Below are 53,321 nucleotides of genomic sequence, written 5' to 3' on the forward strand. Positions count from 1 at the left end.
GACCTCAGCTCTGCTCCACTCCTAGAAACGGGCCTATATGGCCCGTTTTGTTATATCTGCCACCACCTATCACCCATCAAACTTCGATGATAACAAGCTTAGACGCGGTAATGCGCTAAAATTAAACGAGTCACTTCAGCAGCGGATAACTCGGTTGTATCCACCGTATAATGTGCGAACCGATATGCGTCTTTCCGTTCTTCCATAATTGCCTGAATGCGTTCCTCTGCATTGCCTGCGAGGAGTGGGCGATTGTCACAGCCACTAACACGCTCTACAATCACTGCCGGATCAGCAGTCAAGGCAACAACCCAACCATTCTTCAACATCACGTCACAATTATCCGAACGCAGCACCACGCCACCTCCGGTCGCTATGACCTGTGACTTCTTCTCCAGCACCGAGCATAACATGCGGCTCTCGGCATCACGGAAATACGTCTCTCCCTTGCCAGTGAACAATTCCGGAATCGTACAGCCTTCCTCTTTTTCCACCGCGGCGTCTACATCAATCAATCGATAACCAAGCTCGCGTGCAAGCATGTCAGCGACGGTTGATTTGCCGGTTCCCATCATACCAATGAGAATAATATTGTTAGACTTGCTCAAGGTGTACACTCCTTTAATTCAAGCAATTCGTGAGCACTTTTGTCCTATCATAACACAGCCCTGCGGACTGGGAAAGACCATCTCCTTACCGACTTCCTTTCGACCATCCGCAAGTACTTCCAAGACAGATTAAGTAACTCCCGGCGTCTGAGCCTACGTCAGATCACCCTCAAGCAGTTTTGAGCACCCAAACGTCTAAAATAGTAACCATCCAGCAACCTAACGAACTCCTATGAGCTTTTTTACCTAAAATAGGAGCAGTTAAACTTCTAACGAATCTCAGTAAACTTATTTCAAAAAATCACCGTCAAAACCTCGACATCTCGCTACGAATTATCTGAATAGGCCTTCTGAGTTCGTTAAAAAATAGAACCGGCTCATTTTGCCAAAATAGAGTGTCTCCTGTTCATTAGGTCTAGAACCAGCTACATATCTTCTCCATAAACACTATTACTGTATAACACAGTAAAAAAGAGGCCTAGCGTTAACCGGCAATCACCGGAACGCCAAACCTCTTTTGAGCCCCTTAGCAGGCCAAACCTGCCACTTAAAGGGGCACTAGCCAAATCATAATAGAATTGTATATGTGGTACTACTCCATCCAATTGTGGTGGAAGCTGCCTTCTTTGTCCACACGTTTGAACGTGTGAGCACCGAAGTAGTCACGTTGAGCTTGCAGCAAGTTTGCTGGCAAACGCTCTGTACGGTAGCTGTCGTAGTAAGAAAGAGCGCTGGAGAAGCCAGGTACCGGAACACCTTGTTTTACAGCAGCCGCTACAACTTCACGCCATGCGCCTTGATAAGACTCAACGATGTTTTGGAAGTAAGGATCCAAGAGCAGGTTTTTCAGAGCTGCATCTTTATCATAAGCTTCTTTAATGTTTTGCAGGAACTGCGAACGGATGATGCAGCCACCGCGGAAGATCATGGCAATGTTGCCGTATTTCAGATCCCAGCCATACTCGTCGGAAGCTGCACGCATTTGTGCAAATCCTTGTGCGTAGGATACGATTTTACTTGCAAAGAGGGCTTTACGAACGCTCTCGATGAACGCTTTTTTGTCGCCGGAGAACGCTTCAGTCGCTGGTCCATTCAGGATTTTGCTAGCTGCTACACGCTCGTCCTTCATCGCAGACAGGAAACGGGAGAATACGGATTCTGTAATCATGGACAATGGTACGCCGAGATCCAGCGCGCTTTGGCTTGTCCATTTACCTGTTCCTTTTTGTCCAGCAGCATCCAGAATGACGTCAACCATTGGTTTGCCCGTTTCTGGATCGTATTTGGAGAAGATATCTGCTGTGATTTCAATCAGGTAGCTATCCAGCTCTCCTTGATTCCATTCCGTAAAGATCGCATGCAGCTCTTCAACGGAAACGTTCAATACGGATTTGAGCAAATGGTACGCTTCACCAATCAACTGCATATCTCCGTACTCGATACCGTTATGCACCATTTTCACATAGTGTCCGGCACCGTCTGGTCCAATATATGTACAACATGGATCGTCACCGACTTTGGCCGAGATTGCCGTCAGGATCGGTTCAACCAGTTTATAAGCACTTTCCTGTCCACCTGGCATGATGGAAGGGCCTTTCAGTGCGCCTTCTTCACCACCGGATACACCTGTACCGATGAAACGAATGCCTTTGTCTTCCAACTCTTTGCTGCGACGTTGCGTGTCAGGGAAGTATGCGTTCCCTCCATCAATGATGATGTCGCCCTCATCCAGGTGAGGAAGCAGTTGTTCAATGGTAGCGTCGGTCGCTTTACCAGCTTGTACCATGATCAAAATTTTGCGCGGGGATTCCAGGGATGCTACGAACTCTTCAATGGAGAATGAGCCTGTCAGGTTTTTACCTTCAGCTTCTTTCAGAAGATCATTGGTTTTCTCGGGGGAACGGTTAAATACCGATACTGAGAAACCTTTGCTTTCAATGTTAAGGGCCAAATTTTTGCCCATGACAGCCAGGCCAATTACGCCAATTTGTTGTTTTGTCATCTGGTCCTCCATCCTTTGCTCCAATTAATTTTATTGAAATAAATTCTCAACAATACTCCCATTTTAACGGTTTTATGTATAGAAGTGAACCCCGTGGCACAGCTACGCAACGAGAAAACACCCCAATCTGCTGAGGTGTTCATCGTATTTTCATAAATACGGCCGTATCTTGTCATCCTTCCAACATTAACAGATGTCCAGACAACTGTTTTAAGACTTGACGGCAAGCATTTGCTTTTTCGATATTATCCATCTGCATGGCCGTGTAGAGGCGCTCCAGTTCATCGTCTACTTCCATGCGCAACAACATGAGCCTTTCCTCGCCTTCACGCGAGAGGAACATTTCTTCCATCTCTTCCGCCGTCGGCGCAGGTTCCTTTTGAAAAATGACACGCTGTTTGAACCCAGACACTTCCACGAGCCGAATGACTTCACCGAATAAAATGTTCTCCACAGTCATCTGCTGATCCTTAAACCGCTTCACAACTGCATGCCCGCGTGTATCTCCAATCAGCTTCTCCAGCCACTCTGCAAGTTTTGCATCCTTAATGATATAATCCCCAGTCATCTTGTAGTTCCCCGTGCGTGTCTGTTGAAAGCGGAGCTTTACCAGCTTGCGGCCGGTCCGGACTGACAGGATAAAAAAGGATTCGTCCTCGCTCCAATATAGTGAATATCCCTCACGAATAAGGTCTCTGATCAAATTTTGGATATGCCGACGGTTGAACCGCAGCTCCAGATTGCAATATTCAACTTCATAACTCTTATTCACGGCACTCCCTCCATCTGTACCGGATCAACTCCGGCCCTCGTCTTCAATCGCTTCTACTCAATCGGCTTACCCTATTTTATACTTCATTTTATGTAAGGGTACTTGGTTATTTGACTATTTTTCACCGAAAGGACCGCCGGATTGCAGCTTTCCGCAGACGCACAGGGGCAAGCCCCCGATTATCGTGATATATTGGACGCGAAAAAGGGAGCCCCACAACCAAGACGGTTGGTGGAACTCCCTTTTCTTTTGCTTATTTGGCCGGAGCGGTGCGAAACGGATTGCGGGATAACACAAAGTGCACAACGGCAAGTCCTGCCATGACGATGGCACTGCCGATGAATGGAGCCGGATGGCTCACGTGGTCCCACAGCAGTCCAGAAACAATAGGTCCTACAACCATGCCTGATCCCTGCAATGTAAGGAAGAATCCCCAGATCGCTCCCCGCTCTCCTTTGGGAATCAGCGTGGCTACAAAAGCATTCCAGGCGGGTAAAATCATGGCATAACTGATGCCCACCAGCATGACAACACCAAACACCACCGGAATGGATGTTATGGAGGAGAATGCAAACAGACTCGCTGCCGCCATCAAAAAACCAACGTTCAGGAACGGTTTCGTGCCAAACCTGTCTACCATTTTACCAACAGGCAGTAAGGCAATAATAGTTATTCCACCACCCGCAATCAGCAACAAACTGTAAAGGTTCGGCGAGATGTGCAGATCTGTGCGTGTATATAGCGTGATTACTGGACTGAGCAGCCCGATGACAAACGACTGCATAAACAGTGCAGGATACACCAGTGGATTGACATTAAGCGTGCTGCGCACTCGTTGCAGTGTACCCTTCACACTCTTTTGCAGCCGGATGAACGGTGTGAGCAAATTCGGTTTGGCTGGATATTTCACATCACTATTCTTCGCTGCTTGCTCGGCATGCTCGCCTTCAACAATGACACGTCCAGGAAGAATCATGGCCACCAGAATAACGAGAATGGCACACCCCATTAATACAAGAAAAATGGTGCGATAATCATGATGCGTGCGCTCCAGCAGCCAGTTCATGCCTATAGGTCCAAGCCCCGTTCCGCCGAGAGCAGCCATCTCCAGCGCCCCCATTGCTGTACCATTCTTGTTCTGTGGGCCTGACATCGCCGTCACCCCTGTCATGGCGCAAGGCCAGAGCGGTGACGTACCAATGCCAAGAATCAGACAGGCCATGGCCAGTCCAACGGCACTTTTGAGAAAAAGGATCATAGTAACAGCGATTAAGGTACAGATTAATGCTGTAACCATCGTTGCGCGGAACCCGATCCGTTCTGCTGCCCAGCCGGAAGGCGCCCGGAACAGATTATCTCCCAGATATTGAAGAGCAAATGCCACACCAATGACGCCTGCAGACAGACCCAGTATATTGTCCATATACACGGGCAGAACAGCTACCAACAGGGCTCCTTTGATAATTTCAACTAGAAAAAGTGTCAGCCACATCGCGATAAAAAATGGTGATCGCAGAATTTTGGCTGGTTTTGTGTCGGTTTGCATTCTTTTTCCCCTTTCGGTGTTCATTTGCCTATTCCCTATCCTTAGTGTAACCGTGGGGAATGTGCCCAAATCTCGGCAATTTAAAAAATTGTCGATTTATACTGTTGCATTCGGTTCTTAATTTGCTATACTCATCTTTGTTTACCAATTTTATTAGGAAGGGTTGTGACAGCACTGATGAATCACCACCGTACGCCGCTGTTTACCGCTTTAAAAAATCATGCGGCACTCAATCCGGTACAGTTTCATATTCCGGGCCATAAAAAAGGATTGGGAGCGGATACCGAATTCCGTGAATTTATTGGCGATAATGCCTTCTCCATAGATTTGATTAACATCGCACCGTTGGATGACCTGCATCAGCCAACCGGTGTCATTCAGGAAGCACAGATTTTGGCAGCAGATGCCTTCGGAGCCGATTATACCTATTTTAGTGTACAAGGCACAAGCAGTGCCATTATGACCATGATTCTGTCTGTATGCTCACCGGGTGACAAAATTATTGTGCCCCGTAATGTGCATAAATCGGTTCTGTCCGCGATTATTTTCTCAGGCGCCAAACCCGTATTTGTTTCTCCTTCACAAGATCCCAATCTGGGCATTGACCACGGAGTGACCACACAGTCTATCCGTCGCGCACTGGAGCGTCATCCGGATGCCAAGGCATTGCTTGTAATTAACCCGACTTATTACGGCGTGGTTACCGATCTGAAAGAGATTGTTGAGCTGGCACACAGTTATCAAGTCCCTGTGCTTGTTGATGAAGCCCATGGCGTACTCATTCATTTCCATGAGGATCTGCCACTGTCTGCGATGGCAGCAGGTGCCGATATGGCTGCAACCAGTGTTCACAAGCTTGGTGGCTCCATGACACAGAGTTCCGTACTCAACCTGAATACCAAGAATGGGTTCGTAAATCCACAGCGTGTACAGACGATCCTGAGTCTGCTCACCTCAACATCAACTTCATACATTTTGCTTGCTTCACTCGATACATCAAGACGTAACCTGGCACTCCACGGTCGTGAGATTGCACAGAAGGCGATTGAACTAGCTGAGTTTGCCAGACGTTCGATTAACGATATGGATGGCCTGTATTGCTTCGGTAGAGAGCTGCTGGGTACAGAAGCGACCTTCAACTATGATCCAACCAAGGTAACGATCCATGTTCGCCATCTGGGTATTACAGGGTATGAGACAGAGAACTGGCTGCGTGAACATTACAACATTGAGGTCGAACTTAGTGATATGTACAATATTCTGTGTCTCATTACGCCAGGAGATACGGATAATAGTGTGGATATCTTGCTGAACGCTTTGCAGGATCTCTCCCGTACCTATTATCAAGTGAACCCGGCCCATGAACTGGTCGTAAAAGTTCCGGATATTCCACAGTTGATGCTGACTCCACGTGATGCATTCTACGGTGATACCGAAGTGATTCCGTTTAAGGAATCCGCAGGACGTATTATCTCGGAATTCATCTATGTCTATCCGCCAGGAATTCCGATCCTGTTACCGGGTGAGGTTATCACCCAGGAAAACATCGACTACATCATCGATCATGTCGAAGTTGGATTACCCGTCAAAGGACCCGAAGATCGCAGCGTAACCAACGTTAAAGTGATCGTGGAAGCCGATGCCATTTTCTAAAACAACCTCCTTGCGCTGTGCAGGGGATAAACTTAAAGGACCAAGCCCTAGCTTGGCCCTTTTTTATTTTATGGGACAAGCGAGTTTGCATTTTCCCGTCTATTTCGTCGTTCAAACCGGTGGTGTAAATGCTCGTATACCTCTTGAAAAACAAACAAAAGGCCCCCTGAGATCAAGGAGCCTTCATGTTATGTTCCAAAAGAATGACTATTCTTGTGATGCAACGAGTTCGTTGTAAGCCGCTTCAACGCGGTTCCACTCTTCTTCGTCTTCAATATTGTAGAGCACCATTTCCTCGTCTTCTTCTTCCATACGCAGGATGATGCCGTCAGCTTCAGGATTGTTACGTTCCAGCAGGAGCGCATAAACATGCTTCTCCACGTCAAACGTCTCCACCAAAACCATCTCCACGTCTTGGCCGTTCTCGTCTGTTAATGTGAGAAGGACTTCTTCATGCTCGTGGTCGTGGTCGTGGTCTTGCCCGCATCCGCAGCCATCGCCGTGTTCATGTGTGTGATCGCTCATTGAAATACCTCGCTTTATAAATAGAAATTGTGTAACCTTGCATATCGTAACATGTTCAATGACACAGGTCAATTTAACTCACAAGGTAATTTTCGCTTCAATCGTTCAGCGCTGTAATGATTTTCTCCGCTACCAGGACGTAGCTGCTGTTTGCATTTTCTTTAATATGAAAGCCGACCTGATACTTGCCGGCACGGCTGAAATCATACGTAAAATCATATGTGCGGAACCAGAAGTTATCCTTCTGGGTCGTAAGCTCCTGTGACTGGATATCCTTCACCTGACCGCTTGGATTGGTAATCGTTACTTTCACCGCAGCTACATCTGCTGTCAGACTGTCCACTTGTGAAAATACATTGAATTTCAGCTTACCTACGTTAACGTTGCCAAATACAGTGTCTCCCTTGAAGAGAAAAATATGTACATTCGGTTTGATCACCGTTACTCTCTTGTTACTGCTGTCCCATTTGACGACGCCTCCGGCTTCCCTTACAGGTACATAGGTCGTTCCATCAATGAGATAACCTCCATCAGCTGCTTCCTTGCCGTTAATGAGAACACGAATCTTCTCGTTCACCGAATCTGCAAACAATAAAGACCCGCCGAGCAAGGAGAATACCGTGACACAAAGCAATATTCGTTTCCATTTCATCCCGTCAATATTCCCTCCCCTGCTGCTAGCTGTTGTACATTTATACTGCAGATTCATCCACAAAGTTGCGCTGTTTTTCATCATTTTTCATTTTTTATCCAGAATTTTTTCCACCCCTTGGAATGCACAAAAAGAGACGATCCTCATTAAAGGATGCCCCTGATCTATAATTGTTATAAATACGGGATTATACGAAGAGTTTATGAAGAAGTATGGCGGGTCAATATACAGGGAACGCCCTTGCCTAAAGCCCCTTCAATTCTCATACGTTCAGCGTAATCCATGCCTCGTGTACATGGTGTCTTACATCTCTCGCATACATCCGATGTGACCAACTTCATGGATACACGTATTTTATCACTCTTTAATGCGGGAGCTTTCTTACCCTTTGCCTTTGCCATCCCGGATTCCCCATTTCCCCAAGTGCTTACTGATGTAATGCATCATATGGGGATTCGCCCGGTTGTGTGTCTATTTAGAAAACGTATTTAAATAATAAAAATATGACAAGGAGGATACCTCCGAGAATGAGCCAGTTGCTGATTTCATACCAAATACTCTTGCCTCCGGACAGGTATTTCTGTTCATTCTCCTGATGACGCTGACGGTGGGTATCGGTCTCAGAGCCATGGGGTGGTTTGCTAAAATCCATCATAAGTACATTCCCCTTTCAGCAGTTTTTTGTAAACTTACTACCATTATAACCCACAATTGAGTGTGAAATTGATTTTTATGCATAAAACACCAAAAAACCTCCGATTTCTCGGAGGCTTCTTATCAACAAATAGTATCAGTGATTACGCGAGTTCCACGTTAACATTCACGTTCCCTTTGATTCCTTTGGAATATGGGCAGTAGTCATGGGCAAGTTTCACAAACTTCTGTGCTGTTTCTTCATCCAGACCAAGGATTTTAACTTCCAAATCTACTTGAAGCTTCACGCCGTTATCCTCAGAGTCCGTCACCAACATTACCGTTGCAGCTACGGTACTTCTTTCAATCTCAACTTTGTGTTTCTTCAATTGAAACTCCAGTGCGGAGTTAAAACAAGCACTATACCCTGCTGCAAACAACTGCTCCGGATTGGTAGCTGTCGTCACTTGTCCTCCGAGTTCAGGCGGTGCAGCAACATCCAACATAAACACGTTATCTGGGGATTGTACGATGCCTTGACGTCCGCCTGTATTGATTACTGTTGTTTCATATAATGTTTTCATTTGTGAAAACTCCTCTTCAACATTTATTTGTATTGGTTAAACATGATTTCTTGTTTTTTTGTTTTGCTAACAATTTGATTGTACACAATTTAATTGTGTTTGTAAACCATTATTTAAACAATAAAAGAAGAAGCCGCTTACATAGCGACTTCTAAGCGAACCTTTTATCGTCATCACAGGTCATACACGATCGTCATTCCAATCAGTTACTCCAGATATCCACTTTCATCTGTGCACATTTGAAATACTTGGCCTCGGCCTTACTTGTAGTCAGTTTCAAAAGACATTGCAGTTCTCCATGTTGGAACAACCCACCGCTAAGGTCAGCAGCAACACCGCCATATTGATCATCTGCACCAAGCCATACGGACGGTCTCTCGAACCCAGCTGAGAACTGTAATCCGGTACAGAGCAACACAGTGAGATTCTTACGGTTCTGTGCTTCATCTCCTGCTACGCCATGTGTGGTGAAGAACACCATGTTTTGATTAAAATCCGTGTACGTTCCATCTGCTTTATAGGCACGGACCATACCATATTTCTGATTTACGTTTTGAAAAAAAGTGATTCCGGCCTTGCTATCCTTCGATTTAATGCCAACCTGAACTGAAATTCCAATGTTCCCGTTTAATTGTAGCGCTTCCAAAGTGATTGCAATTGCTGTTACTTTCGAGCTGTCAATCAGATGTTTCATTTTTAACTCTGCCGTGGCTCCTGCCGTTGTCGGAGTTGTAACAGTAATGGTCCCTCTGTCGGGCAAAGGCTCAAACGTAGGGGTGCCCACCACCTCCACCCAATCCGGTAACGTTCCGTAAAGAAAATCAGCCACAAGCTGTTTGTGAACCTTTCCAAAGGGCACAATCTGACCCGCTGCATCACGTATAACCATTTCTACACCCCCACCGAATAGGCTACACCGATATTATGATCGGTATTGTAATACACGTACACTACACCGTCCATAACGGACACCATCAAGGACTGCATGTTGGTCGTTTCCCAATCCAATGCCGGAAAATATATATCTGTAGGTTTGTCCAGCAGTTGACGAAAGTCTGCACTGATCTTGGCAATGGCAGGCCGAGCTACCGTCGTAACCCCACCGGAAGCATAAGCTGATAACATACCCAGCCACCACATGCTCCCTTTGTACATAAATACACCAGCATTGGGTCTCGAAATGTTTTCTCCTGCACTTAAAGTGGCATCATTCCCACCCATTAATGGTCTTGGATCAGCTAACCAGCTACGTCCGTCATGTGAATGCCAGATACATTTACGACCAAAGTCCCCACCGCCCATCACTGAGAAACCGATCCATTTGCCACCATTTCTGAAACACGAGAAATATCCGGTATGACCATCACCTGGGAAACCGGGAGGTTTGTCCAAAATCAAACCCACTCTTGTCCAGTTGATCATGTCTACAGAGGTCGCAAGTGCCGTCGATTGATTGATCCCCAGTCCGTTTTGTTGATAATACATAAAAAACAATTGTTCTTCATCGTTCCAGATCACAAATGGAGTTTCCGTCGAATTCCCAACCACAGTATCGAGATACACCTGTCCGTGTTTGGTCCATGGTCCTGTCGGGCTGTTCGAGTAGGCTAGTCCAATTCCTCCGATGTGATTATGGTTGGTAGAATACGTAGCATAATAATCTGCTTTTGCATCAGGGATAAGCCCCTTTACCTTGATCGCCCGAAACCAATAGATCGATTGAAGACCCGCCATTGCAGCGGTATACATAGGATTGTCCATTTTTTTATCAAATTGAGGCGTGTACATCCGTCTGGTTTCTGCATCGCAATAATCATAAGGCGCAACGGCCCTGCTTGCCTTCATCGCTGCGTCGAGTGCTTCCTGAGCAATATTATCAGTCATAGACATGGAAACTCAACTCCTTCGTGAGCAGGGTATTACCATTTACCGGTCGCGAATATAAAACATCCGAAGTGTCCTTTAATAGGATTGAAAAATCAACAACGTTACCCTCATTCGCAACCGGCTCCTGAGTAACACAAAGGATAGGACAAATTCTAGCATTATATGAATGCGCTTTCATTTTGTTCATTCCTTTATTTCTTTTACAGTTGTAATCAGCAACTGTCCCTTTCATTGGTACGCCCGGATAATGTTGATCCTTCATATTAATCCCTCCTATTGTTTTCTCCCGATAAGTATATTCATGAAGTTGCCTTTGTGTTAAAGCATTATGCCCATCTTGCAGCCTATTATTCTAAGACTGGTTCTCATATAAAACACAAACAGGCTAACCAATACAAATTGGCTAACCTGTTTGAACGAAGAAACTGCAAAACCAATTCCTTATTACTCCGCAAAAAGTGAAGATATGGGATTCGCAACTTTTTTATTGGATTTCTCCTTGCCTTGGTTATCCAATACATAGTACTGGTAAAAGTCGTTAGTGAAGCCGATAGACTCCTGTATTTTCAGCTTAAAAGCTTCAAATGCCTCATCACTCAGATGATCCTCATTCCAGAAATAATGAAGCATCAATCGATTCTGGTTATAGGGATGTTTGATAACATATGCACCAGCCGTGAGAGGTTGATTCATGGTATTTTTCCAAGTAAAACCCGTCTGTTTCGTTCGATCAATAATGTTAAGTTTTAAAGCCTGCACCAATCCGTTTGACTTGGCATTGCCAATGACAATAAGGTTGCTGTTGCCGATCTCTTTTTTCATCTTTTGCTTCAGTTCCTTGCGATCCCGTATAACGTCGTATTTCACACCAGTCATATCAAGGAATCCGGTCAACTGATTAACCATATCTTCCTGCTGTTTAGTTGCAAGCTTACTTACCTGATCGCTGAGCACAATGGTTAATTCCTCGCCTTGAAGGGCTTTGTACATCAATCGATTCATCACTTCATAAGGCAGATTAGGAACCATACCCATGACAGCCTGATATTGCACTTGTAAGACATCATGCACATAGGCGGCGGTCTCTTCTTGTGATAGTTGGTATTCCGGGTTTAAGACAAAATCAGGCTGATATAGGGCCATCTGCATTTCTGAACGTATTTCTTTACCAAGCACATCTTCAATGGTTTGAAGCAGCCCCTCTACCGTTGCATTTTGGTACACGTAGCGTTTGAAATATGTCCTCATCAACTCGTCAAATTTCTCTTCACCGACGGAACGGTAAAGCTGATAGATCGCTTGTCGCCCCTTCTGATAATATACCAAACTTGCCAAATCCCCAGCTTCATCGTTTGTTGACGCAATCGCCATATCTACGGGCGCAGTATCAAACTGTATGGATCTGAATCCATTTAGCTTGTCTCCCTGTTTCTCGGCAAAATACACCATGGAGAAATCAGCAAAGCCTTCATCCAGGAAGGATTCTGTCTCCGAATTATTACCGATCAATGCATGGAACCACTGATGCGCTATTTCATGAACAAATGTTGTGTCTTCTTCTGGAACCGCACCATTTTGAATCTGTCCCATCTGAATGAGCCTCGCATACTCCACGGCAACGCCTTGTACATACGTCTCGACAATTCGGAACTCTGGATAGGGATACTTGCCATATTTCTCACTATAGAAATCGATGACCTTGAATGCCTGATTAATGTACCGGTCAACTATCTTTTTCTTGTATGGATCATCGTTGTAATAATAGTATTCCACCGTCAGACCGTTACGAGTAGCGCGTTCCACTTGAAGATTAGAACTTGCAAAGAAAACAAACTCCCTTGTATTCTCGGCCACAGCAGAAACAACTTTACGACCATGTTCTGTACTGTTTTGAGTAGTGATCGTACCCGGCATAGCTACCTGATACTCATCGGGAACATTGAATTGAACTTCAAAGTCCGATGAGGTGTAATAATCGCTCTCAAATGTTCGACTATACGGTGCCTTGTTCCATTGATGCTTAACCTCGTCGTATACAGACATCACCGGGAACCAGTGTGCACCATTGATCATGTCCTTGTAGTAGGAAACTCGCTGTGAGCCATAGGGTATATTCAACTGAAACTCCAGTTGGAATGATACCGATTCACCTGGTTGTACGGGCTTCTTCAACTGTACGGTCAACGCCTGGTTTTCCTTATGGAAATCCAACGATTGGCTATCTGCGCTTACAGCCTGAATATCGATGCCACCCAGAAAGTCCGCCGCTGTCTTCTCCGGATGATCTTCACTAATCTTTTCATTATGCTGTTGGTACATGCTCGCCTGTGTAGACTTGGAGAGGTTTGCGTCAGCATATGTATGAAGGACCAGCTGCTGGAGGGTATCCTTGCTTGTGTTGTGATACGTTACCTTCTCGCTCCCCTGGATCGTCATGTCCTTCTCATTTAATCGAGCCTGAATCTGGTATTGAATCGGGGTCTGCTCTAAAGAGTCTTTCTGTGTGTTATATATCTTCGTAGATACAGATGCTGGGCCTGCTTCCGCGGCAACAACCCCCATGTTGGCAAGTGGGCTTGTTGCCAGTATTAAAGCCAGTGTACCCGCGATCCCTACTCTGGCTAACTTTGATGTAAATGGACTTGAATAATTCATTAGTTCTCTCCTTCTCCTGTTCTATGTTGACCTCATGACCAAGTATAGAAGACGAACCTTACGCTGAATTTATGTTTTATTTAAGTTTTGTTTAAAAAGAGGAAGAGAAACTGTGCCATTAAATTTATTATCAACAAAAACCACCTACACATATTATTGGAGGTAGCCATATTATTATATAAAAAAAACAACTCCTCTTGAGATATAATTCTCAAAAGAAGTTGTTTTAATTTTTCATATAGGACGAGTGGGGATCGAACCCACGACCCTTACCCTGTCAAAGAAATGGGGTCAGTGAACTAAACATCTCTCGACCGAGTAATTCGGCGTTCGTAGCGACTTGTCACCTTTGTGTTCTTCTCTCATGTACCCTGTATTCTATTGTTTGGCTCACAGTCTGTCCCCAATCCGTCCCCAAAATGTCCCCGAGTTTTATTTGAAGTTTAATTGATAATCACGGTGTGTTCCGTTGTCGGTGAAACTATTGTAACATAAGCAGGAGTCGATACCCCTTGCGCGGATACTAAAATCTGCGCAAGTTTTTTTGCTATTTCCTGATTAATTGATTGGCTTACGTCAATACGGTGTGTTTTCATGTTGCACATCCTTTATAGTATGTATTTGTGCGTTCGATTGATATGCCCTATAATGAAAAGTGGAATAATTTAGGCATGAGGTGTAAATGGATGAACCCTGTACCGGGGAGAAGCCGTTTGCCGTACCTCTTAGCCAAACGTAAGATCAAGCAGACTGATCTTGCTAGAGAACTGAACCTGACTGAAGGGTTCATATCTCAGGTTATTTCTGGAAAGAAGTACTTTTCGTATCAAAATGCAGCCCATGCAGCAAGAATACTCCGGTGTACTATGGAAGAATTGCATGAATGGGACGACTAGGCGAACGGCGGAGGCGTAAGCCCCTCCCCGGTAGAAAGTTTACCCCAGGTAAAGATTGACCAACAACCTCACTCGAAATCCATTTATTTCATACCTCACATCTCTATTAAATCCCATTATTAGCCTCTTGTAAACAAGAATTGGTGTCGCTGAGTTCGTCCTACAATTCTACAATATTCGACAGTAATTCGACATATAATATGTGTACATATAAACAAAAAAAGACCGCGTTAGCGGCCCTTATGTCAACACAACCCTCGGATTCATTACTGTAAGTTCTTCCATAAATGTTTTATATCTATGGTTAACTATTTCGCAACGTACTGAGTGTTTGGTAATTTCACTTTCGAAATATGCTTCTTTATATATTGAGTTCACGGAGACCACATTCTCCGTATTTATAATAGTCGCTCTGTCTACGTGAAGAAATTTATACCCCATGTTGTTGATTGCATTCAACCAGTACTTCACTGGTCCTGGTAGATAATAGGTGCCTTCGGTGGAATAAATGATTGAACGATCAATCGTTCCCTCCCATGCCATATAGAATATGTTCTCGATATGGATGTCTTCAATTTTCCCGCCGTCCTGGCTGGTTGTTACAGATAACATTTCACCACTCCTATTTATTAAGCAAATTTTTTGGGGGTTTCGGATTGGATACCCACGCCAAGCTTGCTGGCATTACAGAGATCACAGCCAAAGCAGAAAGTGCAGTTGCTACAGCAGAGTAAATTTTAGTTTTCATTTTGTTTTTCACCCCCTTTAAATATTACATATGCTGCAAGCATAATTCCTTGAGTGCAGTAAGCAATGGCTGCAAACGGAGACCCTACCCAGAAATTAGAAGCAATTATAAACATCCCCACTACTTTTAATATCGGATAATATCGCTCAGGAATTATAGTTTGATCCTCAATTCCCGCTGGGGCAAAAACCATAACACACAACAGACCGACCACTGTTAATACAGTTGTAGTTAATTGATCTAACGTCACCAAGGACAACAATGTTGCCGTGCCGGCAGTGGCGACCGCACACCACGTACTTGATTCCAGATGCAAACCACCGGTAAGTTGCCGTAACACAGCAAAGGCCAACAACATTACAGCCGCATCTTTTCCGTGACCAGTAAATAATGCGCCAAGTACAGCTAGTCCTATTACGGTAAAGAAGTTTATTGAAATAATAAGCGAGTGGTTCAAATTCTCAATTGGAGCTGGGTGGTTTGGGACAACAGCCTTAATATGTTTGGCGATCCGCCAAGCGGCAGTCTCTATCAATATTCTTCTCTCTCTTTCCGAATAGCGTAGTATAAGATCATCCCAACAGCTAAGGCCATATGAACAATAACCAGAAACATGTTGTTGATATAAAACATTAGTGTAGATGCCAACAGTGAAAACACTACAAATGCGACAACGCCGATATGTTCCCATTTAAACCTGAATTTTTCAAAGTCAGCAGTGAATCCGATCTTGAATTTCAGTAAGAAGTACGTCACCCCAAGAGCAACAATACTTGTAACCGCTTGTAGCGCAGACCCTTCTACAGATGTAGCCAACGTACTTGTGTCCACACCTTGGAAGAAAACAAACAGGATGATCGTCTGTACTACGGTATAACTAAATGTTCCGAGTATAGCGATTATCGAGGACCACATTACAGGCACTTTTACAACCGTTGTAATTAAGAGGATGAATAGAATTGTACTTAGCGCAGGAGCGAGAGCAGCCATCGATGCCTCTTCACGCATGAGGTAGCTTTGTAAATTCATCAGCAAACTTACGAACAAACCAGGCCATATGTAGTTCTTGACTTTTATTCTAAAGGTAGCAAGCATTAGAGCAAAAGCCGACATTGTTTCAAGGGTTGAAAAAAGTAAGAACCTGGTTGGCTCCCACATGGTACATTTCTCCTTCGCAGATCAATTAAAGTTATACTTTAATTATACCGGAAGAAGTGGCAATTACATAGCCAAAATCATACATTTTTCAGGTGTTAGCTGAGATTATTTCTGCAATCGGAATTTCCCTTTCGGAATCTTCTAACAACATGTTGACCCTACCCATCCGCTGGTTAATACCAATTACAACTCCACTATAATATTCGTCATCAAACGGGCTGAAGACTACCAAGTCAACCTTCGTTTTTTCGTGGAAAGATTCAGCTAAAGCCCGGATGATTTCCTCAATGGCTTGCTCATCCAGAATGGGTTTCCCTCTACGTTGTTTTTCCCTCTGATGCCGCAACATTGCTTCGCGGTGTTCGGGCAAGATCATACGTGAACTTTCAAAGATTCCGTTACCCTCAAGTTTACCCATAGAATATTCCTCCAATTGATAAGAACGTACGTTTGTTTGTATTATATGCGAACATACGTTCTTTATCAATAGGATTTACGGAAATAGTATGCACTTATACTTATTGCACCTTAATGCCGTTTTCCTTCCGGTAATTTATTACAAGTTGCCTCCAAAAGTCGTAACTACCTTTGCTGTCAGCAATAAACGGCTTGTAGTATTCGTATGCAGTCTTTGCCCAGCTTGGACATTCCATGTTGGATTTGGCTTTTTCGGACTCGATCCACTTGGCCTGAGCATCTACAGTGGCTTGCAAGTCGTCCATCTTTTTCTTCTCTGCCGTTGTCATCGGTTCTTCACCTCCATTCTTAATTCGTTGCACTTCCGCCTGAATGCCAGGAATAAACTCGCGAGACGCAGCCAAGCGAGTGTTCCCATGTCCGAAAAAGTTTGTACCCGGGCACGTCTTACTGGATCGACCTTGGATATAGTCGCCCAACCAATCCCCAGCAGACGTATACCAAGCGTGATACACGATGTGATTCGTATCTACAGGGATATTGAGTTTGATAGCCAAGCAAGCATACAAGTGCAGTACAACTTGTCTCTGTTCGTCTGTCATCGAGTCCCCGCCAACATCAAAGTTACCAATGATCTCCACACACAACGCACCCGTGTTAGCACCTTTTATCCCCGCAGGTGTTTTGTTCAGATCCCGATCCAAGCTGATTGCTATTTTCCCATCTTCGAAAACTGTGATATTCTGTCCGGTTCCGTTCCAGCCGTTTGCCAGGTGTGTTGTCCGGATGCCCTCCAAGCATCTGAAATGATCCTGATTCCTACGAGTGCTGTAGTTTGGCAACCATGTGTGGTGAACCTGTAGCTTGTTTATTGTCCTGGTTATTTTCTGTTTCTGAAGCCACCCGTTAAATTCGGATGGTTCCAGCAACAAGAAGTTTCCTTTGCTGATCAAGTTAAACTCTCCTTTCTACACTGCGGGTTTTTGAGTAGTTGTTTCTTCTTGCGGTGGATCTGGGAGATTCGGATTCTCTGGCACTGCACTTCTAGACTCGAAAATCTTCACCGCATTACGTAGCACGTCCGGCATAGGAACTCCCATGCGACCCATATTTTCAATTACTGATAACAATTCGTTTGCGAGGTAAAAGAAAATAACGGCATCCTGGATGTAACCAGTGCCGCCCAATGCTGAGTCTATGAAATGCGCAATGGTAACTACCAGGAAGATTGCAACCTTACGGGCGATCCCTTCGAATCCAACCCTGCTACGCAACTCATGCTTGATCCAAGCTGCGGTCCAACCAGTTAGCCAGTCCACTACTACTAAAATTAAAAGTAAGTTAATCAAGATGCTCCACCCTCCAAAGAGGTACCCAACGCCAGCCCCAAAGGCAGCCGATACCATTTTAATAAAATTAGACATTCCCTCTTGCATAGTGATCCCCCACTTTCTCTCTCTATTTATCTGAAGCTGTATCTGAAACCAATCCCGCTAAAGCCTCGCCTACCGACTGATCCACTGCCTGTAAAATCTCTTGTTGTTTCTCTGCTGGATGCATCCCGATGAACAATGAAATGATTTCGGAGATCTCTTCAACTGGCCGGGAAATATCAGCCGTTATCACTACTTGATGTGTCGCCTTCAATATCTCGCCTCCTTTCAGGCATAAAAAAAGAGCCCGTGGGTAACGGACTCATTCATGTGGGTAATATGTTATTTGATTTCTGCCAGCGCAGCTTCGACCTTTTCTAGATCAGCGGTATACTTTTCGATATCAGCGTCATAGAGTGCAATTTGTTTCTTCTTCGCTTCGACAACTTGCTCAGAACCATTTTTCTCAGCATCGGCCAATTCCTTTAACAAAAGCTCTCGTCCGGATTTTGTTGGTTCTAAAATCTTTTCGATTAATACTTTTTTCACACCTTCGAGATCGGCCTTACTTCTGCCGCTGTACTCGTTGCTTGAAGAAGGCGTGGATGGTGAGACGCTCGTCCCTTCCTGACCTTCGTCTGTAGTAATATAGATAGTTTTCCCGGACACAGATACATCAGCTCCTAATGCCTCAGATAATGATCTTGCAGGAACATTTGCCTTGCTATCAATCACAGCGCCCTTATCAGATAAGCTTTTTCCGTTAACCACAACTGAATATTCCCCAGTAACCTTTTTCCCAACCATGCTTTTAACTGAATCAGCGAAGGCTCCCGCCGATGTCGAAAAGATAATTCCGATAATTATCCCGCCTGCAATGTACGCAAATTTGTGAGTAAAATTTTTCACAACTCATCCTCCGTATTGGGTCATTTTTCCTATTATGATACATTACGGAGCTGATGTTGTGAAGGTTCCACCCCAATTCGACGCCCCTGCAATACCATGGTTGTGTGTAGGCAGTGTAACGGAATGGGTGTGACTTGAAGATGCCTTGCTATTTAAAGCTGCCCATATAGAGCTTAATTCAGCTTGGAGTCCCGTTATGTCAGTCATTTTCAATCCCGTAATTGAACCATTGAAAATAACTGAACTGCGAAATTCAGCAGGGCCTGCAATGATTGGTGCCCCTTGCAACCTTATTGGATTCCCTGTATTGTTCGATCCTATAATAAGGTCGTTACTTATAATAGATAATCCGCCACTGTTCTGATACGTATTAATCTCTCCTGCGCTTGCCCCGCCAGATCCAAAGAATGATATTGCAGCAACTCCATTATCACTGCCTGTATTAATTCGTATCCTGTTTACTCCGCTGCTATCAAATGATCGAAAACCCTGAACATCCAGTTCCACACGCCGACCACTTGCCGCTGTTCGGATTAATGCCCCTGTGATCGTTCCACCTTCAATCTCATTACCGATAATCTTCGATGCTTTAATTACAGAACTGAACATTTCAGAATTTTCTATTTCCCCAGTGAGTTTAATAGAACGTGCAACTACATTGCCCTGCATATCCACACGGAATGGCGCTTGGTTGTAATCGTTGTGCCCTGAGCTGATCCCTTGCGTGTTGATCTTAGTAACCAAGTTGCCGCTACCAATGACCATAGACACAAAATCACCCAGTACGCCCCGTATAGCTTCAGCCACAACGCCGTTAGCTGTAATGGCAACCCTTGGCGTCAACCCTCCGTCTGTAGACAACATAATACCGTCTGACGTCAGTATGACCTGGTTCCGGGCAATCGCCTTGCTCTGAAGCAATATGCCTCTCTGATCGTATATGATCTCTGTTTTGGAATTGTTGATATCAATAACAGCCTGCTTGGCGAATGTCTCAAATACATCCGTTCGGATCTTACCGCCAGATAGCAAGTCATTCATAATCCGTTTGGATCGTTCCAGGTCCGCAATGATGTCGTCATAGTCCTGAACCTTGAAGTTGGCCAGAACCACTTGTGTATGTTTGTCCATCGAAAACGGATACTCAGTCATTTCCATAACCCGCATTTCGATATTGGGCATTTCCATTTCTGGGTCATAGGCGTATACGATATCACCCATGTCAGGTGGCGACTCGATCCGGTCTATCTTATGGATGTCCGCAGCGTTAATGGCTATCTCGATTTCCGGAATCTCTTTCTTGCGCAATTCCTCCCGGGTAGCCTTCAGCAGCTTCTCCGGATCTTCGATGTCCTGGTCAATCATTTCGCCATCGAAAAAAGGGTTTGTCGTGTTGGTCCAGTACTGGGCGTAAGGCGATATCAGATAGTTCACAGTGAGTTTTCCGTTTTGGATCGCTCCTGGAACACCTTGCAACAGGCTTAATTCTTCCGCTGTCAGATAGTCCGTGGACATGCCAATAAACGTCCGGCCATCTTTCATCTGACTGTACATCCGGGTAACCAGGTTAGAACCTTCATCCTTGAACTGATCCTGAATGATATCTTTGCCGATCCGGTACTGCTTGCCGTTGTCCTCACCCACACGCTTTCGCAAATGAATGGTGAAGTTATCTGCCCACACCTCAGCCCCGTAGGATCTGACGATATGGTTGAATGCCTCCAGTGCCGTTGTACGGCCCCAATCCTTAATGTCCTGCAATTCAAATACGTCATCTATCCGAAACGTGTACTTATTGTTCATGATCGGTGAGAGACGGGAAATCATTTGGCTGATATGGACCCCATATGCCTCTTCAAGATACTGGTCATACGGCACTTTGAATTCATTCATCTTGAACATGATATGCGTACACACGATCCGCGCTGTAAGTTTCTTGCCATCCCGAACACGTTCCCGCGTTTGGATTACATAGTACTGGCCGTTCTCGTCCATCACATGGCCCTTGATCCTGATTTTCTCTCGGTAATCATCCGATGTCATAGGCACAAAAAAAGACAGCTCATAATCAGAATTGAGCCGTCTCCGCCGTTCTACTTCATATGCATGGGTTAAGTATCCCTCTGGTTTTAAATCCTTGTCCAGTACCTTCAGGTATTTCATGGACATCCTCCTAATACAAGAACCGGTCCCGATGCGTGATTCTCAGTAGCACCTGGCGGTTTGTTTCTGGATCTGTATATGTGATTCGGTTATCGCCTACATTGAGATTGAAAAAATCACCTTCCATGAGGCCTGCCGCATTGATTCCGTTTTGAGTAATGCGGAATGTTTTGGCGTCAATTTCGATTTTGTCGCCTGGCCGGAATGGTCCGGTGAATTCAAGAAACTCCACATGGTACCGACTCCCCTTGGCGACTGCACCAAAACCAACATCCATTACAGCCCGTTTGGTAATCTCTCGAATGAAATCCGCCTTGGTGCCAGCAGCTACGTCCATAACAGCCGTAAAGGATATTTCACGGACAAAATCACCTGCCGCTCCCGCATTGACATCCATAACCGCCGAACCCGTCATTTCCATCGATGCAGCAGCTACAGCAGATCCTGATATATCAGCAACTGCCCGGCCAAAGACGAATACGGATATTTGGCGGTTAAAGGCCATGCGGTTAAAAGCCCCTCTGTTAAACATGGCCTCCACCCCTTTTGGACAAAATAAAAACACGCTCCGTTATTGGGCGTGCCGGTTACTTCTCAATCAGAAATTCAACTCCACTTTCGGTCAGAATAGCGTCAACTTGTGCTCGAAGAGAAGTAGGAACTGTCTTGTACTCAGTTGTGCCGAAAATAATACGTTGTGCAAAGAACATAGCTACCATGTTATCACCTCCTTCCAAGCGCAGAAGCAGCCAGAATAATACACGCTGGATCATCCATATACCTCTATCGCTATTTCAGCGATTACATCATCAGTGAACGCAGCCCGATCCGCAAGCGCCTTGCTTTGAGCCTTCAAAAGTGTGTTGTCCTGCATGAGTGTTTCCACCTGTTTACTGAGTGCCGGACGTGGTTCCTGTGGCGTCTCTGGATCGGTCGGATCTGCATAGGTGAATAAAGGTTCCATTGACTCCAGATCAATCCAAGTGATTTGTCCACCGGCATCATAATCAGCCGAATAATCATTGAATTCCAATTGCAACAAGCCTACCGTTTCAGGCACTCGTCCGGCCAATGCTGAATAGAAAGCGAAGTCTTGTTCTACAGTTGTTTCAACTACCATACCCATTCGTTGGTCAGTAACCCATATCACATTGCCGGTTCCTTTTTCGTAATAAACTTTTCTGCCTATCTTCATTGCTGAACCTCCTTAAATGTCAAATGCATGCCAGGTTAAGTTGATGTTAGTTAAATGGATGCTTATAGGAAGTCGGAACCCCGTTTCGTTCACAAACGCTTGCGTTCCTTCAACATAGTACATATCTCCCTTACCAGTGGTGACCGTTGAATAGCCGACATTCCTCCTAGTTGGAAGTTCAGTATAGACTGAACTTTGAGGGTATGGACCTGAACCTGGATCAGCATTAACAGTTGACTGCATTGTGATGACAATAATTTTCGGCTTGAATGCTAAACCATTCACTTGTAAATAGTATGAATTTGTTTGCGAACTATCTGTTTTGGTGAACAGCATTACAGATGTAGAGAAGCCTGATACGCCTGTCGCATATCGCACACCTTCGTTCAATGTGCCAATCACGCCAAATATATTTATCCCATTCTTAATGTTCGCAGCTAATAAATTTGCGCTACCCAAGATCGTCATTGCGCTACTATAGTATCCAGCCGCTTTTGTTTGATTGGCTATCCCTGGAGTTATCGTCCCGCCCGCACCATTGTTCGCCATTGTTCCTGTTCGGTTATTGCCAGTAAGATTTGAGAAAGTTGCTCCCGATAACACTTGTGCCACTGTGGCTGTTCCTGTCGCCCGGATCACCCCGGACACCTTAGCAATGAGCGAATCCCACGATTCGCTAGTGGATGCCGATACACCTATGGAGTTAAGCGCGGCAACCACTTCCGCTTTACGTTCAACTCCAGCTTGAAAAGCCGCAGCTACTGCCGACTCTGTAGCAGCTACGTCATCCCTGTTACCTGTTGTAGATTTCGAAAGCATAACAATTCCCTGTTCTGTCAAAGATGCAGGAGGTATCACAATATCGCTCAGTCGTTGATCAAGATCAGCAATGTTTTCCCGAAATGTATCATGGTCATGCGCCGTGAAGAATCTTGCTAGCTTTGTTCCTGCTGCCCATGACACTGCCCCACTCTCAAACCCTCTGGTTACTCCTGTAATCTCATTTCCGGTCTTCCCGGTATAAAGTACCGTTTCGGCCGATTCATCCGTTCCCAGCGTTAGTAGGTTCGGCGCAGGAGGTAATAAAGAACCATCCAGCACCGTGAAACTGGTCTGAGTGTCGTCAATGTCTGTCGCCAGCTCCGTCTGCCTGCTGTTGACCGCAGCCGGATACATTGTTTTGATCATCGTTTATACCTCCTTAGTTCAACCGGATCTCCACTTGCCCAGTTAAAAACTTGAAAATGTCATTATTTAAAATGCTTCGTGGTGTTTCCAGCGTACCGAAATAATAAAGGTTTCCACCCGTAACAGCGTCCCGCAGTCCAAAGTGTGTAACTGTGCCCCAATTGGCTGTCGCTACCGCAAAAGCTACATCTGCCGCAGATTTGATGGACATCTTTTGTATATTGCTCAAGACCCCGGTAACTGGGTGAAACTCTTGGACAGTAACTTGAGCCGGTTCAGCAAAGGTGAGTACCTGCCTGCCGTAACCTCCACCGGACACCTCTTGCCCCGTATCATTCCAGGTCGGATCGGAATTATAAAGAGCGACATATAACCTATCTGGGAATGTGAATTTTTCCCCTCTTGCTGATACATTCAGTTGTTTGGTCGCTAAAAACTTACTGATGTTCATCGGTTCACCCCTCTAATAAATATTCATTGGTCAGTCTCAAATTTCGGATCGTGGTAGAGCCTACATTGGTCAGTACCATCTTTGGAGGCGTAGGAATATCGCCTGAAGATGGAATATTAACTACCGCTGATCGTTGGGTAACAGTCGTTTCAAAAACAAACTCTGTGCTGGACTCCGGGAACGGATCGTACATCTTGAGCGGAAAATTCACCTGGTGATTCACCGAAGATTGATCGTAATCAACTGAATCCCGGTATTGGGCCATGTATCTCTTTTTGGGTATGTCCGAAAAGATCAACTCCAGATCCCCGCGTTTAGCATGGAAGACGTTCGCCAGTCTGTTCACAATTCCGTGATACTCTGTCCGGTCACCCATGACATAGAAACTCAACTCAAGTGGCCGCGTGGCGTATGTTGATCCGAAATCCAGTTCTCCATCTCTCCCGGCGAGCTTGACCGTGTTTTCCTCAGCTTCAGGCAAGGTGGGCAATGTTCTCCCGACCAGTACTGCGCCAAGCTCCGAGATCCATTGCCCATTCACTTTTACATCAATGTCATAACTCAAATCGTCACCCCTTCATTCCAAGTCGCTGTAGACTCCGTGCCAACCGCTCTTTGCCATTGTTGTACATATCCATGTCCGCCTTGTCTTCCAGAACGACTGTATCCGTGGACAAGTCAATATGGTTCGTTACCTGAGCGGCAGGCGCTGGAGCTTGTTCGGGTTTGAGTGTAAGTTTTGGAACCTCCAGCAATCGGAATAGATTGTTGAGCTGGTGTCGGTTGAAGATGGCTTCCTCGCCATGTACAACGGCCTGCATAGGCTGTCCAGGAGCACCCGGAACCACGCCGCCCACATCGAAACTATCCATCTTGCCTGTATCCTTATCGATTTTGTATAGATCACGTATCGCCTGATTGCGTTGAGACAGTCGCTGCATCTCAGTTTTGTTCCCTGCGGCCTTGGCTGCGTTATATGCATCCTTGTTTGCGTTGTACTCCTGTAAATCTAGCGCCTGCTGCGAGTTTCCAGTCAGATTGGATACAGAGGACATCTTAGACTGATATTGGCTTACAAAGGTATCTAGGTCCGTTAGGATTTGGTCATTAGCTTCTTTGCTCGCGTTGACTCGGAAATCTTGAACAGCACTCTCGATCAATTTGACGTCATTCCCATGTTCCTCAAAAGCTTGGGCCAATGCATCATAACGGGCTTCCGTTGCTGTTTTTTCGTCATCAAACGCCTTTTCTTGTTCGGATTTCTCATCCTCAAGCTTGTCTTTCTGATCTTCCAGATCCCTTTTCCGCAAGTCGCGCGAATGCTCAAGCTGCATACGTTCAATCTCAGCTATCAGGTCATTCCGTTCTTTGATTCCTTCCGGACTCACTGCCGTACTGAGCAGATCCACCCGCGCCCGCTTCTTCGCAAGCTCCGTTTCATAATCCGCATCGTTGTTCGCTTCCTGCTCCTTCTTAATCAGATCATCAATGGCTTTGATCTTTTCATTCTGAGCATCAACAAACGCCTTTTTGCGCGCATCAATAGCCGCTAGTTCGGCCTTCTTGGCATCATTAACAGCGGTCTTCTGCTTTTTGAGCAGCGTTTCAGTTTCCTTTTGTGTTTGCTGAAGCAACGCTTTACGGGTTTGATATACCTGTTCGTCAGCCTGCTTGTAAAGTTCGGAATCCTTTTTGTATCGGTCCCGAACACGCGTCCATGCCTCCAACTTCATCTTTAAAATCTCTTGCTCTGTTTTCCCGGAATCATCCATGCGGCGTTCTTCTTTGGTGATCCATTCGGATGAGGCTTGGTATTGTTTTCGTTCCTCAGCTTCAAGCTGCCGCGTTAGTTCCTTTTTGGATTGGTACACCTGTTCATCGGCCTTTTTGTATTGCTCCGAATCTTTTTTGTATCGATCCCGGACACGCGTCCATGCACTTAGCTTAGCCGTAGCCATTTGGACTTCCGTTTTTCCCGACTCTTCCATTCGGCGCTGATCTTTATCGATCCATTCCGCGGAAAATTCATACCGGGATTTGACACTATCCTCCTGAAGACGTTTGATCTGTAGATTCAAGGTCCGCTGATCCTCTACCGTCTCTTTCAGATGCTGTTTGTGCTTTGAAGCAACCTTGTTGTACGCATCAATCTGTTTTTCAGCAGACCAATCATACATATCGGCCTGGTACCGTACCGTAGCCATTTCGGCGTCAAAGGCTTTCTTCCTAGCTTCTGCAGCAAGTTCAGCATCGGATTTCCCTTTCTTCTCCTTCTTAGCTTTGGCCGTTTTGGCTTTCTTTTCTTTCTCAGGTTTGGACAAGTCAATGCCGCCGCCAGACACTGGTTTGAAGGCCTCGCCCGATGTTAGTGAATCCTTTGCTCGTTGAACCTCCAATAGATTCTGAGTAGCAATATTCTGTTTGTCATAGAGTCCTGTAAGTTGTTCGTCCACTCCGCCGTTAGCGAAGTTCTCGAACGTAGGGTTTGCGCTCACCCCGCCGATACCCGTGACCTTATTTTTGAACATCGGATTTGTGTTGTTGGCCTTACTGACGGCGCTCATTGCACGGGCCAGCGCTTCAAAGTTCTTTATCTGAGCTTCCACTGATGCTTTGTTGGCCTTTGCCATCGCTTCCAGGTGTGTCAGGTAGGCGTTGGCTGCTTTGGCCGACATATCAATGAAACTGCGTTCTGCGCTGATATGGTCCTCAATGATGTCGATATTCTTAATCGTGATCCGTCCGGATTCATCTTGCAGAGCGTTCAAATCTGGATATTGCTTCTTCAGTTGCTCCGTGGTGTTGATCAATTCCTGCTTTTGCGATGCATCCAACGTCTGAGCTGAAGATAATTCTTTGTATTTGGCCGTTAGCTTTTCCATCGCTTCGACCTTTTGGTACTTGGCCGCCAAATCAGTAATTTCGGCATCTTTCATTTTCAACAATGCCGGTACTGATTCATCAATCGTATCTTTCATTTGCTCCAGCTTGAGCTGCGCTTGCTCCACGCCATCAAAGCCCATATCTCGCAGCTTCTGATCCATTTCCGCGAGTTGATCGTTTATTTCAAACAACTCGTTTACCAATTGCGGCGTTCCCAAACCTTCAGATTGCAAAGTTTCGATTTCATTTAATCGTTCTTGGAGTACAGCGCGTTCCTCCAAAACAACGTTTAATTTTTCTGTTCGGTCTTGCAAATCCTGAACCTCTTGAACCGTTCTAGTCAAAGGGCTTTTCCCAAGCGCTTGGTTAACTTCTTCTTGAGCCTGTGCGAATTGTTGAGCTGAAACAACCGCCTCATCTGTTTTCCCTCTGAAATAAGCTGTAGCCGCCGCAACTGCACCAATAGCAAGTGATGCAGCAAGCAATGGTGGAAATGCTACCTGAAGAGCAATCAACGCTGTGCGTAGGGCATACACAGCCACCGTTCCGCCTGCCACAATGGACGACATAGCCACAAACGCTACAATGGCATTCTGTGTGCTTGGACTCAAATTATTGAACGACAACATCAATCCCGTAACCAGGTCCGTTACTTGTCTAACTGTTGGCGCGAATTTGTCACCAATCGTTATCGCTACAGCTTCCATGGCCGATTTGAATTCCTCGATAGATCCTTTCAAGGTATCCATCTGTGTCTTGGCAAGTTGATCGGCAGCGCCACCGGAATTTTCAAGCTCTTCAGTGAACGACTCCAATTGTGATTGCCCTGTGCTGATCAGGGTAAGGAAACCGGATGCTGCTTCTGTGCCTGCAATAGATGCTGCCACCTGGGCTTGTTGGGATTGGGTCAGCTTTTTAAATGATGTCTCGAATTGACCGATGATGTTTGCAAACGGAAGGATATTCCCCGCCGCATCCTTCGTGGTTACGCCGAGTTTATCCATATAGAATTGTGCTTCTTTGGTTGGCGTAGCCAGACGCAATAGCATCGCCCTGAGCTGCGTACCTGCCATCTCACCTTGGATACCCGCATTGGACAACTCGCCAACCGATGCCGCAGCCTCTTCAATGGACATACCAAGTGAAGCGGCAATAGGAGCCACATATTTCATCGCATAGCCCAATTGCTCAATATTCGTATTACTTGAGGTCATGGCTTTAGCCAGAACGTCCACTACGCTTGATGTTTGATCAGCCGATAGCCTAAATCCGGTGAGGATGTTGGAAGCAATGTCGGCCGTGCGGGCAATCTCCATCTGTCCCGCCGCCGCAAGCGACAGCACGCCCGGCATGGCTTCCATGATCTCCTTGGTTTTAAAACCGGCCATCGCCAAGAACGACTGTGCTTCTGCGGCTTGGCTAGAGGTGAACACGGTAGTTGCTCCGAGCTCGATAGCTTGTTGCCTTAATAATTCAAATTCCTTCGCCGTGGCTTGGCTAATGGCCTTAACCTTTGCCATAGCCTGCTCGAACTGCGCGGACATATCTACTGAACTTTTAATCATTAGACCAACCGCTGCCGCATAAGCAACATAAGCAGCACCCACACCGTGGATCTCTTTGACTAAATCACTTGCAGAGGTTCCGGCCTGCTCAAACTGAATATCCATGCCTCCAATGGCCTCAGTCGTTGATTCGATAGCTTCTCCTTGCTCTTTGATTTGCTCAAAGATACTACCAATCTGTTCCGAGCTTGCACCCATCGCCTGCAATTGTGATTCCAAGTTTTTGAGCTGCTTTTCAAGAACTTCCGGTTTGGCCGCGAGGAGTTCAGTTTTAATTTTACGGATCTCTTTTGAATCCACGCCAACATCCCGTAGCGACTTGGATACGGATCTGAAATCTTGGTTGAATTTCTTGGACTCATCCGTCATGCTGCGCATGTCCTGCTTGGCTTCGTTCATCCCTTTTTTAAATCCGTCCGCATCTAGCTCCAGCTTAGCCTGGATACCGCCGACCGTTTCATTAACCGCCATGATTCCTCCCTCCTATCCGTTCGCGTAAGGCACGCAGCGCATGAGCGTCAAACTCATCTTTGTTTTCCTGTTGTTCCTGCAACGGCCACCCCAGCATTTCAACCAGCCCTTTGAAGCTTTCTTCTGTCATGTTCGGACCCATTGCAATGTGCAACTGCGCCATTCGATCCTCCGCAATCTTTTGGGTCTGCCGGAATAAAAGCATAGGCAAGTCTAAAACCTCGTACTGATCTCTCAGTACTTGCGGCGTCACCCCAAGCAACAACGATGCCTCCAACATCCAGTTTGTTAAGGTGAGTTCTTCTTGGCTACGCCTTGCATTTTTTGCATGACCGACTGGATTGCGGCGCGGTACTTTTTTGCAGCTTCCTCCAGGTTGTTCTTTTCAATCGTGTATTTTAAAAAGTCATGTAATTGAACCAGGTCCGCTTCCCTCACTTCGTCCTCGCTCGCATCTGAAAGGACCGCAATCAAGGATATCGCTTCTTCCATCGCCAATAAGCTGCCAACCATTAATGTAGGCAGAAACATTTCAGTATTACGTGCAGATACGGCATTTGCGATAAGCTGAGGCAACGTCTCAACTCGCTCCATCATAGACAACCACTTGCCCACACTCAGGCGTGGGATTTCGACACGCTTGTCCCCAAAAAAAACATGGTCCGGCGTTCCTGCAACGTTCTCTTTTTTAAATTTATTGAACATAGGGTCCTCCTTAAATGACAAAAGCGGAGCCATTGGCCCCGCTTCGTCTTATGTGGTATTAGGCTACGTCTGGGTCACCAAACTCAATTACGTCACCGTCTTGATTCGGAAAACCTTTGAACGTAACATTGGTAATCAACTCGTTATCGTAATCGAACGTGTAGTTCAGATTCGCACGAGGCGCGGCCATAGGCAGTGTAATATAATCCTCCGGTGTTGTTCCTTCTGCCAGTGGAATCAGTGTCATTTTCTTCGCGTACTTCAGCAGATCAATGACCTTGGTTGCATTGACCACCACTTTTCTTTTTGTAGGGTCTGTTGCATCTACGACCAATCGGGAACCCGGCAGGACTGCCAACAACTTATCCAAGTCGTATTCACCAAAAGGCACCGCAACACTAGCGTTACGCCCTGTAATAATCTCTTTCAACGGCGTTGTTCCCGTCTGATCCATCGTCACTTCCCGGGACCCTTCCTCGTACGTGAGGACCACGCCGCCTTTGGTTGTTCCAAATTCAACTTGATCGGAACCCTCACCAAACACAACCTTACATGGTCCAAGTTTGATTTTTTCTGCATTTACTCCTGCCATTAGGATTGACCCTCTTTCACGGTAGATTTTGTTTCTTTAACTTCCTTGCCGTACCCCAATTCAATCATCTTCGCCGCCGATTCATTAGTCAGTTCGACAGTATCACCAGCAGTTTTGTAATCCGGGTTATCTTTCGTGCCTACATTGACCTGAATGTCTCTTTTCGTCAGCTCCACCTTCTTCATCCCATCACCACCAATGTAAAGTTTAGAGAATACAAAAGCCGATCGTTTTCGTCCCTGCCCACATAGAGCGGATTCGATTGATCGGCCGTGCATTCTCGTATTAAGCTGTCACCGGCATAAAACTCCCGGCGTTGATGCAAATGGTCATACAGTTCATAGGCGTGCTGTTCAATTCGTACCGCCTCTTTTTCTGGGCCTCTCACCAAGATCTGCATGGAAGGCTGTTTCCTTGGCGACCACTCGGACGCTGGATACCCGCCAGTCAGACGTATCCAAGCTGCTGCATCTGGAGATCCAGTCGGAAATTCATTGGCATAATACCTGAAAGGCTTCTCGGATTGCAGCATGTCCGCCAGTTGCTTGGGTTTTAGCATTACAAATGCATCTCCTTCTTCACTTCATCCGCGATGATCTTCAAAAACCGTCTGGATCTCGCCTTTAACGGACGCTCCAGAAACTTAGGGCCCGTCCCTGGTGTTGTCGGATCGAAGTCGGCAACCTCATGAAGAAAAAGAGCATAGTTAAACTGGTGTCCCGATTTCGTTGCCCGAGTAGCTGAATACGATAGTGTTGCGGTGATTCGAAGTCCTGACTTTGTTTCAACTTCGACTCGTTGCGAACGCCGCAGTACCCCTCCCTTTCCCTTTGGTGCCAATCCGTGGGATTCATCACCCAATTCATCCACTGCTAGCAAAACACCGCGCTGGGCCGCTGCAACCGCCCTGTCATTCAGCAAATCCAACTGCTTTAGAAAAGCACTTGCGTTGATTTCTATGCTCATAAGTGGACCACCGTCATCATGAACTGTCCTTCCAAGTTTCGCGGCACCTTGTAGGAGATGATTTTCTTGGTCTTCTCCGTGCCTGCTGGTTCAGTGAATGTGACTTCATCACCGTATCCAACCGAAACTATTCCTGGCATACGAATATGGACAGAACTGGTTACTTCCTGCCCATTCTCGCCTATAACCCGCTGTGTTGCGAATGTAACCCTCGCCCGGAACGCTTCCGGCTGATCTCCTGAAGATCCTCCTGCCCACGGATCACTGCCGTCCGGCTTGCGCTTGATTTTGACAACATCCCTATACATCATCCCAACCTCCAAACGTGACGGTCACAGAGCGCTTGAATGGCTGGAGGCAAGTCGGTTTCTCGCTCAGCCTTATCGAACGTTGCTGTGTACTCGCCATCGATCCGTTCAGACAATTTGCCCCACTGGCCTGTGTGCATCATTTTGGCAAGCATCAGACAGGCCATTTCCAGCGTGTTTGGTAGTGTGGATGGGTTAGAGTCTGGATTATCACTTGGAAGCTCGTAGCCGCCAACGTAGGAGGCCAAAATCTTATATTCACCCCTAGGCCATCCCTCAGACCTGAACAATATTCCATCATCTAGTTCTGTATACCCGACTACTGGCCCATGTGGACCTGTTATTTCAGTGATTTCATGGATCGGGAAATTCCGAAGGGACAGATGTTTGGATTCTGTGCCGGTACGGCGCTCTGTGTATGTGCCTTTTGCGAACTTTCGTCTACAATGGCTCTCAATGGCATCAGAAGCAGCAAGCAAGGCGAAATTTAATTCATCGTCCTGGCTGTTATCTGCGTCAGGGATATAGAGCATCTTTTTTAATCTACTGACGGTTGCCAGCATGACTATTCCTTGTCTGCCTTACTATTGGTTTTGGATTCAAATTCTGCCGGATCAGGATTTTTATCATCCGGTTTCACCGTCACTTCATCATCCAACGTCTTCCCTGAATCATCATCCGTAACAGGTTCGCCAAGATATCCGAATTCTTTGAGATACTCAGCCCGATCCTGATCATCTGTCTCATACTCCGACCCAACCGGATATTTCTTCTTTGTCTCTTTATCCCTAAAAACCTCTAAAACGGGATATTTCAAAATTTTTGCAGTTGCTTTAGCCATTATTTTTCCCTCCCAGAAAAGAATAAAAGGCGGTTATCCCGCCTTAAACGATTGCCGAAACGTCAAGTTGACCAAATACAGCCGCACCCGAATCCCAAGTCTTGATGTCTTGGCGCATGATAGCTCTCAGGTCGGTTGTATCACGGGTAAAGGCGCTGCCGCCCTCTTTAGTACTTGCAAGCTCATAAAACTTGCGAGAGTACAACACTAGGAGCTGTTTCAGGTCTCCGACAATAAACGGAGCTGTTCCGCCTGCTGTATCCCCTGGAAGCATTCTGTTCGAAGCTACGACAACCTGACGGCCTTTGAACAGCTTTTTCCCTGGCTGTGTAATGTCATCAACCAACAGGTATCGCCCATTAGCATCCTTCTGTTCGTCCAACCAAGCAAAGCCATGTTGATTCGTCAGAATAATGCTGCGTTCGCTGATGGCCGGATCAAGACCAAGATTTATTACTCGTTTTACTGCATCCAAATCCGCAAGTGGTTTTTTAGCCAGCTTGTTCAGTTCTGTCATAATCAGCGAGTTCCGAGTTGCCACAGCCTTTTTACCAATCCACGTACTGATGTAACTGATAATATTTTGATCCGAATCGGCCAGCAGTTCGTTTGTTAAAGGGAGAATGCCGCCGCGTTTCGTTACCGCGTATTTCAATGGGATGAACTGAGGTGTGTCAGATTCCGGAATTACCCCATATTCCTCAATCAATGGGAATGGTACATATTCGGCATCTTTTTCGATTACACGGGAGCCGGAAAGTGTAGCAACATCTTCAACAGTGATGTATTGACTCAAATCAATAAACTGACGGGAAACTGTGTTGATTCGAGTTTGGATGTCCTGCGGAATGATTAGTGAAGCATCCCCGGTTGCCTGACCGGACGCCCCGCCCTCATGCATAACAGTTCTGCGCTCATATTCAGTGATAATGCTGCGTTCTTCTGAACTGACATCACGGCGTCTTACACCTTTCATGAAAACACTGCGGTATTCTTGTTCAAGCTCAGCATCTTCGCGTTTGGTCAGATTGTTCGGTTCGCCCAGAGGCTGACCGCCGTTATTACCGTAATCGCGTGTTTCGTCTTCCTCCAACTCCCGCAATACATTAGCTTTCTCTTGCATTTTACGAACTTCTGCCATTTCGTTATTCGCTTCCGCTGTCTTATCTTGTGAAACCATGGTACGAATTTCTTGTTTCTTTTGTTCAATTGCGTCTAAAAGAGCGCGAAGTTCTTTTCTCAAATGGATCACCTCATGAATTATTTGGTCAAACAAAAAACTGGCCTTTAAATCAGGTCCAGTTCCATCAAGATATTTTCTTTTTCAGCATTCAAGCCTGCGCGAGCTTCTTCAGCCTTGAAGTCTTCCAAGGATCGAGCTGTTACCTCATTGCTTGGATATGCCGGGAAAGCAACAGGGCTGATCTCAAACAAATCGGCATTTAAGATGCTGCGCTTGTAGACCTTTGTTCCATCATCGCGTTTTTCGCTGGACCATTTATCCTTGGTCACTTTCATTCCAAATGACATCCCGTCCACGTCACCACGTTGTATTAACGCCCAAGCGTCGTTCCCCACGGTTGTATCCGGGATATCCAACTCAAAACGCAGTTCAGTTGAACCATCATTCAGACGCAATGTGCCCGACTTGGTATTCCCAAGCACTTGGGAAGTATCATGACTCCACAAGCCTACAACCCCACGATTTTTGATACTGTCCGTGAATGCACCGGACGCAATCTGTTCAACGAATGTATCTCCGTACCAATCTCGCATCTCATTGGAATCAGTATCGTATTTGATTGAACCGGTTATGGTCCGTTTGCCGTTTTCTTCATCAGCGCGAATTTCAAGCGCTACCGGGAGAGCTCTTGTCTCCTTTGTCGGCTTTGGCATCGTCTTTTCCAGTTCCTTCACCCCCTTTCTTATACTGAATGCCTGCATTTTCGAGTGGGATCACATTGCCGTTAGCGTACAATCTGTTTCCCCCTGGCATCGGTGGCAAGTTTTCTTTTGCCCTCGCCTCATCAGGAGACATAATGCTACCTTTAACAGCTTTGTCCAAAGCGTCCATCCGCGTTTTGAAGTCAGCACGCAGCACAGCATCCACATTGAAGCGCACAAAATACCCATCATCGATTTCACGGTCCAAAAATAGCTTCCGTGTAATCTCCTGTTCATACGTGGTCAAGATTGGCAACATGGTATCCGTATAAAATTGCTGTTGTTGCTGCTCGTTATTGCTGTGCGTGGACCGATCCAGATCATTTAGCTGATGCATCTTAATTCCAAAAGCCGCAGCCAGCTGCCGAATGGTCAGTTCCGTATTTTCGAGAAATTGGGCATCCGTCATGCTCATGCTGATCGGCGTAAATTGATACCCGAATGGCAACAGCGACACCCGATGACTGTTTTTCAAACCTGATGACATGGATTCGAACTGTTCTCGGAAAACTTTTTTTGCTGGTTCGTCTAAACTGCCCGTGTATTGAATCAAACCTTTGGTCTGAAGGCCATTTTTGTAGAAGTTATTAATGAATTTCCCGGCTGAAGCTGCGTTCTCTACCGTACCTTTCAAGTACTCCATGGTTGGCACCCCAACAAGCCCATCCAGGGTGACGTTTCCTAAGAAGTGGAGCATCTCATGTGCTGGGATCTTCCTCAATTCTCCACCCACATTAACTTGGTACCATAACCTGGTCCGAGTGTTCAGTAAACCAATGTCATCAATAATCACGGTCACCTTTTCCCTATCCAAGGGCCATAGGGCAACAACCCTGCCTGTTCGTTGATCAAATTCAATATTGGCATAGGCATTCCCAAAGGCTCGCGAAGCTTCCAGCGCCTTGAAAAAGTTGATGGAAGACATTAACGGGTTAGGTTGCAGCTTAAGTAGCGGATACAGGTAATGCTTCGTACCTTTTGTAATGTCATTTTCATCCGATTGGTATATCTTTAGTGGCAGTTTTGCCACAGTTTCGGATAATATTTTGATGCATGTGTAAACTGTTTCAATCTTCATAGCGCCTTTTCCGCGCACATTAACCCCGGCCGAATCAATTCCAAGCATCTCCAGAAATTTTCGGTCATTCAATCCAACTTCGGTCGGCACGCTACGTTGTTCGAGCACTTTCCTGAAGAACATTTATCAATCACCCCCTGTCCGGCGCGGTGGTAATCTAGCCATAAAAGCCACAAGGACACCCGCAACCAAACAAAATGCTCCGGTGCAGTATAGCCCCGCCGTAACGCTGATCCGATAAGTTGCCAGGTTGATAAGAAACACACCCAGCAACAACAAATAATCCTCCGCAAAGTCGCGCAGAAACGTTACGATTCTATTCAATTTCCATCACCCCACAGTTGTTTCAACATATCTTCGTTCGCAAACTCAGAAACATCCATTTTCGGTTCAGCGAAAATCGCCCGGACGTGCGCATCAATGGTTGCCGCTACCGGATCTATCCGATTGGTGGACTTCGCTTTGTCCAGCAATACGTTTTCCTTTTGGTCAACCTTTAAAACTGCATTACTCATTGCCCAGGTCAACAACTGATCCTTCTCGTGAACAATTTTCTTTTGAAGGACTAATTCTCTGAATCCTTTGATTGGCTCAGACAACGTTTGTATCCCTTGCCGGATCTCCACAATCTCATAACCACGATCGGACATCTGAATAGCAAACTGCGTGGCTTGGTATGGGTCATAACATATTTCCTTAATCGCGCAGGCCCATTCCTCAGACGCTTTAACGATCCAATTTTCAATATATGTTTGATCCACAACGGGTCCAGGAATTACTTCAAGCCATCCCTTTTTGATCCAAAGATCATAAGGGACTTTATCGGTTTTTTTCTTGCGTTCCAGCGTGTCGCCAGGAATGAAAGAACGTTGCCTAACAAGAAATCGTCCATCTGGAAGCTGGAATTCAAAGACTGCGGATGAAAGGTCTGTTTTCATTGACATATCCACACCAACATATGCTTCTAAACCTTTAGCATCAACAGTTTCATTTGTTCCACAAGCAGCCCATGCATCCATTCGCATGTATTTTTTCTCGCCGCCATTGACCCAAATATTCATGTTTTTGGTCAAGAAGTCGTTCATTTTCTCTGGAGCATTTAAAGCGTTTTTCAACCTTTTTCGAATGCTCGCCCTGCCCACTTCATGGGATGCTGCTATAGGATTGGCTTTTTCCCATACCTTTTCATCTGCGATGTCATCAATCACATTTCCGTCTTCGTCTTTGTCCAGCTCATTTACCATCGCAAAATAGTCATCGTTCTCGGTGCCCTCATCGTTCGGGTCCAGGAGACGAGAAACCATTTCGTATTCGATCCGGTAACATGGACTGTTCAAGTTCTCTCCGGCCGTTGTGATGATCATCATCAATGGCTGAGTACGTGAGATCATCCCTGAGTCAATAACGTCATACATTTCGGTCGTTTCATGGGCATGATATTCATCCACGATACCGCATTGTGGGTTGTAGCCATCACCCTTTTTGCCGTCCTCTTTACTGAGTGGCTTCATGATAGATTCACTCTTAGGATGACGAATGACCCCATAAGTGGTTTTGAACTTGGTTCGTAGCTCTGGACACCGTTCAATCATGACCTTGGTTTCGTTCCAAACAATCTTGGCCTGATCTTTCTTTGTAGCAGCGCAATAAACCTCAGCCATTCCTTCGCCCATAGCCGCTGTTTCGTAGGAAGCTACAACGCCCAAGGATTGGGATTTGGCATTTTTACGCCCGACCTGCCAATATGCGTATCTGAAACGGCGATACCCTGTGTCCACATGAACCCATCCGTAAATGTTTCCGAATATAAAATACTGGATATCGTGTGGAACAATCCTTTGCCCTTGAAGCGGCCCTTTTGTATGCCGGAAGAGGTTCATCCACTCGAAGAATCGCATGGCCTTGTCTTCATCGAAAACGTAAGGGAAATCAGGTGTGTTCTCCCGACCAATGTCCTTTATAAATCGCATACACGCCCATATGTGCTTCTGACACGCTACGACATGCCCGTCAATTACATCTCGGGAATAGTCGATCAAATATTGCTTGATCACTACACATCCCCGAACCTTTCATCAAATTCTGTTGGCCCCTTTTCCTCTTTCTTCGGCACAACCAGTTTGCATCTCGAAGAAATCGTGAGACCCAAGTCACTCGCAGCTTGACGGCACTGTTTGAAAAACTTGTCCTGGTTAAGCGTAAGGTCTGCGTAAATACTACTAAATATCTCTACCGTTTTTGTACCTGGAATCAACTCTCCGTCCACGCTGTCATCTTCCGATTGTTCATACTGCACAATTGGGCTTCGATTCAGCAGCTCGTTTGTAACCTGAAGGTAGAGCTTACGGGAAATCAGATAACGGCATAGGGCATCCACATCCAGATTGGACATGATTCCGATGGCAATCAACTCATCAGAAATCTTCTTGAAATCTCGGCGCAAATCTTTTGGCAAATATGATGGTGCTCGTATTTTATCGGATGGTGCTTTTATCTCGGCGGACTTCCGTTCCTCAATTTCTTGCTTGGTCAGATTCTTCTGTCCCTTGTACAGCAATAAGTCAATCGGTTGACGCGGCCTCGCCATGACACCCCCTCCCTTCTGTTTTTCTGGAAGCTAAATCCAGCGCCAACCCTAATTCCGAAATTTCATTTAGGGAATTTTTTTTACACGAGACGCCCCAGCCGGTTTTTCACCCCGCCCTACGAAATTTCTGACACCCCCCTGCCCCCTTTTGGTTTCGTTCAGGCATTTGCCTTCATTTTTATTAGATGGCTTAGAAGGGCATTTCTGCCCGTCTGATGACGTGTGCATTATTTCAATCCATTCAGAATGAGTCTGCTTTCTGCAACTCGCTTTTCCCACTCGTCGCTCAGCTTGTCGCCTCTCAATTTGGCGTTGTAATCTTGCCATAGTCTGAAGGCGTGGAACGCTGGATGATGCAGCGGGTGCTTCGGATTCATGTCAGCAGTGTATTCTCTCAGTTCCCTGTTTAAAGCAGCTGAGAAGATTGCCCATTTATCTGCATCCAGGTTTTTCTGTTGCTTATCAAACTCTTTGGTCAATTCGCTATAGTATCGCTTGATCATTGGCCCACCTCCATTCACGGCCTTACATCGTTGCCAAAGCCGCCGTCCTTGGTCACGGTCTTGATGTCATGGCATCTCTTGCATAACGCTTGCCAGTTGCTTGAATCCCAGAACAATGTGTCATCGCCTTTGTGTGGTGTGATGTGATCGACCACAGTAGCCGGCGTGCCTTGTCCTTGCGACTCACACTCCACACATATAGGATGCTTACGCAAGTATCCTTCTCTGGCCTTACGCCACTGCCCGTTGTATCCACGCTGTGTGGATGTGCCTCGCCTCTGGTCTATCTCTCTTGCTCGCTCTCGCTTATGTGTTGGACAGTATGCCTCACTCGATAGCTCAGGACAACCAGGATGATTACATGGCCGCTTGAGTTTAATCGGCATCAGGATCTGATCCGTCTATGAGTCTGCACATGCCTTTGATAAATCTTCTTATGGTTGTCTCAATGTCTGGCACGCCTGAGTTAAACACGATATCCTGCACACCGATGTGGTACTCGCTTGTTACTTCTCCTTGCGGCAATATCAGTGTAGCTTCGACTCTACATCCTTTTAATTCCACAGCCGCTTGACCATCGTCCGAATAGAATGATGAATGATTGTTCCTCACAGAGTGAATCACTATTGGCAGTTGTTCTTGCACGAGTGGAGTCCCTGGCTTAACTTTGCCCGTTGGTACAACCGACCCGGCACATCTCCGACAACGTGCGCCATCATCAAACGTTCTCATTAGCCATCCGCAATCAATACATGCTACTTCATGTTTGTATCCAACCATATTGAATCACCCTTTCTTGCAGACTGGCATCATGCAAACCTGCTTACTCCCTGCCCACGATCCCCAAACGCAGCCTCTGCATTGCTCAGGCTGTAGCTTGGATACGATAGGGACGGCTGGTATCTTTCGTATTCCTTTGTTGATCATGACTAATCTCTCGCCTCATCTGCCAGTTGCTTGGCATTTGCCTTCATGTAATCACTTACGGCAATATACCCTTCAGTGTTTGCACGCTCAGGGAATCCCCGGAACTTCACCCGCTCTGGATACGCACGCAACACCTTCTCACGGTTATCCTTATCAACTTCAACGGTTATGCACCAGCCGAACGTTTGAAGGATCATATTTGTCCACCAGAGCATCCCACTCTTTCTGAACTCGTCCCATGTTCTTTCACCTTCAGGCTCTTGGCCTTCTTGTAATGCGCTCACTGTCATTCCTCCTTATCTTCCTCAATGAGTTATTCATATCTATATATTTTGCATAACTGGAACACCGTCAATTTCCTTAGATATACCAAGGGTTTATCTCGCTTTCAGAAAACGAGTTATACACTGTGTTTTTATGAATAACTCATAGGCCGCCAAAGCGATTCATAGCTGAATCCATCATGTCCTGATCCATTCCGATATAACGGAACGTGATGGCCTCTGACGCATGGTTAAGCAGCTTACGCACTAATGTAATATCCTTGGTTTTCTGATACATGTGATAGCCGAATGTCTTCCTCATGGTGTGTGTGCCGATATCCTTCAGCTTAAATTCTTCGGCAGCTTCATTCATGATCTTGTATGCCATGTCCCGTTTGATCGGCTTGTTCTTCCCTTGCCTGGATGGAAACAGATAATCATCGTCATTAAGGTTAGCGGTATACTCTTTCAGTTCCCGTCTCAATACCGGGTTGACTTGCAGCCACCGCTTCTTGCCTGTCTTCATCTCGATCATGACTATATGCTCACCCATCACATCGCGCTTGCGAACCTTCAACATGTCTTGTATTCGGTATCCGGTATTGATCCCAAACACGAACATCATTCGGTTTCGCTTGCTCTTGGCTCCAAAGAACTCCTTTATTTCCTCGATCATGGCTGGGTCACGGATCGGCTGAACAATGTTCACCAGCCATCACCTCCCTGTTAAAAAAGAAAAGAGCCATCCGGTAACCCTCCGAATGACTCTCAAAGACTATCAAGAAAATTTTATCCGGCCTTGTTGGGACTCGAACCCACCGTTTCCTGAAAGGCCATAAAATAATCCGTATTTATATAACCGCCCGGATGGAGCGGGTTTAGGGAATCTAACCCTATCCCCACACTGCACCCTTGACGATCCACGTCTAAGGACACAAGGTCCCACAGCACAGTCGAGTCCTAGCGCGATAACGGGCACTAGGCACACCGGAAGGATTCAATTCCCTTCTATGTGCCTAGTGTATAACTGATCAACCGTCACTTTGGCGTCAATCCGCCGTCACATCACCGTCAATCTACCGTCACTTTTTCCGACGATGCCGCAAAGCTTCAAGTGTTCGGCGATTGTGTCCACTCCACGCCCTATTCTGCGGTCAATCGTCTTTTCACTTCTACGGTGCTTATCCCAGAAACGATCTATTGTGCTGGAGTATTTGAGTCCCTTCATATAACGGTGTTCAAAAATTAGTTGCACTTCATCATCTATGATCAAACCAAAAGCAACGTCGATTTCATCAACCAGAAGGCCCCAATCGTTCAAGCGCTCCTGCTGCTTCGGTGTTAATTCAGGTCTGCTTCTCAATTCAGTTACGATCCGGCTCAACTTGGGATAACGTTTCAGCAACAACTTAACCTCGTTCCGTTCATCCTTCGTTATGCTCTCGTAAAATTCCATTTGGTACACCGCAGCCCCCATATATGGCCCCTTTCCTAAATATCAAATGCTACTTGTCCCACAGGAGCGTCTTCCTCTGTAGCCTCTCTGATCAACCCTTCTTCAAGCCAACGAGCTGGCGCTTCCTTCTTATAATTATCCCAAACATGCGTTCCCTCTTCAAGCTTTTGATATTTGTTCTGTTCAACTGCCTCAGCGGTCCATACCCACGATGTTTTAGCTATAACCATCTTGCTCACGCCTGACCACCTACTTTCTGCCGGCGCATCTCATCAACCTGGAATTTTACACATCTCGCTTTATAATGATCGGCTTCGCGCCGGAATAAGTCCCGCTCACATGACAACTGGAGGTTAACATCAGTGATTTCTTGCAGAGCCTGGTCTTTCTCTTTCAGCAATTCAATCAGATCCGAAACATTCGCTCCTTCTAATGCGTCCAAGTGGGCTGCTACACGGTTGTTCATTCCACCACCAACTTCCCTATATCTCGAAGCTCCGGTTTACTCTTAGCCTTTGTAAAGCTGTTGAGATATGCGATCTTTTTCATAGAACGTTTCATTTCTTCCTTTGCGATCCGTTTTTCCATAGATGATAGATCATGGCTGAAGGCTTTATATAGCCTGTTTTGTGCTCTTAACCCCTCGAACAGTGATGATTGAATTGCAATGGCATCATCATAAGTTAATCCGAATTGTCTCATGCTTCTTCCTCCCCAGGCTTATTAATGGGCGACCAGTGCGTTACATCTTTGAGCAAATTACTGCCTACTCCGATCCAATCGTAATGCTTACCTGGAAAGAAGCTTTTAGAACGTTCCGCAATCGTTGCACCTCTATGCTTGTCATAAACCAAATGTGGTACATGACTCGGGATACTCCGGTCCGTCTCTTCGTATTTACGCCAAGGTATCATTCTGTATCCGCTCCTTCCCCACCCAATTTCACCATGCGTCCAGTGGAGTCAACTACCGTATCAGGCGTTCCGTAACCACGTTCAGTAGCCATTAAAGCCCGTTCCTGTAACGCCTCTTTGGACAATGGTTCGTACCATTCGGAGAACATCACTCGCTTCTCGCCTACGTAGAAATTGTGTGTCACGACTTTACTCATGCTTATCCGCTCCTTCCTCAACCAACTCGAAGTCCTGCAAAACTAAATTTCCGTCCATATCCAAGCAACCCACATATACTTCTCTACCTTGACTATCTGTCGCAAAGTATTCTTCTGTTTCCTCATACAAATCCGCTGTCAGTTCATCACCCTCTTTTACCTCGTACAACAAATTTGTTCCGCTGAACGCTTGGAAGGGATCTGTGCATCTCACCTTGATCTGTTTCATTGTTCCGCTCCTTCCTTGGGAGCCCACTCATCAAGACCCATGATGATATATCCCTCTTTCACAAATGCCGGTTCGTCTAAAATGTATGTGACTCGTTTGCAAATGCCTGATCCAGTCCATTCATCTTTTACAACGTCCCATTCAAGCAGTACCAGCATGTCACCCACTTGATAGTTACGATCGTTGCGGCGCACCTCAAAGTTTTTCGTCCCTTTCCACAATGGTCTGAAGTATTGCGGCCACACTTTCAGTTCGTGTTTGTTAGACATCTTGTATATCCTCCTATTTGGGGAGACCGACCAACACCTGATACGGCCCCCGTTTCACTGGGTTTATTCGTTCGTCTCGATGGCCTGACGGCCTAATTATCATTCAGTCTGTCGTATATCCACTCCATCGTCACGTACAGTAACTTGATAAGATCAGAACCAAAGTTTTCGTATAAACATGGGATTTCTTCATTAGCCGACTCCTCCAGTTCAAACAATTGGATGCACCAGTCATCGTCTGCCGTATAAATACCAAGTTGATGATACCTACGAATCACCTCAAGTAATCCGCCAATTGTAGCCCGTTCGCGTAATTCGCCCAGTTCACATTCCAGATCTACTGCCAACTTCTTTTGATCATCTGTATACAACAGACTCAAATCCAATGGGTTTAATTTTTGAAGCACGTCTATCCCTCCTATGTTATAAGTCCAGTACAGCCAATAACGCGGTTTAAATTCCAAAGCACTCTTGCAATATCAGATCATGTTTCTTGCTTTCCTGTCGGAAGTAATCTGTGTCTCTGCCCTTTTCAGTCAATACATAAGCCCAATATGGTGGATATACTTCATCTTCAGACGGGATGTTGAAGCACTTCAGTTCAACCATGCCCTTATCCCGTAAAGAATGGACAATCTTGCGCATTTGATACTTGCTAACCTTATTCCAAGAAGCCAAGTGAGCTATGTTAATCGCACCACCCGTTGGGTCCATGATGCTCAGAGCGAAATGCACAAACTTGGCATACACTTTTTCCTCCGTGACTTTTGGTGTTTGTGTCATCTATATATCCTCCCTAACCTGATCCATGAGTGATTGCCATGTTTCTTCCTGCATCATCCGTTTGGTTTCTTGTAGCGCTCGGATAACCACGTCAATCGATTCTACCTTGTCAAAAGTCATGCGAACCGGGGTCAATGCTGGCGGCGCCACGACTACTTCATTCTTTCGGCGTTCTCCAATCGGCCCCGGGTCTTTGGGTTGGAAAACAACCACACCGCAGGGATAATCCAGTTGGAGCAATCCCGGCGAAACGTTGATGTCACCTGTTCCGAATTCAATTTGCGTTTGACCTTCATGTTTAATAATTGGCATGTTATATATCCTCCTTAGTAGGGAGAGGCCCAAGCCTCAACCAAATGTTTGTATTTTGCAGGAATTTACGTCCTCTCTGCCGAAACTGCTTTTATCAGGAGGGATGTCAGTGATTGAGTTAAATCATGATGATGCATTAAAACTGTTGGAGCGTGTCCAAGATATTATTAATAAATCCGGTAAAACGGAGTTCGATAAGGCTTTGTCGTTTAATCTGATCATGCACTCTTTCGATAAGGCCTTACACAAACCCGAGGAACCAAAAATTCTTGCATTTGAGGTAACAGGTGATTTTGGGATAAGAGAAATTGTTTTTGCCACATCCAAATCTAAGGCTAAAAGCAATTCCGACGCTTATGCTGATGGTAAAGCTTTTTGCGATCTGAAGACCAAGCGCCGTCCGGACTTGGATCAATATGCAGAAACGGGATTGCCAGATGACATCCAAGCGCCTTAGGGTGCTTTTTTTATTCTGTCACTCTTGGTTCCCCTCTCCTTCCTGACCCACCAAAGCCAGTGCTTCACGTGCAATCCGTCCAGGGTTAATCCGTCGTGTGGTCCACACTTCCAATCCCTGCTCATCAAACGTACATGCCCATTCGCCCATTGAAATTGCATTCAGTGCGTAATGCGCCTCTTCAAGCTCCTTGCGGAGCCGCAACAACTCCGCATTTTCGGTATCTTCTCTTTCATAGTCGTCCCAAGCAGCCATTAAATCAGAATGATCAGATGTTTCATATATCGTTACATACGCCTGCTTCTCTATACGGGCAAAAACTACACGTTCATTTTCCTCTGATCCGTAGGAAGCAACTAGGTCTTTCATTGCATCAAGTTGTTCCTCGTATTCTTGAGCTGCTTTATCGTATTCCGTGATACACATCAGACCGTCCCGTTGGCACCACACCATATATAGTTCTGTTGAAGGTTTCAGTGCCGCCAACGCTTGTTTGATTTCTTCCTGCTTACTCATGACTGTTCTTCCTCTCCAAAACTCGTTTGTGTGAACATGCTGCCTTTAGTTAAGTTGTGACTTTCCTCGTTGTTGTCGATCAAGGTTAGGCTTTGGTCTGTCTCATGGATAACCGGGTACAACTCGCCTGCGGTGAAATATCTACATGGGGCAATACATTTTAGGTAGCGCATGGTATATCCCTCCTTGGTTAGAGGCCGTAGCCTCAATAAATTAAGCGTTGTATGGAATCTCGATTACTTCCGCTTCACAATCTTCATCCGACATCATATCTAGCTGCCGCGAACTGTATCCTATTTCACGCAGAAGCTTGCGATTATCGGTTTCAGTAACTGTGACCTGTACAAAGTCAGCTTCGAATTCTTCCACATCTACTTGGCGTGTAGCTGGTTCCGTTCTATGTTGTAGACTTACCTTGCCTGGAATTTCACCGACTAATGTCCACAATGCTGGAGCAAAGCTTTGTCTGTTTTGATAGATTTGACCAAGTTTACGTTGATTCATGTGTTATCTCTCCTTTGGTGGGCCTAGACCCTTTTCTTTGTATCCTCGTCCGTACAATATCTGCATGATGCCTAAGTGCATGGCATCTGCGTCTCCTGTTTCTTCATACTGTTTTGCGATCTGTTTTAGGCGTTCTCCGATGTCTGAAATGATTCGTAAATAGATTTCTTGTTTGCTCATCGGCCTGTACCTACCGGATCCTCTTCATACAGATGATTCCAAACCAATTGGTAGCCGTTTGTGAGTCCTTTAATTTTTGTCTCGTAAAACTCTCCGATCTCGTCCGCATCTTCTAACCACGGGTATTCTTTCATATCTATCTTCCATTGATGATGAATGAGATCGTCTAATTCCTTGCTGTAAATGAGTTTTTGCGGCTTTGCTCCGTATCTCAGGGCCAACTCTTCATTGTCGGCTTCAGCCTGCTTGACGGCCTCGTACAGCGCCATGCGAGCCTTGATGGTAAATGTGCCTTGTCCGTACTCAAGAACCTTTCCTGAGCGCATCCGCCCCGCCTTGTTGCGCGGATCTTTGTACATCTCGATCATTAGGTTACGCAGATCAACGTACGGTTGTAGCCATGGATGAGACTTTGCGAACTCTTGCGAACTCTTGTCAATCTTGACCACCGGGCAGATGATGCAGCCTGTACGTGCGCCGCATGGATCGTCTGTCTTCTCATCTGCTCCAGCTTTACGTTGCCGCAATCCACATTCTCCAGTTGCATCCTTGTAGAGCTGGCCCAATTCCTCAGCATCGCCCCATGACATGCCTTCACGGACCAAGTAGCTCCATACATCGTCCAAGGTAAAGTTCACGATCGGCATTAGCTCAGTATTACTGCGGTACTCCGATTCTTGCCGGGCTTCTATGTTACGCCGCCGTTCTGCTGACTCCGACAACCGGACTCCGGTCAATGTAAGCACTGGGCTGATATCCTTGTGCGCCTTCTGGCTCGGCTCAATCTTGAGTCGTTCCGTGCACCAGCGGTTCATCCGCGACTTTGGCAGCGGGTATCCTCGGCCAATCGTGAGATACATGAAACTCTTCTCGAGCATCGATTGGACCTCCACGATCTCAATCGGCAGTCCTTCACGCTCCACCAGCGCCTTAATCTTCGCCAGCTCCGATTGCTTGAGAGGATCAGTCACGAAGTCCAGTCCAGTATTTGCTGTAGTCAGGTACACCGTCCGCGTCAGCAATGCCGGGTTGTTGCGCTTGAGCATCAACATAGCTTTGACTAGTAAATCAAACGCCACGGTGCTATCCTTGCCGCCGCTGTATGCTGCAACCCATGCGCCCGGTTCGCTCTCATCCGTGTATGCCGACAGGATCGCCGCTATAGCTGCTGTTGATTTCATTTTGTAATCATCCACTGTGTGTCTTGTCTCCCTTCCTCTGTTATCCCAAATTATTTATTCCATACTGCCGGCACTGGTTTTCTAGGTCCTACAGTGAGGTATTCACTTAATGCTTGTATCTGCTTGCCTACTGGACATTCGTTTATGCAAACCCTCTCTAATTTCGAAGTGTTGTTACCGTTGCGCTTATTCATTTGGATCCTGGTTTCGCATGGGTCGCAATACGTGACCGTTTGAATATCGATTTGTTCCAGCGCTTCGGCTCTGCTCATAGGTCCCTCGGTCTTGATCTTACGGCCTAGAAGATGTGTCAAATCTGACTTGTCTTGAGGGGTTTGCTTTTGATCAGGTCGCATTGTAGCCGCTTCTTCTGGAGACATTCCAGAGTACACCCTGCGTTGGAATAGTCTGTATTCTACGTTGTTAGATGTCGCAATCTTTTTAAATTGCCTCCATCCAGTTGCGCTCATGTTGTAACACCACTCTTTCGGCGTGATTTTGGCGCTTTCTTTCGATCCACTTTTTCGGTCGCTGCCCGTTCGTGGCTCCATCCGCTCGAATATCTCGCATAGTAGGTTGCCCTTGGGATGTCGTTCGCCTCAGCTATCTCCGGCCAGTTACCGTGTTTTTCATGTTTTCGAACAGGATCGGTGACCGCATCTTCAATCGCCCAGTTGTATCGTTTCACCCGTTCGATAACATGCCATTTACTGATATCGTTATCTTCAGCTATCTTGATATCGTCTTGAGTGATTTCACGAGTCATTGATAACTGACGTGCTTCAAATCCACAGAACGGGCACCGATACAAGTCCGTCCGGATCTCCTTCATGTCCGATGTACACTTATAACAGGTGATAATCATGACCCTGACGCCTTCCAGTGACGTTCTACCGCCCATAGGTAATCTACGGGTACCCGTTTGTCTGGAACCTCGTAGGCGTGAACGTCGAAGTCCGAGATATGAATACTTGACCCTTGTTTCCGTTTGTAAGCGTCCCAGAAGAATCTGAGGACCGTATATGGCAGTAGATATGTCTTATGTTGCTTGCGGAACTCTACCAGCAGGAACGATACTCCGTTCATCTTGTGAGCTTTCAACAAGTACTCGACTTGATGGTCCTTAAGATTCTTGAGCTGGAACCGATCCAGACTTGTTATCGACTTTGCCTCAAAAGCAATTCCTCGGCCCGTTTTCAAGATCCCGTCATAGTCTACGGTTGAAGGTTCTTCGTAATATCCTTCAACCACTGTAGATCCGGCCACTCTGACAACTTTGACCGGAGTAGGCCGCTTGTTTACCACGGCCAGTCCTAATTTGTCGTATCTATCGTTTGATAACGTTATGATTGCTTCAAATCCCATCCCACGATTGCCTTGTAATGTCATGAGACACCTCCTGCAGCTTTGTTTTTCTGCATTTCTTCAGCAAACCTCATCATCTCTTCGAACTCATCCTGAGAAGGCTCATCCGCCTGCCCTGAAGGAGTTGCAGCAACAACAGGTATTACAGGTTTACTCGACTTGCCACCAGCAATCGCACGCGGTTTCTTTGATTTGTTCATATCGATAACCAAGCGTGTGTACTTCTCTCTGAATTTCTTAGCACTCATGACGTTGCTGTTCCAGAAGTGGTCGTTTACCACCCAGTCCATTACCGCATATATCTGATCGGTGTTTGACTGCTTGTCCTTTTCGACCAGCAGGCGGAAGTCATCCGCCCATGTCTGCATGTTAGCTTTGGCCGTTCCGTTGGATAGTCCTTCTCGCTCACACATCCCATCAACATTGTGTCTGAAATGGATAGCCATTTTGTAGTAAGGACTTTCTTCACTGTATTGAGGTCTTTTTCTTGAAGAAGATTTTGAAGAATCAACAGATTCAGGCGCAGGGTCGTGAATTGCCGAAGGCGATTCTTGACTCTCTTCTTCTTTATAAGAATAGTTATTTATAGATAGTTCTTTATAGGGTGCATGCTGTGCACTACCCTGGTGCATGTGGTGCACTACACCTGGTGCATGTCCTGCACTACCATGGTGCATGTCCTGCACTACCCGTGATGCATGCTGTGCACTAGGTCTCAAGATTTCGTACACGTTACTTTCGTTTAATCCGTCCTTCCGACGCGTTCGCTTGACTAACAATTTCCGTTCAATCAGCCATTCAATGCAATGAACGGCCTTCCGGCGACTCATGGAGCATTTTTCGGCAATCGTGTTATAACTTGGGAAGGCAGCTGCGTTGTTAGCGCAGCGGCACAAGTAGAGGTAAACCAGTTTTTCATGCGTTTTCGTATCTATATCATCAAAGATTTCATTGGGTCCCATAAAGAACCCAGTATCGAATTTAAGTTGATTCATCATAATGTTGTAAATCCTTTCCCGCGTCTATTTCAAAGCCGCGCTTATGATCGTTGCCGCCAGACGCCGGAAGCGGATACCCGCCTCGGTCTCGTCCAGCAAATCATGGCATTCGTCACATAGGTGTGCTAAATCATATACTTCAGTCCGATGGTCAATTTGCTTCCTGCCAGTAAGGTGAGCGCGTTGTGTGGCCCGAGCCTTTTCGCATGCTTCACAGATTCCTTGAGATCGTTCCTTGAGTTGCTTGTCTACCGAATCCCTAATGTCACCCATTTGGCGTTGAGTTGGCTTCACTCGCTTGCTTTTAGTCTGTTTTGACTTTGGGTAGGGATTGAATTCAAGTCGCATATACGGCCTCCTGACCGCCTCGCTTGCCCAGTGGCTGATAATTTGGTATGATTACAGCAATTGAATTGAAGAAATGGTTTGATTGGCGGTTGCGTTCGCGAGACGCAGCCGCTTTTCTATGTCCACATGACTCATCGTAATGAACACGGCATCCTTCACAGCAAAACATCGACCCGTTATCAACCACTTTCGAAACGTTGTAACGAGATATGGAGTCCTCGCAATTCATGCAATGCCCCACTGTCATACCTTGTGTTGTGTACTCCCGATTATCAACCGGATTATCTACTCGCTTTAACAGCTTCTCAAGTCGAAGTATTTTCAACCGGAAATCAGCCTGTTTGTATACATCCTCCGCATCAGCTAACTGGTGATACGTTTTAAGCAGTTGAGCACGTAGTGCCCGGCGCTGACGATCCTTTTTGTTCTGATTCATGCTTGTCCCTCTTTCTGGCGTAATCCCGCCTCTAATTCTTCTATCTGCCAATCAAACCAAGTGAGCAGGGATGGATCTGCCCGCCGCAACCGCAAGAGTTTGTCCAAACGTCGTTTCATATCAATCCGTTGTTGCAACCGCGCATCCGTCATAAGCAACCTGCCTTGTCTGCCAAATCCGTGAATACATCATCAAGTACTTGAAGGTACTGGAATTTGTTTTCGTTCGGCCAATCTGTGCTCATGATCGCGTTTGCCTGCATACCATACACTTCGAGATACTCAAGATCTGAGTTGATGAAGTTGTCTGCCAACGTTTCGCGGTAATGTTGGAGCTGTTGTAGTGGTACCGCCCCGGGGAAAATCCACGAAACGGCGTTTTCTGTGATTACCTCATTCATCCTGATCACCCTCCCATGAACGCCATTTGGCGGTTCTTATCTTCAATTTCTCGGAGCAAACGTCCCTGCGGATGCCAGGCGGAAACTCTATCCAATGCTCGTCCGAAATCCTTGACCAATGTGTCACGCATAGAATTAGTTTGGAAATAGTCCTTGTGATCACGCCAAAGTGCTGAATATGTCTTACCACGTAGGCTATTACTGCGGTATGCTGGCGAATCTGGACCGCCGAGTACTGATACAACCACCTCATTGCCTGCTTGCGCCAATTGGCGTTGCTGTCCGAAGTTAATTGTGGTGTTGTTTTCAACATGGCTCAGGCGTTGGTCAAATTCTTGCGTCCGCTGATCGAGAGCAAATATTGCCTGTAGTTCTGCGCTTAGTGCTGGATACTGTACTTCTTTTACTTTGTAGTAGTCATCTACTAGCATTTCATATGCATCCCATGCTTGATCTGTATTCAATGACTTTGCGTGCATCCATGCTCCCTTTTCCGTCCAAAGGTAAAGGATGCGTGTCATATTCGATACTGGAATTTGCGGTTCCGAATTTCGGAAGTGCAATAATGATTCGCCCTCCAGTTTGTAGAAATGCTTTCCTTCTTTGAAGCGGAATTTATTATCATGAAAGTTCTTATTTATTCGTTCACTTTCTACACCGAAAGATTCAGATAATTGCGCTGTAGTTAAAACTCGTTGCTGATTGTAATTGGTTACTTGTATTTGTTTCATATCGCTTCCCCCTTCGCCGCTTGTCCGCCCCTGTAATTTGTATATCTTTGTTCCGCTCGCCATATTTCCAAGTCGGACAAGCGAAACTTGATTACTGGTCTTCTAGACCCGGACACTCCATAACGTTCATGCGGGATGCTCCCCTCTTGGCACATGCGGTATATAAGTTTCTCGGAAACACCGATATGAGCAGCGGTTTCTGCAACATCCAGTGTTTTATCGATAAGACCTGATAATTCTTCGCGTATTCTTTTTTCCGAAACAGCAACCTGTTCAGTTACGATCTCTCGGATCACATTTTCAAAAGCAATCAACGCCTTGTCCACGGTATTCATCCTTTCTGTATAAATATGTTATAATCCAACTCAGGTTTGCTCTTTTACCAAGTCATCAACAGTACAACCAAGAGCGTTAGACAACTTTATTAACGTTTCTACATATGGCCCTTGTCGTTTCTTTCCAATACTATATAGCGCCGAAACTGCTACTCCGCTTTCCTTGGAAAGGCGGTACACGGTCCACCCTTTGGCTCCAATTAATCTTTGCATGTTTTCTTCAATTGCCTTCCCCACTTATCTCACCTCCTGGATACATAATACTACTCATTTGAGTTATAATCAACACTTTTATATCTCGTGTGAGTAATATAATCCACCATTCTCTCTCTCTTCCTCTATATCTCTTGACAAATCTAACTTATTTGAGTTACTATGACTTCATTGAGTTATACCTAATATGAGTAATAGAAAGGTTGTTTCCGGTGAGTAGTATTTCAGAGAAGATTGAAGCAGTTATGAAAGAACGCGGAATAAGTAGATACAAATTATCAAAAGACACTGGTATTCCATACACCACCGTGACTCAAATACTTAACGGAAGAACTAAAAACCCACAGATAGCTGCACTTCAAAAGATAGCTGATTATTTTGATGTGAAGCTCGACCAGATCACAAAAGAGTCTGAAGACATGCCTAAGACAAATACACCTGATTGGGCTACGACTAAAGATTTAGCAGATATCAAAAAGATCCTAGAAGAAGACCAACCGGTTTTATTTGACGGAGTACCTATTACAGACGATACGCGACAAAGAGCTATGGATATCCTCACCGGATTGCTTTGGGAGGCTAAAGAACTTAATAAAGAGACTTATGGACGCAAGAAAAAAGAAGCCCCTAAAGACAAAGAGTAGGTGACTCCTTTGGACGACATCATTCAGAAGCTTGTTCGTAAGTTTAAAACTAACGATCCTTTTGTAATTGCCAAGGGTCTTAACATAATGGTAAGACATGCAGAATTCGACCCTGGCACCAGAGGGCTTTATTACAGACGGTTACGAAGGCGTTTCATTGTTATACATAACGGGCTATCTGAAGAGTGGCAGCGTGTTGTGTGTGCGCATGAATTGGGTCATGATCGCTTACATCCGGGACTTAGTCAGTTTTGGATAGATGAGCATACGTTCTTCGAAACAGGAAAGTTTGAGAGGCAAGCAAATATGTTTGCTATAAAATTACTCACCTATGATGTTGAACGCGATATACAAGAAACGTCAGAATCTTATTTATTAAGATGCGGTGTGCCGCATCAACTTCATAATTTATATATGTAACCCTGCGCTTTCCGGCCGCAAGGCTGTTTACTATACAAAAAAACAGAACAAATGTTCTCGATGGAGGAAATGAAGTGGCAAAAGGAAGTATTGAGAAAAGAGGCAGAAACAAGTGGAGACTTACTGTTGATTTGGGTTTTAGGGCAGACGGATTACGTAACCGCCCTCGTAAAACAATAACCATTGAAGATGAAGCTCTATTAAAAACAACAAAACGATTAAACGATTACCTTGAGAATGAATTGGCAAAATTTAAAATTGAAGTAGAGGCAGACGCTTACATCGCTCCTGAAAAAACTAAGTTTATTGATTTTATTGAAATGTGGCATGAACAGTATGCTCATGACCCGAAGAACCTTTCGATAACAACCTTAAATGTTTATGACAATATTATCGAATCCAGGTTAATACCTGCGTTTGGTAATGACAGAATTGACCAGATTAACACATTGAAAATAATCTCCTTTTTTCGTGAGATGGAAAAGCCGGGGGTTCGAAAACCCTCTACTAGCAAGAAGCCGCTTAGTGATAAACAAAAAGAAAAACTGCTTGAACCGCTCGATTCTACTACATTAGCCCTCTACCATCGTGTGTTAAAAAACATATTTTCTCGTGCGGTCGAATGGAAAATGATTAAGGAAAACCCGGTTGAGGCGGTGAAAAAACCAGTTTCTAAAAATTCAAAAGAAAAACTAATAAAACAAAGAGACAACCCACAGTACTATGACGAAACGGAAGCGCAAGAAGTAGTCGATGCATTATATAAAGAAACGAGAAAGTGGAGG

Annotated in this window: 80 protein-coding genes (1 of these 80 running past the window's edge); 5 read left to right on the forward strand and 75 right to left on the reverse strand. The window is 45.7% G+C overall.

Annotation, left to right across the window (positions count from 1 at the left end; all coding sequences use genetic code 11):
* Positions 1 to 98 precede the first annotated feature (98 nt).
* The 4 genes from MKY95_RS22990 to MKY95_RS23005 all read right to left on the reverse strand — a co-directional run bounded on the left by MKY95_RS22990 (position 99) and on the right by MKY95_RS23005 (position 4,928).
* On the reverse strand, positions 99 to 608 hold the full coding sequence (locus MKY95_RS22990) for a shikimate kinase (protein WP_036614703.1): 510 nt from the start codon (positions 606 to 608) through the stop codon (positions 99 to 101).
* Between the two features lie 592 nt (positions 609 to 1,200).
* Positions 1,201 to 2,610, reverse strand: a complete 1,410-nt coding sequence (gene gndA, locus MKY95_RS22995) for an NADP-dependent phosphogluconate dehydrogenase (protein ID WP_036614715.1) — start codon at positions 2,608 to 2,610, stop codon at positions 1,201 to 1,203.
* A gap of 172 nt (positions 2,611 to 2,782) precedes the next feature.
* Positions 2,783 to 3,382, reverse strand: coding sequence for a hypothetical protein (locus MKY95_RS23000; protein WP_036614719.1), 600 nt, complete (start codon positions 3,380 to 3,382; stop codon positions 2,783 to 2,785).
* A gap of 253 nt (positions 3,383 to 3,635) precedes the next feature.
* Positions 3,636 to 4,928 carry an MFS transporter gene (locus tag MKY95_RS23005; RefSeq protein ID WP_076318900.1) on the reverse strand — a complete coding sequence of 431 codons (1,293 nt, stop codon included), beginning with the start codon at positions 4,926 to 4,928 and terminating at the stop codon, positions 3,636 to 3,638.
* Between the two features lie 177 nt (positions 4,929 to 5,105).
* On the opposite strand from MKY95_RS23005, the gene MKY95_RS23010 reads away from it, so the two are divergent.
* Positions 5,106 to 6,581, forward strand: coding sequence for an aminotransferase class I/II-fold pyridoxal phosphate-dependent enzyme (locus MKY95_RS23010; RefSeq protein ID WP_036675042.1), 1,476 nt, complete (start codon positions 5,106 to 5,108; stop codon positions 6,579 to 6,581).
* Positions 6,582 to 6,788: 207 nt separating this feature from the next.
* Here the strand turns inward: MKY95_RS23010 and MKY95_RS23015 are convergent, their stop codons facing one another.
* The 56 genes from MKY95_RS23015 to MKY95_RS23290 all read right to left on the reverse strand — a co-directional run bounded on the left by MKY95_RS23015 (position 6,789) and on the right by MKY95_RS23290 (position 43,808).
* Positions 6,789 to 7,106 carry a DUF1292 domain-containing protein gene (locus MKY95_RS23015; protein ID WP_036614722.1) on the reverse strand — a complete coding sequence of 106 codons (318 nt, stop codon included), beginning with the start codon at positions 7,104 to 7,106 and terminating at the stop codon, positions 6,789 to 6,791.
* A 97-nt stretch (positions 7,107 to 7,203) separates the two neighbouring features.
* The gene (locus MKY95_RS23020) at positions 7,204 to 7,758 is read right to left on the reverse strand and encodes a copper amine oxidase (protein WP_036614723.1); all 555 of its coding nucleotides are present in this window, start codon (positions 7,756 to 7,758) and stop codon (positions 7,204 to 7,206) included.
* Positions 7,759 to 8,233: 475 nt separating this feature from the next.
* Entirely contained in the window at positions 8,234 to 8,413 is a 180-nt protein-coding gene (locus tag MKY95_RS23025; protein ID WP_017687398.1) for a hypothetical protein, read from the reverse strand.
* Between the two features lie 142 nt (positions 8,414 to 8,555).
* Positions 8,556 to 8,975, reverse strand: a complete 420-nt coding sequence (locus tag MKY95_RS23030) for an organic hydroperoxide resistance protein (protein WP_017687397.1) — start codon at positions 8,973 to 8,975, stop codon at positions 8,556 to 8,558.
* A 202-nt stretch (positions 8,976 to 9,177) separates the two neighbouring features.
* Positions 9,178 to 9,864 (reverse strand): hypothetical protein, encoded by a 687-nt coding sequence (locus MKY95_RS23035; protein ID WP_047843708.1) that lies wholly within the window; start codon positions 9,862 to 9,864, stop codon positions 9,178 to 9,180.
* Positions 9,865 to 9,866: 2 nt separating this feature from the next.
* On the reverse strand, positions 9,867 to 10,865 hold the full coding sequence (locus MKY95_RS23040; RefSeq protein WP_076318898.1) for a hypothetical protein: 999 nt from the start codon (positions 10,863 to 10,865) through the stop codon (positions 9,867 to 9,869).
* Positions 10,852 to 11,124 carry a hypothetical protein gene (locus tag MKY95_RS23045; RefSeq protein WP_076318897.1) on the reverse strand — a complete coding sequence of 91 codons (273 nt, stop codon included), beginning with the start codon at positions 11,122 to 11,124 and terminating at the stop codon, positions 10,852 to 10,854. Before MKY95_RS23045 ends, MKY95_RS23040 begins: the two co-directional genes overlap by 14 nt.
* 182 nt (positions 11,125 to 11,306) lie before the next feature.
* Entirely contained in the window at positions 11,307 to 13,517 is a 2,211-nt protein-coding gene (locus tag MKY95_RS23050; RefSeq protein ID WP_339194525.1) for a M1 family metallopeptidase, read from the reverse strand.
* A 443-nt stretch (positions 13,518 to 13,960) separates the two neighbouring features.
* The gene (locus tag MKY95_RS23055; protein WP_339194528.1) at positions 13,961 to 14,113 is read right to left on the reverse strand and encodes a hypothetical protein; all 153 of its coding nucleotides are present in this window, start codon (positions 14,111 to 14,113) and stop codon (positions 13,961 to 13,963) included.
* A 540-nt stretch (positions 14,114 to 14,653) separates the two neighbouring features.
* A complete protein-coding gene (locus tag MKY95_RS23060) occupies positions 14,654 to 15,025 on the reverse strand; it encodes a hypothetical protein (protein ID WP_339194530.1) in 372 nt (123 codons plus the stop codon).
* Between the two features lie 125 nt (positions 15,026 to 15,150).
* Entirely contained in the window at positions 15,151 to 15,696 is a 546-nt protein-coding gene (locus MKY95_RS23065) for an accessory gene regulator B family protein (protein WP_339194532.1), read from the reverse strand.
* Positions 15,693 to 16,190 (reverse strand): hypothetical protein, encoded by a 498-nt coding sequence (locus MKY95_RS23070; protein WP_339194535.1) that lies wholly within the window; start codon positions 16,188 to 16,190, stop codon positions 15,693 to 15,695. The genes MKY95_RS23065 and MKY95_RS23070 overlap by 4 nt, the downstream gene beginning before the upstream one ends.
* Positions 16,191 to 16,407: 217 nt before the next feature.
* Entirely contained in the window at positions 16,408 to 16,737 is a 330-nt protein-coding gene (locus MKY95_RS23075) for a YolD-like family protein (protein ID WP_339194537.1), read from the reverse strand.
* 100 nt (positions 16,738 to 16,837) lie between these two features.
* On the reverse strand, positions 16,838 to 17,689 hold the full coding sequence (locus MKY95_RS23080) for a peptidoglycan recognition family protein (protein WP_339194540.1): 852 nt from the start codon (positions 17,687 to 17,689) through the stop codon (positions 16,838 to 16,840).
* A gap of 15 nt (positions 17,690 to 17,704) precedes the next feature.
* The gene (locus tag MKY95_RS23085) at positions 17,705 to 18,160 is read right to left on the reverse strand and encodes a phage holin family protein (RefSeq protein ID WP_339194543.1); all 456 of its coding nucleotides are present in this window, start codon (positions 18,158 to 18,160) and stop codon (positions 17,705 to 17,707) included.
* Positions 18,161 to 18,194: 34 nt separating this feature from the next.
* Positions 18,195 to 18,383, reverse strand: coding sequence for a hypothetical protein (locus MKY95_RS23090; protein ID WP_339194545.1), 189 nt, complete (start codon positions 18,381 to 18,383; stop codon positions 18,195 to 18,197).
* Between the two features lie 68 nt (positions 18,384 to 18,451).
* Positions 18,452 to 19,018: a copper amine oxidase gene (locus tag MKY95_RS23095; protein ID WP_339194548.1), complete on the reverse strand. Its 567-nt coding sequence runs from the start codon at positions 19,016 to 19,018 to the stop codon at positions 18,452 to 18,454.
* A 42-nt stretch (positions 19,019 to 19,060) separates the two neighbouring features.
* A complete protein-coding gene (locus MKY95_RS23100) occupies positions 19,061 to 21,181 on the reverse strand; it encodes a prophage endopeptidase tail family protein (protein WP_339194550.1) in 2,121 nt (706 codons plus the stop codon).
* Between the two features lie 10 nt (positions 21,182 to 21,191).
* On the reverse strand, positions 21,192 to 21,713 hold the full coding sequence (locus MKY95_RS23105) for a hypothetical protein (protein ID WP_339194552.1): 522 nt from the start codon (positions 21,711 to 21,713) through the stop codon (positions 21,192 to 21,194).
* A 55-nt stretch (positions 21,714 to 21,768) separates the two neighbouring features.
* Positions 21,769 to 21,900, reverse strand: coding sequence for a hypothetical protein (locus tag MKY95_RS23110; protein ID WP_268745236.1), 132 nt, complete (start codon positions 21,898 to 21,900; stop codon positions 21,769 to 21,771).
* 50 nt (positions 21,901 to 21,950) lie between these two features.
* Positions 21,951 to 22,376 (reverse strand): hypothetical protein, encoded by a 426-nt coding sequence (locus MKY95_RS23115; protein ID WP_339194554.1) that lies wholly within the window; start codon positions 22,374 to 22,376, stop codon positions 21,951 to 21,953.
* 12 nt (positions 22,377 to 22,388) lie between these two features.
* Complete coding sequence (locus tag MKY95_RS23120; protein ID WP_339194557.1) at positions 22,389 to 23,564, reverse strand: tail fiber protein; 1,176 nt, start codon at positions 23,562 to 23,564, stop codon at positions 22,389 to 22,391.
* A gap of 13 nt (positions 23,565 to 23,577) precedes the next feature.
* Positions 23,578 to 24,015 carry a hypothetical protein gene (locus MKY95_RS23125; protein WP_339194560.1) on the reverse strand — a complete coding sequence of 146 codons (438 nt, stop codon included), beginning with the start codon at positions 24,013 to 24,015 and terminating at the stop codon, positions 23,578 to 23,580.
* 4 nt (positions 24,016 to 24,019) lie between these two features.
* Entirely contained in the window at positions 24,020 to 24,580 is a 561-nt protein-coding gene (locus MKY95_RS23130; protein ID WP_339194562.1) for a distal tail protein Dit, read from the reverse strand.
* 4 nt (positions 24,581 to 24,584) lie between these two features.
* A complete protein-coding gene (locus tag MKY95_RS23135) occupies positions 24,585 to 28,934 on the reverse strand; it encodes a phage tail tape measure protein (protein ID WP_339194564.1) in 4,350 nt (1,449 codons plus the stop codon).
* On the reverse strand, positions 28,924 to 29,196 hold the full coding sequence (locus tag MKY95_RS23140; RefSeq protein WP_339194567.1) for a hypothetical protein: 273 nt from the start codon (positions 29,194 to 29,196) through the stop codon (positions 28,924 to 28,926). Before MKY95_RS23140 ends, MKY95_RS23135 begins: the two co-directional genes overlap by 11 nt.
* A 26-nt stretch (positions 29,197 to 29,222) precedes the next feature.
* Positions 29,223 to 29,639 carry a hypothetical protein gene (locus MKY95_RS23145; RefSeq protein ID WP_339194569.1) on the reverse strand — a complete coding sequence of 139 codons (417 nt, stop codon included), beginning with the start codon at positions 29,637 to 29,639 and terminating at the stop codon, positions 29,223 to 29,225.
* Positions 29,640 to 29,697: 58 nt separating this feature from the next.
* Positions 29,698 to 30,231 carry a hypothetical protein gene (locus tag MKY95_RS23150; RefSeq protein WP_339194572.1) on the reverse strand — a complete coding sequence of 178 codons (534 nt, stop codon included), beginning with the start codon at positions 30,229 to 30,231 and terminating at the stop codon, positions 29,698 to 29,700.
* The gene (locus tag MKY95_RS23155; RefSeq protein ID WP_339194575.1) at positions 30,231 to 30,416 is read right to left on the reverse strand and encodes a hypothetical protein; all 186 of its coding nucleotides are present in this window, start codon (positions 30,414 to 30,416) and stop codon (positions 30,231 to 30,233) included. The genes MKY95_RS23150 and MKY95_RS23155 overlap by 1 nt, the downstream gene beginning before the upstream one ends.
* Positions 30,413 to 30,790 (reverse strand): minor capsid protein, encoded by a 378-nt coding sequence (locus MKY95_RS23160; protein WP_339194578.1) that lies wholly within the window; start codon positions 30,788 to 30,790, stop codon positions 30,413 to 30,415. Before MKY95_RS23160 ends, MKY95_RS23155 begins: the two co-directional genes overlap by 4 nt.
* Positions 30,790 to 31,197 (reverse strand): hypothetical protein, encoded by a 408-nt coding sequence (locus MKY95_RS23165; protein WP_339194580.1) that lies wholly within the window; start codon positions 31,195 to 31,197, stop codon positions 30,790 to 30,792. The genes MKY95_RS23160 and MKY95_RS23165 overlap by 1 nt, the downstream gene beginning before the upstream one ends.
* Positions 31,194 to 31,508 (reverse strand): hypothetical protein, encoded by a 315-nt coding sequence (locus tag MKY95_RS23170; RefSeq protein ID WP_339194582.1) that lies wholly within the window; start codon positions 31,506 to 31,508, stop codon positions 31,194 to 31,196. The genes MKY95_RS23165 and MKY95_RS23170 overlap by 4 nt, the downstream gene beginning before the upstream one ends.
* On the reverse strand, positions 31,505 to 32,038 hold the full coding sequence (locus tag MKY95_RS23175) for a phage gp6-like head-tail connector protein (RefSeq protein ID WP_339194585.1): 534 nt from the start codon (positions 32,036 to 32,038) through the stop codon (positions 31,505 to 31,507). The genes MKY95_RS23170 and MKY95_RS23175 overlap by 4 nt, the downstream gene beginning before the upstream one ends.
* A 32-nt stretch (positions 32,039 to 32,070) precedes the next feature.
* Positions 32,071 to 32,346 (reverse strand): hypothetical protein, encoded by a 276-nt coding sequence (locus MKY95_RS23180; RefSeq protein ID WP_339194587.1) that lies wholly within the window; start codon positions 32,344 to 32,346, stop codon positions 32,071 to 32,073.
* A gap of 43 nt (positions 32,347 to 32,389) precedes the next feature.
* A complete protein-coding gene (locus MKY95_RS23185) occupies positions 32,390 to 33,598 on the reverse strand; it encodes a phage major capsid protein (protein ID WP_339200030.1) in 1,209 nt (402 codons plus the stop codon).
* Positions 33,599 to 33,633: 35 nt separating this feature from the next.
* The gene (locus MKY95_RS23190; RefSeq protein ID WP_339194589.1) at positions 33,634 to 34,242 is read right to left on the reverse strand and encodes an HK97 family phage prohead protease; all 609 of its coding nucleotides are present in this window, start codon (positions 34,240 to 34,242) and stop codon (positions 33,634 to 33,636) included.
* Positions 34,196 to 35,491: a phage portal protein gene (locus MKY95_RS23195; protein ID WP_339194592.1), complete on the reverse strand. Its 1,296-nt coding sequence runs from the start codon at positions 35,489 to 35,491 to the stop codon at positions 34,196 to 34,198. Before MKY95_RS23195 ends, MKY95_RS23190 begins: the two co-directional genes overlap by 47 nt.
* Positions 35,492 to 35,494: 3 nt before the next feature.
* A complete protein-coding gene (locus tag MKY95_RS23200) occupies positions 35,495 to 35,692 on the reverse strand; it encodes a hypothetical protein (RefSeq protein ID WP_339194595.1) in 198 nt (65 codons plus the stop codon).
* The gene (locus MKY95_RS23205; RefSeq protein ID WP_339194597.1) at positions 35,689 to 37,422 is read right to left on the reverse strand and encodes a terminase TerL endonuclease subunit; all 1,734 of its coding nucleotides are present in this window, start codon (positions 37,420 to 37,422) and stop codon (positions 35,689 to 35,691) included. The genes MKY95_RS23200 and MKY95_RS23205 overlap by 4 nt, the downstream gene beginning before the upstream one ends.
* A complete protein-coding gene (locus MKY95_RS23210) occupies positions 37,422 to 37,955 on the reverse strand; it encodes a phage terminase small subunit P27 family (protein ID WP_339194600.1) in 534 nt (177 codons plus the stop codon). The genes MKY95_RS23205 and MKY95_RS23210 overlap by 1 nt, the downstream gene beginning before the upstream one ends.
* Before the next feature lie 227 nt (positions 37,956 to 38,182).
* On the reverse strand, positions 38,183 to 38,458 hold the full coding sequence (locus tag MKY95_RS23215; RefSeq protein WP_339194603.1) for a hypothetical protein: 276 nt from the start codon (positions 38,456 to 38,458) through the stop codon (positions 38,183 to 38,185).
* Between the two features lie 14 nt (positions 38,459 to 38,472).
* Complete coding sequence (locus MKY95_RS23220) at positions 38,473 to 38,844, reverse strand: HNH endonuclease signature motif containing protein (RefSeq protein WP_339194606.1); 372 nt, start codon at positions 38,842 to 38,844, stop codon at positions 38,473 to 38,475.
* Positions 38,834 to 39,190, reverse strand: coding sequence for a hypothetical protein (locus MKY95_RS23225; protein WP_339194608.1), 357 nt, complete (start codon positions 39,188 to 39,190; stop codon positions 38,834 to 38,836). The genes MKY95_RS23220 and MKY95_RS23225 overlap by 11 nt, the downstream gene beginning before the upstream one ends.
* Before the next feature lie 197 nt (positions 39,191 to 39,387).
* Positions 39,388 to 39,669: a hypothetical protein gene (locus MKY95_RS23230; RefSeq protein ID WP_339194610.1), complete on the reverse strand. Its 282-nt coding sequence runs from the start codon at positions 39,667 to 39,669 to the stop codon at positions 39,388 to 39,390.
* Between the two features lie 142 nt (positions 39,670 to 39,811).
* On the reverse strand, positions 39,812 to 40,357 hold the full coding sequence (locus MKY95_RS23235; RefSeq protein WP_110893689.1) for a site-specific integrase: 546 nt from the start codon (positions 40,355 to 40,357) through the stop codon (positions 39,812 to 39,814).
* Between the two features lie 351 nt (positions 40,358 to 40,708).
* Positions 40,709 to 41,125 carry a hypothetical protein gene (locus MKY95_RS23240; protein WP_339194618.1) on the reverse strand — a complete coding sequence of 139 codons (417 nt, stop codon included), beginning with the start codon at positions 41,123 to 41,125 and terminating at the stop codon, positions 40,709 to 40,711.
* Positions 41,126 to 41,139: 14 nt separating this feature from the next.
* Positions 41,140 to 41,343 (reverse strand): hypothetical protein, encoded by a 204-nt coding sequence (locus MKY95_RS23245; RefSeq protein WP_339194620.1) that lies wholly within the window; start codon positions 41,341 to 41,343, stop codon positions 41,140 to 41,142.
* Positions 41,340 to 41,570, reverse strand: coding sequence for a hypothetical protein (locus tag MKY95_RS23250; RefSeq protein WP_339194623.1), 231 nt, complete (start codon positions 41,568 to 41,570; stop codon positions 41,340 to 41,342). Before MKY95_RS23250 ends, MKY95_RS23245 begins: the two co-directional genes overlap by 4 nt.
* Entirely contained in the window at positions 41,567 to 41,806 is a 240-nt protein-coding gene (locus MKY95_RS23255; RefSeq protein WP_339194625.1) for a hypothetical protein, read from the reverse strand. Before MKY95_RS23255 ends, MKY95_RS23250 begins: the two co-directional genes overlap by 4 nt.
* Positions 41,803 to 42,018, reverse strand: coding sequence for a hypothetical protein (locus MKY95_RS23260; RefSeq protein WP_339194627.1), 216 nt, complete (start codon positions 42,016 to 42,018; stop codon positions 41,803 to 41,805). The genes MKY95_RS23255 and MKY95_RS23260 overlap by 4 nt, the downstream gene beginning before the upstream one ends.
* Positions 42,015 to 42,215, reverse strand: a complete 201-nt coding sequence (locus MKY95_RS23265) for a hypothetical protein (protein ID WP_339194631.1) — start codon at positions 42,213 to 42,215, stop codon at positions 42,015 to 42,017. The genes MKY95_RS23260 and MKY95_RS23265 overlap by 4 nt, the downstream gene beginning before the upstream one ends.
* Positions 42,208 to 42,444 carry a hypothetical protein gene (locus tag MKY95_RS23270; protein ID WP_339194634.1) on the reverse strand — a complete coding sequence of 79 codons (237 nt, stop codon included), beginning with the start codon at positions 42,442 to 42,444 and terminating at the stop codon, positions 42,208 to 42,210. Before MKY95_RS23270 ends, MKY95_RS23265 begins: the two co-directional genes overlap by 8 nt.
* Positions 42,441 to 42,713 (reverse strand): DUF3850 domain-containing protein, encoded by a 273-nt coding sequence (locus MKY95_RS23275; RefSeq protein WP_339194636.1) that lies wholly within the window; start codon positions 42,711 to 42,713, stop codon positions 42,441 to 42,443. The genes MKY95_RS23270 and MKY95_RS23275 overlap by 4 nt, the downstream gene beginning before the upstream one ends.
* A 92-nt stretch (positions 42,714 to 42,805) precedes the next feature.
* Positions 42,806 to 43,120, reverse strand: coding sequence for a hypothetical protein (locus MKY95_RS23280; RefSeq protein WP_339194638.1), 315 nt, complete (start codon positions 43,118 to 43,120; stop codon positions 42,806 to 42,808).
* A 46-nt stretch (positions 43,121 to 43,166) separates the two neighbouring features.
* A complete protein-coding gene (locus tag MKY95_RS23285; protein ID WP_339194640.1) occupies positions 43,167 to 43,496 on the reverse strand; it encodes a hypothetical protein in 330 nt (109 codons plus the stop codon).
* Positions 43,497 to 43,808, reverse strand: a complete 312-nt coding sequence (locus MKY95_RS23290) for a hypothetical protein (protein ID WP_339194643.1) — start codon at positions 43,806 to 43,808, stop codon at positions 43,497 to 43,499. It abuts the gene before it with no gap.
* A 109-nt stretch (positions 43,809 to 43,917) separates the two neighbouring features.
* On the opposite strand from MKY95_RS23290, the gene MKY95_RS23295 reads away from it, so the two are divergent.
* Positions 43,918 to 44,265, forward strand: a complete 348-nt coding sequence (locus tag MKY95_RS23295; RefSeq protein ID WP_339194646.1) for a hypothetical protein — start codon at positions 43,918 to 43,920, stop codon at positions 44,263 to 44,265.
* Between the two features lie 18 nt (positions 44,266 to 44,283).
* Here the strand turns inward: MKY95_RS23295 and MKY95_RS23300 are convergent, their stop codons facing one another.
* The 15 genes from MKY95_RS23300 to MKY95_RS23370 all read right to left on the reverse strand — a co-directional run bounded on the left by MKY95_RS23300 (position 44,284) and on the right by MKY95_RS23370 (position 51,496).
* A complete protein-coding gene (locus MKY95_RS23300; RefSeq protein WP_339194648.1) occupies positions 44,284 to 44,781 on the reverse strand; it encodes a hypothetical protein in 498 nt (165 codons plus the stop codon).
* Entirely contained in the window at positions 44,778 to 44,954 is a 177-nt protein-coding gene (locus MKY95_RS23305) for a hypothetical protein (protein ID WP_339194651.1), read from the reverse strand. The genes MKY95_RS23300 and MKY95_RS23305 overlap by 4 nt, the downstream gene beginning before the upstream one ends.
* Positions 44,955 to 44,994: 40 nt before the next feature.
* Complete coding sequence (locus MKY95_RS23310) at positions 44,995 to 45,285, reverse strand: hypothetical protein (RefSeq protein ID WP_339194654.1); 291 nt, start codon at positions 45,283 to 45,285, stop codon at positions 44,995 to 44,997.
* Positions 45,286 to 45,288: 3 nt separating this feature from the next.
* Positions 45,289 to 45,465, reverse strand: a complete 177-nt coding sequence (locus MKY95_RS23315) for a hypothetical protein (RefSeq protein ID WP_339194656.1) — start codon at positions 45,463 to 45,465, stop codon at positions 45,289 to 45,291.
* A complete protein-coding gene (locus MKY95_RS23320) occupies positions 45,462 to 46,661 on the reverse strand; it encodes a phosphoadenosine phosphosulfate reductase family protein (protein WP_339194659.1) in 1,200 nt (399 codons plus the stop codon). Before MKY95_RS23320 ends, MKY95_RS23315 begins: the two co-directional genes overlap by 4 nt.
* A 451-nt stretch (positions 46,662 to 47,112) precedes the next feature.
* A complete protein-coding gene (locus MKY95_RS23325; protein WP_339194661.1) occupies positions 47,113 to 47,478 on the reverse strand; it encodes a hypothetical protein in 366 nt (121 codons plus the stop codon).
* Positions 47,479 to 47,507: 29 nt separating this feature from the next.
* A complete protein-coding gene (locus tag MKY95_RS23330; protein WP_339194664.1) occupies positions 47,508 to 48,035 on the reverse strand; it encodes a Holliday junction resolvase RecU in 528 nt (175 codons plus the stop codon).
* A complete protein-coding gene (locus MKY95_RS23335; protein ID WP_339194666.1) occupies positions 48,032 to 49,009 on the reverse strand; it encodes a helix-turn-helix domain-containing protein in 978 nt (325 codons plus the stop codon). The genes MKY95_RS23330 and MKY95_RS23335 overlap by 4 nt, the downstream gene beginning before the upstream one ends.
* Before the next feature lie 24 nt (positions 49,010 to 49,033).
* Complete coding sequence (locus MKY95_RS23340; RefSeq protein WP_339194669.1) at positions 49,034 to 49,282, reverse strand: hypothetical protein; 249 nt, start codon at positions 49,280 to 49,282, stop codon at positions 49,034 to 49,036.
* Positions 49,283 to 49,346: 64 nt separating this feature from the next.
* Positions 49,347 to 49,793 (reverse strand): hypothetical protein, encoded by a 447-nt coding sequence (locus MKY95_RS23345; RefSeq protein WP_339194672.1) that lies wholly within the window; start codon positions 49,791 to 49,793, stop codon positions 49,347 to 49,349.
* The gene (locus MKY95_RS23350) at positions 49,790 to 49,945 is read right to left on the reverse strand and encodes a hypothetical protein (protein ID WP_339194675.1); all 156 of its coding nucleotides are present in this window, start codon (positions 49,943 to 49,945) and stop codon (positions 49,790 to 49,792) included. Before MKY95_RS23350 ends, MKY95_RS23345 begins: the two co-directional genes overlap by 4 nt.
* Positions 49,942 to 50,193: a hypothetical protein gene (locus MKY95_RS23355; RefSeq protein WP_339194678.1), complete on the reverse strand. Its 252-nt coding sequence runs from the start codon at positions 50,191 to 50,193 to the stop codon at positions 49,942 to 49,944. The genes MKY95_RS23350 and MKY95_RS23355 overlap by 4 nt, the downstream gene beginning before the upstream one ends.
* A gap of 5 nt (positions 50,194 to 50,198) precedes the next feature.
* Positions 50,199 to 50,924: an ORF6C domain-containing protein gene (locus tag MKY95_RS23360; protein WP_339194680.1), complete on the reverse strand. Its 726-nt coding sequence runs from the start codon at positions 50,922 to 50,924 to the stop codon at positions 50,199 to 50,201.
* The gene (locus MKY95_RS23365; RefSeq protein ID WP_339194683.1) at positions 50,921 to 51,259 is read right to left on the reverse strand and encodes a helix-turn-helix domain-containing protein; all 339 of its coding nucleotides are present in this window, start codon (positions 51,257 to 51,259) and stop codon (positions 50,921 to 50,923) included. Before MKY95_RS23365 ends, MKY95_RS23360 begins: the two co-directional genes overlap by 4 nt.
* A gap of 30 nt (positions 51,260 to 51,289) precedes the next feature.
* The gene (locus MKY95_RS23370; RefSeq protein WP_339194685.1) at positions 51,290 to 51,496 is read right to left on the reverse strand and encodes a helix-turn-helix transcriptional regulator; all 207 of its coding nucleotides are present in this window, start codon (positions 51,494 to 51,496) and stop codon (positions 51,290 to 51,292) included.
* Positions 51,497 to 51,684: 188 nt separating this feature from the next.
* Between MKY95_RS23370 and MKY95_RS23375 the strand changes: the two genes are divergently transcribed.
* From MKY95_RS23375 to MKY95_RS23385, 3 genes are all read left to right on the forward strand, one after another.
* A complete protein-coding gene (locus MKY95_RS23375; RefSeq protein ID WP_339194688.1) occupies positions 51,685 to 52,116 on the forward strand; it encodes a helix-turn-helix transcriptional regulator in 432 nt (143 codons plus the stop codon).
* Between the two features lie 9 nt (positions 52,117 to 52,125).
* The gene (locus MKY95_RS23380) at positions 52,126 to 52,536 is read left to right on the forward strand and encodes an ImmA/IrrE family metallo-endopeptidase (protein WP_339194690.1); all 411 of its coding nucleotides are present in this window, start codon (positions 52,126 to 52,128) and stop codon (positions 52,534 to 52,536) included.
* Positions 52,537 to 52,610: 74 nt separating this feature from the next.
* Positions 52,611 to 53,321 carry the 5' portion of a tyrosine-type recombinase/integrase gene (locus MKY95_RS23385; protein WP_339194695.1) on the forward strand. 588 nt of this gene lie beyond the right edge of the window, so 711 of the gene's 1,299 nt are visible here — the first part of the coding sequence; it begins with the start codon at positions 52,611 to 52,613; the stop codon falls past the right edge of the window.

It is taken from the genome of Paenibacillus sp. FSL P4-0176 (assembly GCF_037975265.1).
Lineage (GTDB): Bacteria > Bacillota > Bacilli > Paenibacillales > Paenibacillaceae > Paenibacillus > Paenibacillus amylolyticus.

Excerpts from the sequence above, each read along its gene's own strand:
- gndA (WP_036614715.1), bottom strand. The coding sequence starts at position 2,610 with ATGACAAAACAACAAATTGGCGTAATTGGCCTGGCTGTCATGGGCAAA.
- MKY95_RS23005 (WP_076318900.1), bottom strand. The coding sequence starts at position 4,928 with ATGCAAACCGACACAAAACCAGCCAAAATTCTGCGATCACCATTTTTT.
- MKY95_RS23010 (WP_036675042.1), top strand. The coding sequence starts at position 5,106 with ATGAATCACCACCGTACGCCGCTGTTTACCGCTTTAAAAAATCATGCG.
- MKY95_RS23015 (WP_036614722.1), bottom strand. The coding sequence starts at position 7,106 with ATGAGCGATCACACACATGAACACGGCGATGGCTGCGGATGCGGGCAA.
- MKY95_RS23020 (WP_036614723.1), bottom strand. The coding sequence starts at position 7,758 with ATGAAATGGAAACGAATATTGCTTTGTGTCACGGTATTCTCCTTGCTC.
- MKY95_RS23025 (WP_017687398.1), bottom strand. The coding sequence starts at position 8,413 with ATGATGGATTTTAGCAAACCACCCCATGGCTCTGAGACCGATACCCAC.
- MKY95_RS23030 (WP_017687397.1), bottom strand. The coding sequence starts at position 8,975 with ATGAAAACATTATATGAAACAACAGTAATCAATACAGGCGGACGTCAA.
- MKY95_RS23035 (WP_047843708.1), bottom strand. The coding sequence starts at position 9,864 with ATGGTTATACGTGATGCAGCGGGTCAGATTGTGCCCTTTGGAAAGGTT.
- MKY95_RS23040 (WP_076318898.1), bottom strand. The coding sequence starts at position 10,865 with ATGTCTATGACTGATAATATTGCTCAGGAAGCACTCGACGCAGCGATG.
- MKY95_RS23045 (WP_076318897.1), bottom strand. The coding sequence starts at position 11,124 with ATGAAGGATCAACATTATCCGGGCGTACCAATGAAAGGGACAGTTGCT.
- MKY95_RS23050 (WP_339194525.1), bottom strand. The coding sequence starts at position 13,517 with ATGAATTATTCAAGTCCATTTACATCAAAGTTAGCCAGAGTAGGGATC.
- MKY95_RS23055 (WP_339194528.1), bottom strand. The coding sequence starts at position 14,113 with ATGAAAACACACCGTATTGACGTAAGCCAATCAATTAATCAGGAAATA.
- MKY95_RS23060 (WP_339194530.1), bottom strand. The coding sequence starts at position 15,025 with ATGTTATCTGTAACAACCAGCCAGGACGGCGGGAAAATTGAAGACATC.
- MKY95_RS23070 (WP_339194535.1), bottom strand. The coding sequence starts at position 16,190 with ATGAATTTACAAAGCTACCTCATGCGTGAAGAGGCATCGATGGCTGCT.
- MKY95_RS23075 (WP_339194537.1), bottom strand. The coding sequence starts at position 16,737 with ATGGGTAAACTTGAGGGTAACGGAATCTTTGAAAGTTCACGTATGATC.
- MKY95_RS23085 (WP_339194543.1), bottom strand. The coding sequence starts at position 18,160 with ATGTCTAATTTTATTAAAATGGTATCGGCTGCCTTTGGGGCTGGCGTT.
- MKY95_RS23100 (WP_339194550.1), bottom strand. The coding sequence starts at position 21,181 with ATGAAATACCTGAAGGTACTGGACAAGGATTTAAAACCAGAGGGATAC.
- MKY95_RS23105 (WP_339194552.1), bottom strand. The coding sequence starts at position 21,713 with ATGTTTAACAGAGGGGCTTTTAACCGCATGGCCTTTAACCGCCAAATA.
- MKY95_RS23110 (WP_268745236.1), bottom strand. The coding sequence starts at position 21,900 with ATGGTAGCTATGTTCTTTGCACAACGTATTATTTTCGGCACAACTGAG.
- MKY95_RS23115 (WP_339194554.1), bottom strand. The coding sequence starts at position 22,376 with ATGAAGATAGGCAGAAAAGTTTATTACGAAAAAGGAACCGGCAATGTG.
- MKY95_RS23120 (WP_339194557.1), bottom strand. The coding sequence starts at position 23,564 with ATGATCAAAACAATGTATCCGGCTGCGGTCAACAGCAGGCAGACGGAG.
- MKY95_RS23125 (WP_339194560.1), bottom strand. The coding sequence starts at position 24,015 with ATGAACATCAGTAAGTTTTTAGCGACCAAACAACTGAATGTATCAGCA.
- MKY95_RS23135 (WP_339194564.1), bottom strand. The coding sequence starts at position 28,934 with ATGGCGGTTAATGAAACGGTCGGCGGTATCCAGGCTAAGCTGGAGCTA.
- MKY95_RS23145 (WP_339194569.1), bottom strand. The coding sequence starts at position 29,639 with ATGTTCAATAAATTTAAAAAAGAGAACGTTGCAGGAACGCCGGACCAT.
- MKY95_RS23150 (WP_339194572.1), bottom strand. The coding sequence starts at position 30,231 with ATGGCAGGAGTAAATGCAGAAAAAATCAAACTTGGACCATGTAAGGTT.
- MKY95_RS23155 (WP_339194575.1), bottom strand. The coding sequence starts at position 30,416 with ATGAAGAAGGTGGAGCTGACGAAAAGAGACATTCAGGTCAATGTAGGC.
- MKY95_RS23160 (WP_339194578.1), bottom strand. The coding sequence starts at position 30,790 with ATGCTAAAACCCAAGCAACTGGCGGACATGCTGCAATCCGAGAAGCCT.
- MKY95_RS23165 (WP_339194580.1), bottom strand. The coding sequence starts at position 31,197 with ATGAGCATAGAAATCAACGCAAGTGCTTTTCTAAAGCAGTTGGATTTG.
- MKY95_RS23170 (WP_339194582.1), bottom strand. The coding sequence starts at position 31,508 with ATGATGTATAGGGATGTTGTCAAAATCAAGCGCAAGCCGGACGGCAGT.
- MKY95_RS23175 (WP_339194585.1), bottom strand. The coding sequence starts at position 32,038 with ATGCTCTATATCCCTGACGCAGATAACAGCCAGGACGATGAATTAAAT.
- MKY95_RS23180 (WP_339194587.1), bottom strand. The coding sequence starts at position 32,346 with ATGGCTAAAGCAACTGCAAAAATTTTGAAATATCCCGTTTTAGAGGTT.
- MKY95_RS23190 (WP_339194589.1), bottom strand. The coding sequence starts at position 34,242 with ATGCCAAAGCCGACAAAGGAGACAAGAGCTCTCCCGGTAGCGCTTGAA.
- MKY95_RS23195 (WP_339194592.1), bottom strand. The coding sequence starts at position 35,491 with ATGTTCTTCAGGAAAGTGCTCGAACAACGTAGCGTGCCGACCGAAGTT.
- MKY95_RS23210 (WP_339194600.1), bottom strand. The coding sequence starts at position 37,955 with ATGGCGAGGCCGCGTCAACCGATTGACTTATTGCTGTACAAGGGACAG.
- MKY95_RS23215 (WP_339194603.1), bottom strand. The coding sequence starts at position 38,458 with ATGATCAAGCGATACTATAGCGAATTGACCAAAGAGTTTGATAAGCAA.
- MKY95_RS23220 (WP_339194606.1), bottom strand. The coding sequence starts at position 38,844 with ATGCCGATTAAACTCAAGCGGCCATGTAATCATCCTGGTTGTCCTGAG.
- MKY95_RS23225 (WP_339194608.1), bottom strand. The coding sequence starts at position 39,190 with ATGAGAACGTTTGATGATGGCGCACGTTGTCGGAGATGTGCCGGGTCG.
- MKY95_RS23240 (WP_339194618.1), bottom strand. The coding sequence starts at position 41,125 with ATGGGGGCTGCGGTGTACCAAATGGAATTTTACGAGAGCATAACGAAG.
- MKY95_RS23250 (WP_339194623.1), bottom strand. The coding sequence starts at position 41,570 with ATGAACAACCGTGTAGCAGCCCACTTGGACGCATTAGAAGGAGCGAAT.
- MKY95_RS23255 (WP_339194625.1), bottom strand. The coding sequence starts at position 41,806 with ATGAGACAATTCGGATTAACTTATGATGATGCCATTGCAATTCAATCA.
- MKY95_RS23260 (WP_339194627.1), bottom strand. The coding sequence starts at position 42,018 with ATGATACCTTGGCGTAAATACGAAGAGACGGACCGGAGTATCCCGAGT.
- MKY95_RS23265 (WP_339194631.1), bottom strand. The coding sequence starts at position 42,215 with ATGAGTAAAGTCGTGACACACAATTTCTACGTAGGCGAGAAGCGAGTG.
- MKY95_RS23270 (WP_339194634.1), bottom strand. The coding sequence starts at position 42,444 with ATGAAACAGATCAAGGTGAGATGCACAGATCCCTTCCAAGCGTTCAGC.
- MKY95_RS23275 (WP_339194636.1), bottom strand. The coding sequence starts at position 42,713 with ATGTCTAACAAACACGAACTGAAAGTGTGGCCGCAATACTTCAGACCA.
- MKY95_RS23285 (WP_339194640.1), bottom strand. The coding sequence starts at position 43,496 with ATGACACAAACACCAAAAGTCACGGAGGAAAAAGTGTATGCCAAGTTT.
- MKY95_RS23290 (WP_339194643.1), bottom strand. The coding sequence starts at position 43,808 with ATGCCAATTATTAAACATGAAGGTCAAACGCAAATTGAATTCGGAACA.
- MKY95_RS23300 (WP_339194648.1), bottom strand. The coding sequence starts at position 44,781 with ATGAGTAAGCAGGAAGAAATCAAACAAGCGTTGGCGGCACTGAAACCT.
- MKY95_RS23305 (WP_339194651.1), bottom strand. The coding sequence starts at position 44,954 with ATGCGCTACCTAAAATGTATTGCCCCATGTAGATATTTCACCGCAGGC.
- MKY95_RS23310 (WP_339194654.1), bottom strand. The coding sequence starts at position 45,285 with ATGAATCAACGTAAACTTGGTCAAATCTATCAAAACAGACAAAGCTTT.
- MKY95_RS23315 (WP_339194656.1), bottom strand. The coding sequence starts at position 45,465 with ATGAGCAAACAAGAAATCTATTTACGAATCATTTCAGACATCGGAGAA.
- MKY95_RS23325 (WP_339194661.1), bottom strand. The coding sequence starts at position 47,478 with ATGAAGGAGATCCGGACGGACTTGTATCGGTGCCCGTTCTGTGGATTT.
- MKY95_RS23330 (WP_339194664.1), bottom strand. The coding sequence starts at position 48,035 with ATGACATTACAAGGCAATCGTGGGATGGGATTTGAAGCAATCATAACG.
- MKY95_RS23335 (WP_339194666.1), bottom strand. The coding sequence starts at position 49,009 with ATGATGAATCAACTTAAATTCGATACTGGGTTCTTTATGGGACCCAAT.
- MKY95_RS23340 (WP_339194669.1), bottom strand. The coding sequence starts at position 49,282 with ATGGGTGACATTAGGGATTCGGTAGACAAGCAACTCAAGGAACGATCT.
- MKY95_RS23345 (WP_339194672.1), bottom strand. The coding sequence starts at position 49,793 with ATGAATCAGAACAAAAAGGATCGTCAGCGCCGGGCACTACGTGCTCAA.
- MKY95_RS23350 (WP_339194675.1), bottom strand. The coding sequence starts at position 49,945 with ATGACGGATGCGCGGTTGCAACAACGGATTGATATGAAACGACGTTTG.
- MKY95_RS23355 (WP_339194678.1), bottom strand. The coding sequence starts at position 50,193 with ATGAATGAGGTAATCACAGAAAACGCCGTTTCGTGGATTTTCCCCGGG.
- MKY95_RS23360 (WP_339194680.1), bottom strand. The coding sequence starts at position 50,924 with ATGAAACAAATACAAGTAACCAATTACAATCAGCAACGAGTTTTAACT.
- MKY95_RS23365 (WP_339194683.1), bottom strand. The coding sequence starts at position 51,259 with ATGAATACCGTGGACAAGGCGTTGATTGCTTTTGAAAATGTGATCCGA.